The sequence below is a fragment of the Eggerthella sp. 1_3_56FAA genome (genome assembly GCF_000185625.1).
GTDB classification, from domain to species: Bacteria; Actinomycetota; Coriobacteriia; order Coriobacteriales; family Eggerthellaceae; genus Eggerthella; species Eggerthella lenta.
On record NZ_GL622580.1, the window covers coordinates 477,710 to 528,132 of the forward strand.

43 protein-coding genes and 5 tRNA genes (1 of these 48 cut by a window edge) are annotated in these 50,423 nt (G+C 61.6%); 41 read left to right on the forward strand and 7 right to left on the reverse strand.

Annotation, left to right across the window (positions count from 1 at the left end; translation table 11 throughout):
• Together HMPREF1023_RS07435 and HMPREF1023_RS07440 are read right to left on the reverse strand one after the other, a co-directional pair.
• A protein-coding gene (locus HMPREF1023_RS07435; protein ID WP_009608949.1) for a bifunctional nuclease family protein crosses the window boundary here: on the reverse strand, positions 1–205 show its start. The gene continues 305 nt to the left of window position 1, outside the view; only the first 205 of its 510 coding nucleotides appear in the window; it begins with the start codon at positions 203–205; its stop codon lies beyond the left edge, outside the window.
• 138 nt (positions 206–343) lie between these two features.
• Positions 344–1,204, reverse strand: coding sequence for a LysR family transcriptional regulator (locus HMPREF1023_RS07440; RefSeq protein WP_009608933.1), 861 nt, complete (start codon positions 1,202–1,204; stop codon positions 344–346).
• A gap of 196 nt (positions 1,205–1,400) precedes the next feature.
• Between HMPREF1023_RS07440 and HMPREF1023_RS07445 the strand changes: the two genes are divergently transcribed.
• The 17 genes from HMPREF1023_RS07445 (at position 1,401) to HMPREF1023_RS07525 (ending at position 17,396) form a co-directional block, all read left to right on the forward strand.
• Positions 1,401–1,477: transfer RNA gene (locus HMPREF1023_RS07445), tRNA-Ile, on the forward strand.
• Between the two features lie 108 nt (positions 1,478–1,585).
• Positions 1,586–1,661, forward strand: a tRNA-Ala gene (locus tag HMPREF1023_RS07450).
• Positions 1,662–2,052: 391 nt separating this feature from the next.
• A complete protein-coding gene (locus HMPREF1023_RS07455) occupies positions 2,053–2,622 on the forward strand; it encodes a J domain-containing protein (RefSeq protein ID WP_009305595.1) in 570 nt (189 codons plus the stop codon).
• A 212-nt stretch (positions 2,623–2,834) separates the two neighbouring features.
• Positions 2,835–4,646: a translational GTPase TypA gene (gene typA, locus HMPREF1023_RS07460; RefSeq protein WP_009305596.1), complete on the forward strand. Its 1,812-nt coding sequence runs from the start codon at positions 2,835–2,837 to the stop codon at positions 4,644–4,646.
• A 247-nt stretch (positions 4,647–4,893) separates the two neighbouring features.
• Complete coding sequence (locus HMPREF1023_RS07465; protein WP_009305597.1) at positions 4,894–6,150, forward strand: peptidylprolyl isomerase; 1,257 nt, start codon at positions 4,894–4,896, stop codon at positions 6,148–6,150.
• A gap of 109 nt (positions 6,151–6,259) precedes the next feature.
• Positions 6,260–7,354 carry an ABC transporter ATP-binding protein gene (locus tag HMPREF1023_RS07470; protein ID WP_227101151.1) on the forward strand — a complete coding sequence of 365 codons (1,095 nt, stop codon included), beginning with the start codon at positions 6,260–6,262 and terminating at the stop codon, positions 7,352–7,354.
• A gap of 63 nt (positions 7,355–7,417) precedes the next feature.
• A tRNA-Ser gene (locus HMPREF1023_RS07475) sits at positions 7,418–7,509 on the forward strand.
• Between the two features lie 57 nt (positions 7,510–7,566).
• Positions 7,567–7,659: transfer RNA gene (locus tag HMPREF1023_RS07480), tRNA-Ser, on the forward strand.
• Between the two features lie 211 nt (positions 7,660–7,870).
• Positions 7,871–8,341 carry a MarR family winged helix-turn-helix transcriptional regulator gene (locus tag HMPREF1023_RS07485; protein ID WP_009305599.1) on the forward strand — a complete coding sequence of 157 codons (471 nt, stop codon included), beginning with the start codon at positions 7,871–7,873 and terminating at the stop codon, positions 8,339–8,341.
• A gap of 758 nt (positions 8,342–9,099) precedes the next feature.
• The gene (locus HMPREF1023_RS07490; RefSeq protein ID WP_009305600.1) at positions 9,100–9,618 is read left to right on the forward strand and encodes a hypothetical protein; all 519 of its coding nucleotides are present in this window, start codon (positions 9,100–9,102) and stop codon (positions 9,616–9,618) included.
• Between the two features lie 790 nt (positions 9,619–10,408).
• Complete coding sequence (rpsF, locus tag HMPREF1023_RS07495; protein ID WP_009305601.1) at positions 10,409–10,702, forward strand: 30S ribosomal protein S6; 294 nt, start codon at positions 10,409–10,411, stop codon at positions 10,700–10,702.
• Between the two features lie 58 nt (positions 10,703–10,760).
• A complete protein-coding gene (locus tag HMPREF1023_RS07500; RefSeq protein WP_009305602.1) occupies positions 10,761–11,216 on the forward strand; it encodes a single-stranded DNA-binding protein in 456 nt (151 codons plus the stop codon).
• 21 nt (positions 11,217–11,237) lie between these two features.
• On the forward strand, positions 11,238–11,498 hold the full coding sequence (rpsR, locus tag HMPREF1023_RS07505; protein ID WP_009305603.1) for a 30S ribosomal protein S18: 261 nt from the start codon (positions 11,238–11,240) through the stop codon (positions 11,496–11,498).
• 15 nt (positions 11,499–11,513) lie between these two features.
• A complete protein-coding gene (gene rplI, locus HMPREF1023_RS07510) occupies positions 11,514–12,056 on the forward strand; it encodes a 50S ribosomal protein L9 (RefSeq protein ID WP_009305604.1) in 543 nt (180 codons plus the stop codon).
• A gap of 301 nt (positions 12,057–12,357) precedes the next feature.
• Positions 12,358–13,770 (forward strand): replicative DNA helicase, encoded by a 1,413-nt coding sequence (dnaB, locus tag HMPREF1023_RS07515; protein WP_009305605.1) that lies wholly within the window; start codon positions 12,358–12,360, stop codon positions 13,768–13,770.
• A gap of 36 nt (positions 13,771–13,806) precedes the next feature.
• On the forward strand, positions 13,807–15,093 hold the full coding sequence (locus HMPREF1023_RS07520; RefSeq protein ID WP_009305606.1) for a DNA repair exonuclease: 1,287 nt from the start codon (positions 13,807–13,809) through the stop codon (positions 15,091–15,093).
• The gene (locus tag HMPREF1023_RS07525) at positions 15,090–17,396 is read left to right on the forward strand and encodes an AAA family ATPase (RefSeq protein WP_009305607.1); all 2,307 of its coding nucleotides are present in this window, start codon (positions 15,090–15,092) and stop codon (positions 17,394–17,396) included. The genes HMPREF1023_RS07520 and HMPREF1023_RS07525 overlap by 4 nt, the downstream gene beginning before the upstream one ends.
• Positions 17,397–17,703: 307 nt before the next feature.
• Here HMPREF1023_RS07525 and HMPREF1023_RS07530 read toward each other — a convergent pair whose 3' ends face one another.
• Positions 17,704–17,961 carry a helix-turn-helix domain-containing protein gene (locus HMPREF1023_RS07530; protein WP_009305608.1) on the reverse strand — a complete coding sequence of 86 codons (258 nt, stop codon included), beginning with the start codon at positions 17,959–17,961 and terminating at the stop codon, positions 17,704–17,706.
• Between the two features lie 171 nt (positions 17,962–18,132).
• On the opposite strand from HMPREF1023_RS07530, the gene HMPREF1023_RS07535 reads away from it, so the two are divergent.
• The 20 genes from HMPREF1023_RS07535 to HMPREF1023_RS07630 all read left to right on the forward strand — a co-directional run bounded on the left by HMPREF1023_RS07535 (position 18,133) and on the right by HMPREF1023_RS07630 (position 41,478).
• Positions 18,133–18,924, forward strand: a complete 792-nt coding sequence (locus HMPREF1023_RS07535) for an AraC family transcriptional regulator (protein ID WP_009608913.1) — start codon at positions 18,133–18,135, stop codon at positions 18,922–18,924.
• 168 nt (positions 18,925–19,092) lie between these two features.
• Positions 19,093–20,013 (forward strand): AEC family transporter, encoded by a 921-nt coding sequence (locus HMPREF1023_RS07540; protein WP_009305610.1) that lies wholly within the window; start codon positions 19,093–19,095, stop codon positions 20,011–20,013.
• A 57-nt stretch (positions 20,014–20,070) separates the two neighbouring features.
• Entirely contained in the window at positions 20,071–21,654 is a 1,584-nt protein-coding gene (locus HMPREF1023_RS07545) for an amidohydrolase (RefSeq protein WP_009305611.1), read from the forward strand.
• 36 nt (positions 21,655–21,690) lie between these two features.
• The gene (locus HMPREF1023_RS07550; protein ID WP_009305612.1) at positions 21,691–22,200 is read left to right on the forward strand and encodes a bifunctional ornithine acetyltransferase/N-acetylglutamate synthase; all 510 of its coding nucleotides are present in this window, start codon (positions 21,691–21,693) and stop codon (positions 22,198–22,200) included.
• A 5-nt stretch (positions 22,201–22,205) separates the two neighbouring features.
• The gene (locus HMPREF1023_RS07555; RefSeq protein WP_009305613.1) at positions 22,206–23,129 is read left to right on the forward strand and encodes an AEC family transporter; all 924 of its coding nucleotides are present in this window, start codon (positions 22,206–22,208) and stop codon (positions 23,127–23,129) included.
• Positions 23,130–23,621: 492 nt separating this feature from the next.
• Positions 23,622–24,938: an adenylosuccinate synthase gene (locus tag HMPREF1023_RS07560; RefSeq protein ID WP_009305614.1), complete on the forward strand. Its 1,317-nt coding sequence runs from the start codon at positions 23,622–23,624 to the stop codon at positions 24,936–24,938.
• A gap of 342 nt (positions 24,939–25,280) precedes the next feature.
• Positions 25,281–26,573: a phosphoribosylamine--glycine ligase gene (gene purD, locus HMPREF1023_RS07565; protein WP_009305615.1), complete on the forward strand. Its 1,293-nt coding sequence runs from the start codon at positions 25,281–25,283 to the stop codon at positions 26,571–26,573.
• Positions 26,574–27,890 carry a coproporphyrinogen III oxidase family protein gene (locus HMPREF1023_RS07570; RefSeq protein ID WP_009305616.1) on the forward strand — a complete coding sequence of 439 codons (1,317 nt, stop codon included), beginning with the start codon at positions 26,574–26,576 and terminating at the stop codon, positions 27,888–27,890.
• A gap of 287 nt (positions 27,891–28,177) precedes the next feature.
• On the forward strand, positions 28,178–32,293 hold the full coding sequence (locus HMPREF1023_RS07575; RefSeq protein ID WP_009305617.1) for a Tfp pilus assembly protein FimT/FimU: 4,116 nt from the start codon (positions 28,178–28,180) through the stop codon (positions 32,291–32,293).
• The gene (locus tag HMPREF1023_RS07580; protein WP_009305618.1) at positions 32,290–32,928 is read left to right on the forward strand and encodes a hypothetical protein; all 639 of its coding nucleotides are present in this window, start codon (positions 32,290–32,292) and stop codon (positions 32,926–32,928) included. The genes HMPREF1023_RS07575 and HMPREF1023_RS07580 overlap by 4 nt, the downstream gene beginning before the upstream one ends.
• Positions 32,928–33,248, forward strand: a complete 321-nt coding sequence (locus HMPREF1023_RS07585; RefSeq protein ID WP_009305619.1) for a hypothetical protein — start codon at positions 32,928–32,930, stop codon at positions 33,246–33,248. Before HMPREF1023_RS07580 ends, HMPREF1023_RS07585 begins: the two co-directional genes overlap by 1 nt.
• Position 33,249: 1 nt before the next feature.
• Positions 33,250–33,774: a hypothetical protein gene (locus HMPREF1023_RS07590; protein ID WP_009305620.1), complete on the forward strand. Its 525-nt coding sequence runs from the start codon at positions 33,250–33,252 to the stop codon at positions 33,772–33,774.
• A complete protein-coding gene (locus HMPREF1023_RS07595; protein ID WP_009305621.1) occupies positions 33,775–35,481 on the forward strand; it encodes a GspE/PulE family protein in 1,707 nt (568 codons plus the stop codon). It abuts the gene before it with no gap.
• Between the two features lie 63 nt (positions 35,482–35,544).
• The gene (locus HMPREF1023_RS07600; RefSeq protein ID WP_009305622.1) at positions 35,545–36,600 is read left to right on the forward strand and encodes a type IV pilus twitching motility protein PilT; all 1,056 of its coding nucleotides are present in this window, start codon (positions 35,545–35,547) and stop codon (positions 36,598–36,600) included.
• Positions 36,600–37,808 (forward strand): type II secretion system F family protein, encoded by a 1,209-nt coding sequence (locus tag HMPREF1023_RS07605; protein WP_009305623.1) that lies wholly within the window; start codon positions 36,600–36,602, stop codon positions 37,806–37,808. The genes HMPREF1023_RS07600 and HMPREF1023_RS07605 overlap by 1 nt, the downstream gene beginning before the upstream one ends.
• A 103-nt stretch (positions 37,809–37,911) precedes the next feature.
• A complete protein-coding gene (locus HMPREF1023_RS07610) occupies positions 37,912–38,316 on the forward strand; it encodes a prepilin-type N-terminal cleavage/methylation domain-containing protein (RefSeq protein ID WP_009305624.1) in 405 nt (134 codons plus the stop codon).
• A gap of 3 nt (positions 38,317–38,319) precedes the next feature.
• Positions 38,320–39,213 (forward strand): A24 family peptidase, encoded by an 894-nt coding sequence (locus HMPREF1023_RS07615; RefSeq protein ID WP_009305625.1) that lies wholly within the window; start codon positions 38,320–38,322, stop codon positions 39,211–39,213.
• 36 nt (positions 39,214–39,249) lie between these two features.
• Positions 39,250–40,245 (forward strand): pilus assembly protein PilM, encoded by a 996-nt coding sequence (gene pilM, locus HMPREF1023_RS07620; protein ID WP_009305626.1) that lies wholly within the window; start codon positions 39,250–39,252, stop codon positions 40,243–40,245.
• Between the two features lie 2 nt (positions 40,246–40,247).
• Positions 40,248–40,892 carry a hypothetical protein gene (locus tag HMPREF1023_RS07625; RefSeq protein WP_009305627.1) on the forward strand — a complete coding sequence of 215 codons (645 nt, stop codon included), beginning with the start codon at positions 40,248–40,250 and terminating at the stop codon, positions 40,890–40,892.
• Positions 40,879–41,478: a hypothetical protein gene (locus tag HMPREF1023_RS07630; RefSeq protein WP_009305628.1), complete on the forward strand. Its 600-nt coding sequence runs from the start codon at positions 40,879–40,881 to the stop codon at positions 41,476–41,478. The genes HMPREF1023_RS07625 and HMPREF1023_RS07630 overlap by 14 nt, the downstream gene beginning before the upstream one ends.
• A 41-nt stretch (positions 41,479–41,519) precedes the next feature.
• On the opposite strand, the gene HMPREF1023_RS07635 is transcribed toward HMPREF1023_RS07630, so the two are convergent.
• The 4 genes from HMPREF1023_RS07635 to HMPREF1023_RS07650 form a co-directional block, all read right to left on the reverse strand.
• Positions 41,520–43,937: a GGDEF domain-containing protein gene (locus tag HMPREF1023_RS07635; RefSeq protein WP_021410924.1), complete on the reverse strand. Its 2,418-nt coding sequence runs from the start codon at positions 43,935–43,937 to the stop codon at positions 41,520–41,522.
• A 335-nt stretch (positions 43,938–44,272) separates the two neighbouring features.
• Positions 44,273–44,348 (reverse strand) — tRNA-Phe (locus HMPREF1023_RS07640).
• A 174-nt stretch (positions 44,349–44,522) separates the two neighbouring features.
• Complete coding sequence (locus HMPREF1023_RS07645; RefSeq protein WP_009305630.1) at positions 44,523–45,053, reverse strand: HdeD family acid-resistance protein; 531 nt, start codon at positions 45,051–45,053, stop codon at positions 44,523–44,525.
• Positions 45,054–45,273: 220 nt separating this feature from the next.
• Positions 45,274–45,453: a twin-arginine translocase TatA/TatE family subunit gene (locus tag HMPREF1023_RS07650; protein ID WP_009305631.1), complete on the reverse strand. Its 180-nt coding sequence runs from the start codon at positions 45,451–45,453 to the stop codon at positions 45,274–45,276.
• 163 nt (positions 45,454–45,616) lie between these two features.
• On the opposite strand from HMPREF1023_RS07650, the gene HMPREF1023_RS07655 reads away from it, so the two are divergent.
• From HMPREF1023_RS07655 to HMPREF1023_RS07670, 4 genes are all read left to right on the forward strand, one after another.
• Complete coding sequence (locus HMPREF1023_RS07655) at positions 45,617–46,255, forward strand: TetR/AcrR family transcriptional regulator (RefSeq protein WP_009305632.1); 639 nt, start codon at positions 45,617–45,619, stop codon at positions 46,253–46,255.
• A 62-nt stretch (positions 46,256–46,317) separates the two neighbouring features.
• Positions 46,318–46,788, forward strand: coding sequence for a 5-(carboxyamino)imidazole ribonucleotide mutase (gene purE, locus HMPREF1023_RS07660; protein ID WP_009305633.1), 471 nt, complete (start codon positions 46,318–46,320; stop codon positions 46,786–46,788).
• Positions 46,789–47,524: 736 nt separating this feature from the next.
• Positions 47,525–49,828 carry a thiamine pyrophosphate-dependent enzyme gene (locus HMPREF1023_RS07665; RefSeq protein ID WP_009305634.1) on the forward strand — a complete coding sequence of 768 codons (2,304 nt, stop codon included), beginning with the start codon at positions 47,525–47,527 and terminating at the stop codon, positions 49,826–49,828.
• Positions 49,821–50,417 (forward strand): indolepyruvate oxidoreductase subunit beta, encoded by a 597-nt coding sequence (locus HMPREF1023_RS07670; protein ID WP_009305635.1) that lies wholly within the window; start codon positions 49,821–49,823, stop codon positions 50,415–50,417. The genes HMPREF1023_RS07665 and HMPREF1023_RS07670 overlap by 8 nt, the downstream gene beginning before the upstream one ends.
• Positions 50,418–50,423 lie beyond the last annotated feature (6 nt).

A 50,423-nucleotide genomic window follows, 5' to 3' on the forward strand; every position in this document is an offset into this window, starting at 1 on the left:
CGAGGAACAGGTCGTGCGTCATCGGCCGCGAGAACCGCGCTTTTTCCAGCGCGATGCCCATTTGCGTCGCTTCGTTCACGCCCACCCAGATGGGGATGATGCGCGACTTTCCTTCTTGGACGATCTCCTCTACCGGTTGCAGCACGATGATGGACGGCGACGGCGCCGCCGAGACGATCAGCGTTTGAACGGTAACGGGAATCATCGGCACTCCTCCTCGGGTTTCTTGCGTCGCGTCGCGCGCGGCCGGCCTACCGATTATAGCGCTTCGGCAGGGTCGCCGGTCGCATCGCCGTGGCGTTTCGGTTTCAAGATACGGACGGTCGTGTTTTCACGCGAGCCTTCAGCAGCTGCTCCATGCTTCGGTACGCGGGCGATTTTGCTCCTTGAGCGTGATGAGGCAAAGAGGGATTGCCTTCGCATCTTCGCTTGCGAGGGGAACCATCCGGCTGCGGGGAAGCGTCTCGCCAAGCGGGGCGATGTTCACCATGAAGCACACCGCGTGCTTGACGTAGAACTGGCGCGGCGCGTCAAACGCGAGCGGTTCGACAATCGGCGATTTCAGCCCGTCTTCGCGGTACATGACCAAGATGGATTCGTTGAAATGGTCGAACGTGCGCGAAGATATCACGCGGTAGGGCTCCAGCTGTTCGAGGGATACGGCGTTTTGGCGGGCCAGAGGGTGATTCGCAGCCATGCAGATTCCTGCGGGAACTGTTCCCATGGGGAAGCAATCGAAGCCGGGGCGGTCGAGCGGCCCTATGGTGATGAGCGCATCGCATGACCCCGCGCGAAGGGCGTCAAGGCCGGCTTCTCCTGTTCCGATGGATGTTTCGGTTCGGGCGTTCAGGTGCTTGTCGAAGAACGCAGCCATATTAGCGCGGGCTTTCGCGTTGTTGCAGAACGCCGGTGCGACGAGGAACAGCCGGAGTTTGACGGGTTTTTCGTCACAGGACTCGCTTATCAGCTCCAACTCTCGAAACGACGAATCGACTTCGGCGGCCTTTTCCAGGAACGCCTCGCCGAGGGGCGTGAGTTCGATGCCTTGATGGCTGCGATCGAACAAGTTCTCTCCGAATTCGAATTCGAGGTCTGCCATCGACTTCGACACTGCCTGCACGGAAATGCCGTGCTCGCGAGCGGCCGAGGACAGGCTGCCGCGATTCGCGACGCTGACGAAGTACTTGATCTGTTTGATGTTCAATGAAGCGTTCCTCTTCCGATGCCAAGCCCGGTGCTTGGTCTTAGCGTACCATGCATCGGAATGCGCACCCGAGTGCACGGCTCTCGAGTTGGAAAAAACGCTGCCGTTACCGGATATTCAAAAACTGGTAAGAAATATTCAAAAAGTGCTTGACCGAACTTAGTGATTCGACGTATAGTGATCAGGCACTTTTTTTGGGCCCGTAGCTCAGTTGGTTAGAGCGCACGCCTGATAAGCGTGAGGTCGCTGGTTCAAATCCATTCGGGCCCACCATTTTTTGCAATAAACGCTCCACCGTGAGCCGAGTTAGCCGGTGGAGCGTTTATTAATTTCTAGACGCGGTTTTATGCAGTTCGCGACTAGCCAAAGAATGTGCAACTTGGGGCATTAGCTCAGCTGGGAGAGCGCGGGCTTTGCAAGCCTGAGGTCAGGGGTTCGATCCCCCTATGCTCCACCATACGTTATTCATCCGAACCCCCGCCGAGAGGCAGGGGTTCGTTGCTTCTGGTCATGATCGGTTGAGAGCCCTGCCGCGCGCGTTCAACTCTCAGATAACACTGTGCGTACCCGGTCGGAGAACTCCGTCGCCCGGTTCCGACTCGCGAACTTATGAGCTCGCTGTCGAAGGGACTTCTCTTTACCGAAGATGTTTCACGTGAAACATTTGTTCGTTTATCATGAGTCATTGTGACAAGTGTTTCACGTGAAACACAGCCTCCCGCGGTTTCGCGCTGCGCTCTTTTCCCACGTGCATTCTGTGAGCGCAAGCCGGAAACATCGCGATCGTGCAGGTGGCATGGTAGAATCCTGCTTCGGATACCAACCGCGAAACCGGCACATGGGGAGCTATGAATCGAACGGAAGCACTGCGCATTTTAGGACTGGACGATGATGCCACGCCCGAAGATGTGAAAACCGCCTACAAGGAAACGGTGCAGATCCTGCATCCCGACCGGTTCGCCAGCAACAAGAAGCTCCAAGATCGCGCGACTGAGCAGTTCAAGAACCTCCAAGAAGCATACGACTACCTGACCAGCGGAAAAGGCTCGCGCACCTCCGCTCGCGATCCGCGCGCCGCTGCCGAGCGCGCCCGCAGCTACACGTCGTCCAACCAGGTTGAGGCGCGCATGGCCGGCGTAGCCGCCGCACGCACGCAGCTGGTTAAGCAGCGCGATGTGGCGCTTGACGAGCGTCGTAACGGCATTGCCATGACCGCTATCGGCGGCATCGTGGCGCTGATAGCCGGCCGCCGGCCGTTCGGCCTGTTCGGTATCGTTGCCGCCATTGCAAGTGCCGCCGCTGTGTGGGGCATCGTGCAGGTCGTGTCGTCCCAGAGAACCATCGCCACGCTCAACGAACATATCGCCGAGCTCAACAAGGAAGAGCGCCGCCTCGCCGAGGAGTTGGACGACGTGTAGCCGCCGTACTTCGCCGGCGGTCGTCTCTCCTTATCGTCCCGATCGCCCGGCAGCGCCTGCCTTGTCGCCCGAAACGTGCGGAATTCAAGCGGAAAACGCACCTTTCGGGCGACAATCGTCCTCTGCGGGAGCGGTACCCGCCGCAGGCCCCATCGCAAGGATCATCGCCGCGCCGATTTAGGCATGGCTTGAATAGAAAGAAGAAGAAAGGCATGAAGCAAGAGAACATCCGCAACGTCGCCATTATCGCGCACGTTGACCACGGCAAGACCACCATCGTCGACCGCCTGCTGTACGCCAGCGGCGTGTTCCGCGAGAACCAGCAGGTTGACGAGCGCGTGCTGGACAGCAACGACCAGGAGCGCGAGCGCGGCATTACCATCCTGTCCAAGAACATCTCGGTCGTGTACAACGACGTGAAGATCAACGTCATCGACACGCCGGGCCACGCCGACTTCGGCGGCGAGGTGGAGCGCGTGCTGAACATGGCCGACGGCGCCCTGCTCATCGTGGACGCGTTCGAAGGCCCCATGCCGCAGACCCGTTTCGTGCTGCGCCACGCGCTTGAACAGGGCCTGCGCATCATCCTAGTGGTGAACAAGATCGACCGTCCGGGCGCGCGCCCCAACGAAGTGGTGGACGAGGTGTTCGACCTCATGGTGGAGCTCGAAGCATCCGACGCGCAGCTGGACTTCCCCGTCGTCTACGCCAGTGCCATGAACGGCTACGCCCGTTTCGCGCCCGACGACGACAACATGGACATGATCCCGCTGCTGGAAACCATCCTCAAGGAGATCCCGGCTCCCGACTGCGAGCCGAACGGCCCGGTGGCGCTGCAGATCTGCACCGTCGACCATTCCAGCTTCGTCGGCCGCATCGGCGTGGGGCGCCTGTTCTCCGGCACCATCCATAAAGGCGAGCCCTCGCTGGTCATCAAGAACGACGGCACGCGCTACAACACCAACATCAAGCAGGTGTTCACGTTCGAGGCGCTGGGCAAGAAGGAGCAGCAGGAGGTGCACGCCGGCGACATCGTGGCCGTGGTGGGCGTGGAAGACGCTGACATCGGCGACATGGTGACCAGTCGCGAGAACCCCGTGCGCTTCGATCCCATCCAAGTGGAAGAGCCCACGATGGCCATCGTGTTCGAGGCATCGTCCAGCCCGCTCGTCGGCCGCGAGGGCGACATCGTGGGAGCGCGCCAGCTCAAGGAGCGCCTGATGCGCGAGAAGGAGAGCAACATCTCCATGCGCATCGAGGAGCTTGAGGACAAGTCGGGCGTTGAGGTTGCCGGCCGCGGCCTGCTGCACCTGTCGGTTCTCATGGAGACGATGCGCCGCGAAGGATTCGAGTTCCAGGTAGGTCGCCCGCGCGTGCTCATCAAGAAGGACGAGTCCGGCCGCAAGCTGGAACCCATCGAGGAGGCCACGGTGGACGTGCCCAGCGAGTACGCAGGCAAGGCCATCGAGGTGTTCGGCAGCGCCGGCGGCGAGATGTCCGACATGTACCAGCGCGGCGACCAGACGCACCTCGTGTTCAAGATTCCGTCGCGCGGCACGATGGGATTGCGCACCCGTCTGCTGAACGTCACGCGTGGCGAAGCCACGATGTTCCATCATTTCTCCGAGTACGGCCCGTATCGCGGCGAGATGAACGGGCGCAAGAACGGCTCGATGATCTCCATGTCCACCGAGAAGAGCGTCGCGTACGCTCTGGATGCGCTGCAGGAGCGCGGCCGCCTGTTCGTGGGTCCCGGCCAGGAATGCTACGAAGGCATGATCGTGGGCGAGTCGTCGAAGGAAGGCGACATGGTGGTCAACATCGCCAAGTCGAAGCAGTTGGGCAACCAGCGTTCGTCGGGCGCCGACAAGGCTATCTCGCTCACGCCGCCCATCACGTTCACGCTGGAAGAGGCGTTGGAGTACATCGAGGATGACGAGCTGGTGGAAGTCACCCCGCAGAACATCCGCCTACGCAAGCGGATGCTGTCGGCCACCGATCGCAAGAAGGCTGCCAAGAAATAATCTATCACTATGTAAGAATGCGCCCTGATCAGGGCGCATTCTTACAAGAGGGAAATAAGGCTTCAGCTCGCGCGAACAGGCGGGTATATCCCTAAACCTGGCGTGGGGACTGTGAATCGATAATGGGTATATTGTGCAACGCAAGAACCCGTTTTATCGCGTGTGCGAGAATACAGCGCAGTACTTATCTCATGGGCGATCCAGTAGGCGGTGCGAGGGCGAAGCCCATGTTCGAGGGAAGGGTCATATGAAGAAAACGTACATCATGAAGACCGTGTGCGCGGTCGGTTTGACGGCGGCATGCGCATGGGGTCTGGCCGGATGCTCGAGCGATGACAACGCTTCGTCGGGCACCGGCGGTGTGGCGGGCACGGTCAACGGTGTGGAAATCGCCGAAGACACCATCACCAACTACATCCAGGGCGTGCGCGAGCAGCTGGGTGCTGACGATGAAGATTCGTGGGGCACATGGCTTTCTCAGAACGATTACACCCCTGCTTCCGTGCGTGAAGAAGTGTTCAATTCCTACGCCCAGCGTGAGTTGCTGAAGGAAGGCGTCGAGGAGAAGGGCATCACCGTCGAGAGCTCCGAGATTGACGAGCAGATCGACAAGGTGAAGGCGAACTACGACACCGACGAGAAGTGGCAGGCCGCGCTCGATCAGGCGGGAATGACCGAAGATAGCTATCGCGCTGAAATAGAGCAGAAGCTCAAGGAGAACAAGCTGTACGCATCGTTCGCCTCCGACGAAGATCCCAGCGACGCTGACATGCTGCAGTACGCCCAGATGTACGCGACCGCGTACGACGGTTCCAAGCGTTCCTCTCATATCCTGTTCAATTCCGATGATGAAGCAACTGCTCAGGAAGTGCTCGACAAGCTCAACTCCGGCGAGCTTGACTTCGTCGATGCGGTGAAGGAATACTCGCAGGATCCGGGTTCTGTCGAGCGCGATGGCGATGTGGGTTGGAACAACCCCAGCAACCTGGCGAAAGAGTACAAGGACGGCCTCGAGCCGCTTGAGAAAGGCCAGTTGAGCGGTCTCGTTACCACACAGTTCGGCATCCATATCATCAAGTGCACCGATGTGTACAAGGCTCCTGAAGAAGTGACGAGCCTCGATCAGATCCCGGAAGAGTGGATATCCGTCATCGCTTCGTCGCTGAAGTCCACGAAGCAGCAGGAAGCCTACAAGAAGTGGCTTGACGAAACCACCGAGGCTGCCGACATCAAGATCAACGACATGCCTCAGGGTCTTCCCTATGATGTCGATATGTCCAAGTATCCTGCGCCGAACGCCGATAGCGGCGCAACCGACGGAACTCAGGAAGGTTCGAAGGACGGTGCCGAAGGCGGTGAGGCTGCCGACGGTGCTTCTGCCGACGGTACCGACGCTCCCGCTTCCGAGGATCAGGCCGCGACCGATGGCGCCGATTCCTCCGAGGGCAATGCCGATGCCGCCGCGGGCGACAACGCCTCCGAGCAGCCTGCGGAAGCCGCCTAAGCTTCGGGAAGGTTGGTTCATCTGAGTTCGACACGGCGGGCGTCCTTCGGGACCCCGCCGTTTCGTTTCTGGCGTGGCTGCGAGTTTGTTTGTTTGACGGCTCACCGGGTTGCTTGCCAGCCTCGGTTGCTTGTGGATCGCCCGTCCCGACCGGATGTTTCACGTGAAACATCCGCGGCCCCTTAGGAGAACCATGGATATCCAAACGCCTCCCTTCCTCGAACTGCACAACGCGGTCGTGCAGCGTGCGGGCGCGCCTATTCTGACGGTCGACTCGTTTCGACTGGAGGAAGGCGAGCATCTTGCGTTGCTGGGTCCGAACGGGTCGGGAAAATCTACGTTTGTAAAGCTGATCACGCGCGAGATGCTTCCCTTGCACCGGGAAGTGCCGCCGGTTCGGTTTCGCGGCAGCGAGCGTGCGACCCTTGCGGACGTGAAGCGGAGCTTGGGCGTCGTCTCGTCGACGATGCAGGATCAGATTTCCGTACATCTGCCTACGGTGGACGTGGTGGCCGGAGGGTTGTACGGAATGCTGGGCGTCCCGGCGCGGGTCGACGCCCAGCACTTGCACGAAGCCCGTGAGCGAGCTCGTGAGGTTATGGAGCTGCTGGGTGTTGACGAGTTGGCGGCACGCGACATCATGACGCTGTCCACCGGCCAGGCGCGACGAGTGCTCATAGCTCGTGCGCTCGTGCACGACCCCGAAGTTCTTGTGTTCGACGAGCCGTGCACCGGACTTGATCCCGAAGGTATGTATTACGTTCGGTCGAGTATGCGCACGCTTGCGAAAGCGGGAAAGGGAATCGTGCTGGTCACGCACTATCCCGAGGATATTATCCCCGAGATCAAGCGCGTCGTGCTATTGAAAAACGGTACGGTGTTCGCCGACGGGTCGAAAGGCCGGCTCTTGACGGATGGCGTGATGAGCGAGCTGTTCGACGTTCCTTTGCACGTGCAGCGCATGATCGCCGGACGTTCCACGGAGCCGGCCACGCATACTTCTCATTCCGCCGCATCCCCCACGACGTCTCCGCGATCAGCCGTACCGCATAGCACGCTTCCGCGATCCGTTGTTGACGCTGCGTCGACATCTTCTATACCCTGCGCGTCGAGTGCGAAATCCGCCTCGCCCTGTGTGCAAGCAGACGAAAATTTCGATGATGCTCGTGAAGAGGAATATTTCTCGCTTGTGAGTGCGTATTAGCTGTTGTATACTACGTAGCTGCTGCATGACCGCGCAACGCGCGAGCATGCTCGACCAATAAGCGGAGAGATGACCGAGCTGGCCGAAGGTGCACGATTGGAAATCGTGTGTGCTCCAAAAGAGTACCTAGGGTTCGAATCCCTATCTCTCCGCCAGATTACTCCCGCGCCCCCGAGGCGCGTTTCATACGGGGTTTTGCCCCGATCATACGCGGAAGGGTGGCAGAGCGGCTGAATGCGGCGGTCTCGAAAACCGTTTCACCGGCGACCCCGGTGACCAGGGTTCAAATCCCTGCCCTTCCGCCAGTTTCATCAAACAAGCGCCTTCGGGCGCTTTTTTGTTTGATAGGGGCGCCTTGATGGTAAACCGACTGAGTATTATTCTCGAATAATGCAAATAAGGTCATTCAACTGGAAAGATAATTATTCAGTGAATATTTGTGGGTAATCGACCTCTGGCGTGCGGCGAGTTCTATAGTTGCCCGAGAGAGACAGAAATAAGAGAGAAGGACCCTCCATGAACCAGGCATCCCAGACCCTCGCGCAGCTCAAGAAGGCCAGCAAGCTCGTCCGCCTCGCCTTTCACAAGAACGGCCCGAAAAGCTACAAGCGCGGCCAGGGCGCGCTGCTGAACGCGCTCGTCGACAACGACGGCACCACTCAGCGCGAGCTGGTGAAGATTCTCGGTCTCAACCGCAGCGAGCTCAAGGATATCGTGAAGAAGGCCGAGCGCAACGGCTACGTCACCATCGAGGACGCCGAAGGCGAGCGTACCTACGCCGTGAAGCTCACCGACGAGGGTCGCGAGGTCGCTCAAAAGCGCGTCGCCGCGAACGACAAGACGGCTGACGACATCATCGGATGCCTGTCTGAGGAGGAGATCGCCCAGCTGAACGCCATCACCGAGAAGCTCATCCTCTCGATGAAGGACAAGGGCATCAATGGCAAGAAGAAGGGTCGCAAAGCCCACGAGTGCTGCTGCCGCTAAATATCGCAGACGGGTTTAATCGCCGCGCATATGCGCCATCGTCCGAGCCCCCGGCTTCTCCCGAAGCCGGGGGCTCGTCCATGCAAGCCGCCCCAGCCTGCGAAGTCCACGCCTTCCGCAGCGCCCGCGCGGTTCTGACGGTCGGTAGCCGTCGCGCCGACATCGGCGCGGCTCAGCTCAGAGCTCGGCGGGGAGCGGTCGTGTCGGTTGCGGTTCAACGGCGGATCCCATCCCCCTGCGTTCCGTTCTGTCCGATGTTTCACGTGAAACATTTGTGCTGGCGAGCCGAACGCTACGGTCGAGAAGGTTTGGCACGGGTAGCAGCAATCGAAAGTCGCGTCAGCAGCAAATAGGGCGGCCCGTGCAAGTTTTTCGACTTCGTGGCATAAGCCATCATTCACGACCAGGGGTTTTGTCCTCGACGCTTCGCAACGCCCAGTCGCTCCTTCCCGATGCCGACGCAAAACGCCTGGTGAGAAAACCGGTGCTTGCAAACGGTTTGCCACGAAGTCGAAAAACTTGCAGAACCAGCCCGAAAACCAGCGCTGGCGAAACGTTTGCAGCCGCGTGACGCTCGATCTCGGCGCCGACGAAGTTGAGCGGACGCGCCTCTTGCGTCCCGCGTGCGCATCGTGCTTGCAGGTTCGCGCGGCCAAATTCTGCAGATACGCCGAAATAGCTTGGGGCGCGAGGCGAAGCTGCGGCTGCAAGCTCTACACTGGTTGGCAACGAAGTACCTCTTTTGAAAGGACAAGGCTATGGCCGATCGCGAAGTTGAGAGCTCTGACGTGGAAGTTCCCGAGATCCCCGAGATTCTGGAGAAAGTGCTCCTGTTCTCGCTCGATGAAGCCAAGGAAAAGATGACGCAGGGTTCCGACGTTGTGCCGTTCACGGCACTGGTGGTGAAGGAGAACCTGTTCATCGAGAACCATCCTGCCGACTCGGCCGAGGAATGCTTCAACCTGGCTCGTCATACGGTGGAGCATGCTCGCGGCGCCGCGGCGTACGCGCTGTGCTACGACGGCTACATCGAAATCGACGACGGCGTGAAGGACGCGCTCATCGCCGAGGGCGGCGTACCGGGCGAAGATACCGGCTACGCGGTGAGCTACCTCTACGAAATGGACGAAGAGGGCAACGTGACGTTCGAGGAAGAGCCTGCCTATGTGGGCGAGGCGCCGAACTTCATGATCGCGCTGAACGACGCCGATTCGTACGCCGAAGAGGATATCGACGAGAAGTACCTCGAAGAGGATGCGGTGGACGACGAGGAGTAGCCTCGCCCATCCGAACGAATGTTTCACGTGAAACATTCGCACAAACGCAAGTTTCTCCGAATCGGCCGCATCCTGCAAAGGTGCGGCCGATTCGCATGTGCGGCTTCTTCGGCCGCCAGGGACGCCGCCTCAGCTTTCGGGGACGCCGCCTCAGCTTTCGGGGACGCCGCTTCAGCTGTCGGGGGCGCTACCTCACCTGGCGGGGATGCTACCTCACCTGGCGGGGGCGCTGTCTCGGGTGTCGGGAGACCGCCGGCGTTTCGCGTCCGCGAAGCGCCAAATGGTTTCCACTGCGGCGAAAGCGCCGCCCGCTGCAGCTGCGCGTGCAGCTGCAGCGGGGTTTTCCACAACCCGCGACCATCCCATCGTCGCTTGTGTCGCAAGCTCCCCACCTGCGTCGTTGGTCTTCACCGCGCTGATTCAGATCGTCGACTCTCCCGCAGCGTTGGATTCGCGCTGGAAAAGATGGCAAACGGCGGGTAATCCGCGTTGGAAAACGTGGCAAGAAACGTGGAATCCGCGTGAGATCGGTGTGAGAAACGGGCAAGGTTGAGGAGGCTGCGCGCTGGATCTGCGCCATATAAACGTGAGATGAGCTTGGTATCATGTATGCAAGATGTTCGGCACGTTGCTGGAACATGGTAAGTATGGCGAAACCATGCTGAAACGATGATCGGGAAGATTGTGTTGGTCGTTTCGGCCCCTGTTTGCTAGAATAGTCGGGCTAATCCTGCCCCGGCAATCTTGCCTTCTCAGCACCGGGGCCGTAAAGACCAAAGGAGGTGAGCTGATGAAGGCTTATGAATTGCTGTTTTTTGTCGCTCCGTCTATCGACGAGGAAACCCGCGCAGCCGTTATGAAGCGTATCGACACCACGATCGCTGAGGGCAAAGGCACGGTTGACAACGTCGACAACTGGGGCAAGCGTAAACTCGCTTACGAGATCAACGGATTGACCGATGGTGACTACACTCTCATCGATTTCCACGCCGATCCCGCTGACGTTGCCGAACTCGATCGTGTTCTGCGCATCACCGACGCTGTGGAGCGCCACATGATCGTCAAGCGCACGGACCGCGACTAGGAGACGAGCGGGGACCTGGGCACCACCCAGCGTCCGGCATGAGAAGAGGTAGACACACATGAGCATCAACCGAGTTATCATCAGCGGAAACCTTACTCGCGATCCCGAGCTTCGCTCCACCGCGAGCGGGCTTCCCGTGCTGGGCTTCGGCGTGGCGGTCAACGACCGCCGCAAGAACCAGCAGACGGGCGAGTGGGAGGATTATCCGAACTTCATCGACTGCACGATGTTCGGCGCGCGCGCCGAAAGCCTCTCGCGCTACCTCGGCAAGGGCACCAAAGTGGCCATCGAGGGCAAGCTCCGCTGGAGCCAGTGGGAGCGCGAAGGCCAGAAGCGCAGCAAGATCGAAGTGATCGTCGACGAGCTTGAATTCATGTCGAGCCGTAACAGCGATTCGTCGTCGTACGGTGGCGGTATGGGCGGCGGTTATTCCGCTCCCGCAGCAGCCCCCGTGGTTGCCGCGCCGGTGGTTGATGCCTCTTCTTCGGTTTATGACGAAGATATCCCGTTTTAAGCGAAACGAAAGAGGTTAGAAATGTCCGATTACGCGAAGCAGCCGCGTCGCAAGTTCTGCCAGTTCTGCAAAGAGGACACGCAGTACATCGACTACAAAGACACGCAAATGCTGCGCAAGTACGTTACCGATCGCGGAAAGATCAAGCCGCGCCGCGTGACGGGTGCCTGCACCCAGCATCAGCGCGACATCGCGAACGCCGTGAAGCGCGCCCGCGAGATGGCTTTGATGCCCTACGCGGTGCCCGCCATCAGCGGTCGCGGCGACCGTCGCAGCCGCTAGGCGCAAGGAGGAACCATGAAAGTCATCCTGCTCCAAGAATTGAAGGGCAAGGGCGGTGAAGGCGACGTCGTGGACGTGGCCCCCGGTTTTGCCAACAACTACCTGCTCCCGCAGAAGGTTGCCATCCTCGCTACGAAGGGCAACCTGAAGCAGCTCGAGCAGCGCAAGCACAACATCGCCAAGCGCGAAGAGAACCGCCTTGCCGACGCCGGCAAGATCAAGGAAACGCTCGACGGCGCGCTCGTCAAGGTCGAAGCCAAGGTGGGCGAAGAGGGTCAGCTGTTCGGTTCCGTTACCGCTCAGATGATCGCCGATGCCATCAAGGCCGCGACGGACGTCGACGTCGATCGTCGCCGCATCGAGCTGGGCCACGCCATCAAGACGGCCGGCCAGCACGAGGTGACCATCTCGCTGTACCGCGACATCAAGACGACGGTGAAGCTGTTCGTCGGCGGCGCGGACGACGAGGTCGCTCCTGCCGAGGCCGAGGTTGTCGAGGAGACGATCGAGGAAGTCGTCGAGGCTCCCGCCGAGGAGACCGCCGAGGCCGCTGAATAGCAGCTCGGGAGGTATCCGAAGCATTTCGCGGCAGCGGCCGAACGGTCGCAGCCGTAGCGAGACCCCCTTCGCCCTTTACGGCGCGCGAAGGGGGTCTCTTCGTTTCGCAAGGACGGCACTGTTCTTTCCGGGATGTTTCATGTGAAACATCCCTCCGTGCGGCGGCGAACCGCCGAGGCTGTTGCGCGTGGAGCGTCGGTTGCTCTTCGATACGCGGCCGAGGCTTCCGGTAACAGTGGCCGACCCCGCGCGACAAGTGTTGTATCATAGGGACTCACGCTATTCGAGAGGGAGTTCGAGCATGTCTTCACCCGCGCCGTACAGCGCCGACTTCGCACCGGAAGAAACCACCGTATCGGATCGGCGAAAGATCGATCCGCAGAACATCGAGGCGGAGAAATCCGTCCTGGCCGCCTGCATGCTCAACCAGGAAGCTATCGAGGAAGTGGCTCCGAAGCTGGTCAAGGAGAACTTCTACCGCATCGCCCACCAGCGCATCTACGAGTCCATGATGGACCTGTACGTGCGCCACATCCCCATCGACCACATCTCGCTGGCCGACAACCTGAAGGCCATGGGTCAGCTGGAGGCCGTGGGCGGCAAAGCGTACCTCATCGAGCTGGCAGACAACACGTTCGCCCTCACCAACTGGCAGAACCACCTGGAAATCGTCAAGCGCACCTCCATCCTGCGCGACCTCATCCGCGCGTCGGGCGAGATCGAGGCGCTGGCCTATGACGCCCCCGACGATTTGGGCGTGGTGGTGGAAGAGGCCGAGAAAACACTGTTCCACGTCACCGAGAAGCGCGTGTCCTCGGCGTTCAAGCGCATGGACGTGCTGCTAACCGAGGCGTTCGAGGAGCTGACGAAGCTGGCCGAGCAGAAGGACGCCATGGCCGGCATCCCCAGCGGGTTCAAGGACGTGGACGACCTGTTCCACGGCTTCCGTGGCGGCGACCTGGTGATCCTCGCGGCCCGACCCGGCGTGGGCAAGACGTCGTTCGCACTGAACCTGGCCACGAACGCGGCCAAGGCTGGGGCAACCGTCACCTTTCTCTCGTTGGAGATGAGCGCGGCGCAGCTGGTGCAGCGTATCCTGTGCGCCGAAGCCCGCGTGAACCTGTCGCGCCTGCGCGCCGGCCAGGTGCAGGAGTCGGACTGGGGCGCCATTGCCGACGCGTCTAACACGCTGAGCAAGCTGGACATGTTCATCGACGACACGCCGTCGCTGTCCATCTTGGAGCTGCGCGCCAAGGCCCGCCGCGAGCTGCGCTCCGCCGAGAAGGGCATCATCATCGTCGACTACCTGCAGCTCATGTCGCCGCCGCAGTCGCGCAAAGACGGCAACCGCGCCGTCGAGGTCGGCGAGATCTCGCGAGGCCTGAAGGTGCTGGCGAAGGAGATGGACATGCCCGTCATCGCGCTGTCGCAGCTGTCCCGTGCGGTGGAGATGCGCGGCAAGAAGCGCCCGATGCTGTCCGACCTTCGCGAATCGGGCTCCATCGAGCAGGACGCCGACATCGTCATGTTCATCGACCGAAGCATGGACGAGATCGAGGCCGAGAGCGAAGACCGCCCCGACCTGGGCTCGGCCGAGCTGATCGTCGCGAAGCACCGTAACGGCCCCACGCGCGACATCCCGCTGGCCTTCAACGCCGAGTACACCCGCTTCATGGATTTCATCGACGATTCGCGCGTGGGCGGCTATATGTAAAGCCCCTGTTGAGCCGTTTCGCGGTACACTGGGCTCATGTCGAAACGCGTCACATTCATCCATGCATCGGACCTCCATCTGGGGGCGCCGTTCCGCGGGTTGCGCGCGCTTTCGTCCAAATGGGCGAACCGCCTGCTCAGCGCCATCCCGGAATCGTACGACCGCATGGTCGACGCGGCCATTGCCCGCGACGTGGACTTCGTGGTGGTGTCGGGCGACATATTCGACTCCGCGCGCCCCTCGTACGGCGACTATCTGCACTTCTTCGAAGGGTTGGAACGCCTAGGCGAGGCGGGCATTCCGGTGTACCTGATCACGGGCAACCACGATCCGTACACCTCGTGGCAGCACGACTTCTTCTCGCTGCCGCCCAACGCCACCATGCTGCCGGGCGACCGACCCGGCTTCGCGCTGGTGGAGCGCGACGGCCAACCGCTGTGCCTGATCGGCGGCCGCGGCTACTACAACCAAACGTGGCCGATGGACGAGTGCATCGCCGAAGGCGTCACGCGCGAAGCGGCCGAGCAGGCGCTAGCCGTCCAGCATCCGCACGCTGCGGAAGCCCCGTTCGCAGTGGGCCTGCTGCACACCGGCCTCAACCTCGATCCGGTGAAAGCCCCGGTAGACCCCGCCGTCCTCATGCACGCGGGCATGGACTACTGGGCGCTTGGGCACATCCACATGAAGTACGCCTACCCCTCTTTCGACGACCCGCGCCTCGTGTTCTCCGGCTGCATCCAAGGCCGCGACATCAAGGAGACGGGCGAGCGCGGCGTGTTCTGCGTCACGCTGCGGGAAGGCGCGAAAAACGAGCTGGAGTTCATCCCCACGGCAAGCGTCGTGTGGCAGCGGATGCACGTGGACGTGTCCGATTGCGCGAACCTGCCCGACATCACCGACAAGATCATGCGCGAGCTGTTCCGCGAGAACGGCAAGGCGCATTGCGAGGAGATGGTGGTGCGCATTGCGCTGGAGGGCGCGACCCCGATGCACGCCATGCTCGACCGCGCCGATGTGATCGCCGGCCTGCGCAAACACGTGAACGATGCGTATTCGGCATTCTTCTGCGACGCGTTGACGAACCTCACGGTGCCGCCGCGCGACAAGGAGGCGCTGCGCCGCGAAGGGCTGTTCCCTGCGGTGTTCCTGCAGGTGGCGGACGCGCAGCGGCGCAATCCCGACGAGGCCATCGCGTTTTTGCAGGATGAGTTCATCAAGAAGAACATCCAGCTGCCCAGCGCCTACACGCGCAATATCGATGCATTCGCCGAGGCGGCCGAGAACCTCGTGCTCGATTTGCTGGCCCAAGGGGACGAGCAATGAAGCGGTCCTATCTCGAGCATATCAAGATCGTCAGCTTCGGCGCGTTCTCAAACAAAGCGGTGGGTCCGTTCGCCCCGCACCTCAACGTGGTGTACGGGCCGAACGAAGCCGGCAAGACCACGCTCGCGTCGTTCGTGGGCGGCGTGCTGTTCGGCTGGGAAGAAGCGCGCGGCAGCCGCAACACCTACAAGCCTGCGAATGCGGAGCGATCTGGATCGCTGTTCTTCGCCCAGCGCGACGCGTCCTCCGGCGTTTCGTCCGCGCCGTCGGATGCGCCCGCCCTCGCCGCCCCGGACGGGCGCGTCGCCGCCGTCGAAGCCGACGGTTCCCTCGCGGCGTCAGCTGCGCCGCTTCCCACGCCTGAACCCTCTCGCGCGCCCGAGCTCGAGCTCTCGCGCGTGCGCAACAGCGACGGCTTGCAAGGCGACGCATCCCTCGTGGCCGACATCGACAAAGAGACATTTCAGACGATGTTCTCCCTGACCAGCGACGAGCTGCGGACGCTGCGCAACACCACCGACGTTACGGCTAAGCTGCTCACCGCCGGTTCGGGAACGGGCGCTTCGCCCGCTCACGCGCTGGCCACCGTGCAGGAAAAGCTGGCTGAGTACACTTCGCGCGCCGCCGGCGTCGAGCACTCCATCGCCAACCTCACGACGCAGGAGAACGAGCTGCGCGCCAAGATGACGGCCGCCGCCGAGGAGGCCGAGCGCTTCAAGCGGCAGGATAAGGAGTTCCGCGAGCTGGAACCCCAGCGCAACGAGCTTCTGGCGCGCCTCGATGCTCTGAACACGTCTATCGAGACGCTGACCGTCCAACGCTCGAACATCGAGAAGCTGGATCACGAGATAGACTCGCTGACCGACCAGGTAGCGTCGCTGTGCGACGAGGAGGACGTGCTGGTCACAACCCATTGCGCCGCCGACCGCAGCGTGTCTGAGCTGGTTGAGCTGCCAGCGTCGGAAGAGCGCGCCCTGCGCGACCAGATCGACTCGCTGGCGGTCGACGAGGCGAAATGCGAGCACGCCGTCGATCTGGCGCAGGACAACTTCGCAACGTCGAAGGCCGCTTACGAGGCGCTGCTGGAAACCGACGACGAACGCGCCCAACGCGAACGCGCTCGCCGCCAGCGCAGCGTGCAGGTGGGGCTGTCCATCGCGCTGCCGCTCATGTTCGTGTGCACGGGCTTGCCCCTGTTCATTCACGGCCGCGAGATCACCAGCTTGTCGTTCACGGCGCTCGGCATCGGTCTGGTGGTGTTCGCCATCATGCTGGCGCTGGCCGCGATGGTGATGCTGTTTCGCCCCAACAAGGAAGAGGACGCGAAGGAAGCGCGCAAGCAGGACGCCCAGTGGGTGATGCTGCAAGACAAGAAGAAGCTGGAAGCGTGCCTGGAAAGCCAGGCAGCGTTCAGGAACCGCGCCCGTGCCCAGCTGGACGCCGCGGGCTTGGCCGAGGCGCAGGGATCGCTGCGCCGATCGCGTACGCTGCTGGACGAGGCGAAGGACGCGCGCGCCGAGAACAACCTGTTCCAGCAGCGGTTGCAGGCGCTCGTGTCGCGCCGCAGCGCGCTGGAGGAGAGCCTGGCCAGCGCGAAGCGCCAACGCCGCCGCCTGTACGAGCGAATCGACCTGCGCGCCGAGCGCACCCTCGACGCCGTCGACGAGGCTATCGCGCAGAAGTCGCAGCAGCGCATGGGGCTCATGGAGGCCAGCGAAGGCCTCAACCGCCGTTACGGCGAGCTCAAGCAGGAGCTTTCCCATGCCCAGCACCTGCGCGACTTCGACGAGTACAAGCTGCTGTACCAGCAGATCCGCACGCGCCAGGACGAGAGCGCGCAGGACTACGCGCGCCTGCTGCTGGCGCGCCGCATGCTGGAAAGCGCCATCGCCACTTGGGAGAGCAAGAGCCAGCCGGAGGTGTATCGTCAGGCCAGCCGCCTGTTGTCGTTGATGACGGACGGCCGCTGGACGAAGGTGAGCCTCACCGCCGAGGGCCGCTTGCAGGTGACCGACGCGGTGAAGACCACGCGCGATCCCGGCCATCTGTCGCTGGGCACGTGCCAGCAGCTGTACCTCGCGCTGCGCATCGCCCTGCTGATGACCGCCGACAACGTGGGTCGCGCCGTGCCCATCCTGGCCGACGACATCCTCGTGAACTTCGACACGTCCCGACGTGCGGGCGCCGCCCGCGCGTTGGCCGAGCTCGCCCGTATGCGCCAGGTGATCCTGTTCACCTGCCATGAGGAAGTGGTGGAGGCGTTGCGGGAGGCGGACCCGACCTTGAACGAGGTCGAACTGTAGTCTGCACGCGCCTGGATTGCGTTCTCCTTGCGCGCAACCTGTTCTCGCCTGGATTCTTCTCTCGTTGCTTCCTGTTCTCTTCCCCGTCCGACTCGAGCGCTTTTCAATTTGTCGAGAGTTCACTCCCGGCGCAGCCGCTATTGTCGCGCCCGTCGAGATGTTTCACGTGAAACATCCCGGGCGCTTTGGGATGCGGGGGGGTCGGCTTTTCCAATTTGCCGTGTTTGCAGAGCTTCGCGCAAAACGACTCGGAGTTTTCGCTGTTCTTCGAGCACCGTAGGAGGGGCGCGGAAACTCGCCGGTTGCGTTAGTCGGTTTTGCTGGAAGTCCCGTCTCTCTTCTCCGCTTCCTCAGCTTGTGCGATGAGCTCGCTCAATGGGACGCCCAGCCCTTCGGATATGCGATACATGACATCCAAGGTCGGATTTGCGTCTCCGGATTCGATCCTCCTCAGCGTGAGTCGGTTGATGCCCACCATAAGGGACAGGCGTTCTTTCGTGAGGTTGCACACCGCGCGCTGCATCCTCACCGCTTCGCCGAATCCTGATTTGTACTTCTCATTCATGAGGACAGGGTATTGCGATCTCTTTCCCAAAACGGTTACTATAGTTATCGTTTTGGATACTTTTATAACCATTTTGGTTAGAAAAGTAAGGAAACGCTGAGCGGCTGACGTTTTCGCCGTCGGCTGGCGCATGGGGGGGGGTGCCGTCTTCGTCGCCGGAAAGGGGGACGGGTGAATCTGAGATCGTTCTGCTCGCGTGCAGGTCTGGGTTATCAAGAGTTGATCGTTGACGACTCCTTGATCAACAAAGTGTACGAGATAACGTTTTCGCCAGCAGCGCGGTCCTCCACGTTGGGTATACCCGACGGCTGTGTCGACGTGCAATTCTTGGGAAGCGGTGCGCAAGAGGAGTGTTTCGTTGCAGGAAGCCTTCTCAAAGGCCATAGAAGCGATTCTTCTTGTTATGAGCGTTGTTTTGGTATTAAGTTCATGCCGGGACCCAAATGTTGTTTCTCTAAGCTCGATGCACAGGCGCTATTTAATCGAAGAATCGAAGCGTCGGCGTATGTGGATATCGATGTTCTAAGGGATATCGTTCATCTCTCGCTGCCTTTTGAGGAGCGCGCTCGGTTGGCGGCGTCTCATTTCGCCGCAAGCAGTCACTCGGAGCTTTTCTGCGAGTCGGACTCACTGGTATCTTTTATAACGAAGGTCATCTTGGACAGGGTTGGGGTGGTGCGTGTGGAAGACGTGGTCGAGCGCACGGGTTACAGTCATACCTATGTTTCCAAGAGGTTCAAAGAAGCGGTTGGCTGCACCATGAAGACGTACGCCAGCATCATTCGCACTCAGAATGCCATCAGGTTTCTCTCTGACAGTCGATATAGGGGTGTGACCGGACTCGATATCGGGACCGGTTTGGGGTATTACGATCAATCGCATTTCGATCGGGAATTTAAAAAGTACACGACGCTCGTCCCTGGCGATATTCGTGCCGGCCGCTCGACGGTTTTGTTTCATTGACCTTCGACAGCTTTTTAATGGCGAGTGTGAAAATATACAAGCTTTCGGTTGCCGATTTGTAAAGAATGAGTGCGCACGCGAACCGAATCCGCGTTTCCGATCCCGAGGGGCCCTGATCGGGGAGGCGAGGCGGTTCGTGTTCCGCATCGTCTTTATAAGGAGGTTTTCATGACACCGGAAATGTGGGGGATTGTCCTGCAGATCGTCATCCTGCTCGCGTTCGGTTACTTTTTCACGAAGAAGAAGATTCTCACGTCGGACATCAAGAACGGTCTTTCCACTCTGTTGTTGAAATTGGTTCTACCCATCAGCATCTTGGGTTCGTCACAGATCGCCTATGATGCCTCTACCCTCAGCGGTTTCGGTATCACTCTGGTCATATCGTTCGTATTCTACTTTGTGTTCCTGTTTATTTTGCGTATGGTGGCAAAGAGGCTTCCTTTGAAGGACAACGCCGACCGTGTTTTCCCGTTGCTGTGTGTGTTCGGAAACGTTGGTTTCATCGGGATTCCCTTGTCCACGCAATTCTTCGGGCCTACAGGTTTGATGTACGCCTTCTCGCTTAATGTGGCTTTTAACATCGCCCTGTTTAGCTACGGTTTGATGATCCTGTCGGGCGAGAGCAAGGTAAGCGTGAAGTCGGTCCTAACCGACCCGTGCTTGATCTGCACGGTGGTCATGCTGGCGTTGTACGTCGCTCCCTTCCGTTTTCCTTCCTTCGTCGGCACCGCTTTTACTATGACCGGCAACATGATGACTCCGCTGGCTATGCTCATTATTGGTCACGAGATCGCCAACATGAAGGTGCTTGATTTGATAAAAGACGGCTGGGCGTACGTCGTCTCCCTCCTGCGTTTGCTGGTAATTCCTACTATCGTGTGCGTTATCTTCATGTTCCTGCCTGTGGATCACGAGGTTTTGAAGGTTCTCGTTTTTCTTTTGGCTATGCCGTGCGGAACTTTGAACGTGATCCTGTCGCAGCAGTATGGAACTAACCCCCAGTTCGCTTCGCGTGCCACAACGCAGACCATGATCCTGTTCTTGATTACCGTTCCCATCATGCTCGTCATCATCAATACCTTGTTGTAAGCGTGCACCGTCCAGTTCGACAGCGCATGAAAACGAAGCTAGGATAGGAGTTGAGCTATGAAGATCGATCGCGTGTATTACAACGGCGTCATTCGAACCATGGTGTCCGAAGGTGATACAGTGGAGGCGCTGGCCGTTCATAACGGAACCATTGTGGCCGCCGGTACGAGCAAGGAGATGCGTGCAATTGACGCGTGCGAGTACGTTGACCTGCAGGGAAGAAGCGTGCTTCCCGGTTTCGCTGACACCCATATGCACCTATTCCATGATTGCATGGGCCGTATTACGCCGAACCTAAGCGGGTGCCATAGCATTCCAGAAATCTTGAGCCTTCTCGAACAGCGAAAGGAAAGCATCAAACCTGGTCAGTGGCTTACTGCCGAGAACATGCACCTCGAGTTCTTGAAAGAGGGGCGTTTTCCGAACTGTGATGAGCTCGACAGCGTTTCTTCTGAAATTCCTATTTGCATCGGCAGTTTCTGCCACCATGTTCATGTGTTGAACTCTGCGGCACTGGCGCTAGCGGGTATCGATGCGTCTTTTCAGCCGATGGTGGCTGATCATGTGGGCCGATTCGATGACGGTCGTCCGGACGGCGTCGTACGCGAAGTGGTGTATCCCGAGCATGTTGATCCTGTCATACCCCGCATGAGCTTGCAGGAATGCGTCGATGCGGTTCACGAGCATTTGCAGTATTGCTCTTCACTTGGACTTACCCAGCTCGAGGTGAATCAGGAGGACGGACCCTTCGGTGCCCGTCTTTATACCGAGATGCGTCGTCAGAAGGGGCTGCCTTGCCACCTTACGCTGAATTGGTATCCCGAGTATCCCAATGTCCGCGGTTTGGTGACGGGATTCGGAGATGATGATTTGAAACTAGGCGCCATCAAGATGCTTACCGACGGCGGCATCGGATCGGCCGGTGCGCTCATGCTCGAGGATTACGAGAATCCGGTAGGGACTCGAGGCGAGTGCAACTACACGCAGGAAGAGTTGGACGAGCTGGTGAAAACCGCCTACGACGCTGGTCATGACGTTTCGATTCATGCTATCGGCGACGCGGCGAACGATATGGTGCTCACTGCGTTCGAGCGCGCCTACGATCCTGCAGTGGGCGACGCGCGCCGCTTCTACTTCGTTCATGCCACGTTGGTGTCCAACACTTTCATCGAGCGTGCGGCCAAGATTCCCTGTGTAATAGCCATCCAGCCGGTGTGGCTTGAGAACTTCGTGAATTTCGGCGAGCTGCGCTTGGGTAAGGAACGCGCGAACCGTCTGTTCCAGATCAAGGACATGATGGATGCCGGACTCATCGTGGCTGGCGGAACCGATGCGCCGGTGTGCACAGTGAATCCCTTCTACGGCGTCGAATGTGCGGTCACCCGCCAGGCCGTCGGTCGCGACGACGTGACTCTCGGTGCTGATCAGGCGATCTCTGTGTACCAGGCGGTGGAGATGGTGACGAAGAACGCCGCCTACTGGTGCAGCGAGGAGCATCGCAAGGGCACGCTTGAGGTGGGCAAGCTGGCCGACTTTATCGTGCTCGATCGCGACATCTTCGCTATCGATCCGAAACTGATCCATGAGACGCAGGTGCAGTTGACCGTGTTGAACGGCGACGTGGTGTTCGAGCGCGCGTAGCGCAATCTATTCGAGGGTGCGGAAGGAGCGGAGAAGATGAGACGGCCGAGGGCGGTGCGGCATCATGAGATGCCGAGCCTTGCGACGATCGACGGAGGGGGCGTGACCTCCGCCCTCGGCTTCACGGCTTCGGGCGTGCGTGCGGGCTTCTACGAGGGTGACGACCGCCTCGATTGCGCGCTGGTGTCAGCTGACATACCTTGCCCCTGCGCGGCGCTGTTCACGCACAACGCGTTCAGCGCCGCGCCCGTGGACGTGTCGCGGGACCATCTTCGCCGCGTTTCGTTCGGCTTCGTGCGCGCCGTGCTGATCAATTCGGGCAACGCCAACGCGCTGACCGGCGAGAACGGCCTCGAGGTGGCGCGGCGCTCGGCAAGCCTCGCGGCGGGCGAGCTGGGCTGCCGGGAGGACGAGGTGCTGGTGGCTTCCACGGGAATCATGGGCTCGCGCCCTCCCGTCGAGCCGTTCGAGCGCGGCGTTCCGCTTGCGTGCAGGCGGGCGTCGCGCGACGGCGCACGCGCGAATCGACGGCGCGATGGAAGGTGATTTCGATGACGGTCGAAATGGTGGAGATTTTCCTTCAGATTCTGATCCTATTGGCGTTCGGCTTCTTGTTCTCCAAGCGCGACATCATCACGGACTCGATGAAGAACGGCTTGTCGACCCTGCTCTTGAAGGCCGTGTTGCCGTTGGTCATCCTGTCGTCATCCCAGGTTGCTTTCGATGGATCGGTGCTGCAGGGGTTCGTGGTCACCATGGCGGTGTCGTTGGTCTTCTACGTGGTGGTTGTCGGCGGCCTGGGGCTTGTCCGGAAGCGCATTCCCATCCCCGACGGCGGCAACCGCATCTTCGTGCTTTTGTGCGCATACGGCAACGACGGGTTCATCGGCATTCCGTTGGCCATGCAGTTTTTCGGCTCGGCCGGCATGTTGTACGCCATCGCGGCGAACATCGTGTTCAACATCACCCTTTTCAGCTTCGGCATCGCGGTTTTGCAGGACAAGGCGAAGCCCGATATCAAGGGCATTCTGCTGAACCCTTGTCTGATCTGCACCGTCGTCGCGCTCGTGCTGTACGCGCTTCCGTTCAGGTTCCCGACCCCCATCACGGACGCGTTCAATATGGCCGGTTCTATGATGACGCCGCTGGCCATGTTCATAATCGGCTACGAAATGTCGCGCATGAAGCTGTCGGATGTGGTGAGAGACAAATGGGCTTACATCGTTTCCTTTATGCGCCTCCTGGCCTTGCCCGCTCTGGCTGCGGTCGTCCTCTCGTTCGTGCCCGGGATCGACCCGCTGGTGGCTTCGGTCAGCGTCTTCCTGCTTGCTATGCCGTGCGGCACGCTCAACGTCATTCTGTCCCAGCAATACGGCGCGAACCCGAAGTTCGCCGCCCGGGCCACGACGCAAAGCATGTTCCTGTTCCTGCTCACCGTGCCGCTTATCCTGATCCTGGTGAAGGTGCTGTTCTGACTGATGGGGCGGCTCTTCCCGCGCGCCGAGCCTTCTATCGGCTCGAATTGTTTCACGTGAAACATTCGAGGCCCGACGCGGATTGTTTCCCGTGACACAATCCGGGCGCGACACGAGATGCTCTTCGTGGGACATTCGAGGTTGCGATGTGAGATGTTTCATGTGAAAAATCCCGGATGCCGCGCAGGCTCTTTCTGCGATGGGCGCAGCATGCGATGCCCTGGGCGAGCCGTGCCGATACCGGTTTTCCGACCGCTTGCGACCGCGTTGCCCGATCCCTTCCTCTGCCTGCCGCGATCGGTGGGCCCTCTGCGTGAACGCCTCACCCGTTGCCGTTGTGCGCCTTTGGCGTCGGCACCCTCCCCGCCGTTCGGCGATCGAACCCCCCGGAACTCATGTGGAGACCTCGAAAAGAACATGTGCAAACTCCATTTGCCTTCCAGATTGATATACTGTAATTCTGTGGTTCGAACACCGAAAGGAAAAACAGACATGCCGAGCACGGTTCTGATTGGCGCCCAGTGGGGCGACGAAGGCAAGGGCAAAGTCACCGACCTGATCGCGCGCGAATACGATTACGTGGTTCGCTACCAGGGCGGCAACAACGCGGGTCACACGGTCATCCACGGCGACAAGAAGCTCGCGCTGCACCTCATGCCCTCCGGCGTCATGTACGAGCATGCGGTTCCGGTCATCGGCAACGGCGTGGTCGTTGATCCCGGCGTGCTCATCAAGGAGATGGCCATGCTGGAAGCCGAAGGCATCTCCTGCAAGAACCTCAAGATCTCGTGCGACGCGCATGTGATCATGCCGTACCACAAGGATTTCGACGGCGCCGACGAGAAGCGCCTGGGCGAGAACAAGATCGGCACCACGAAGCGCGGCATCGGCCCCTGCTACCAGGACAAAGTGGCCCGAAAGGGCATTCGCATCCAGGACCTGCTGGACGAGAAGATCTTCCGTCTCAAGTTGGAAGCGGTGCTTTCGCAGAAGAACCCCATCCTCGAGAAGATCTACGGCCTGCACACCTACACGGTGGAGGAGATCTGCGAGGAGTACCTGCCCTATGCGCGCATCCTCAAGCCGTACATGGCCGAAACGGCCCAGCTGCTGAACGAGGCCGTGCGCGCCGGTAAGTCCATCCTGTTCGAGGGCGCGCAGGGCACGCTGCTCGACATCGACCACGGCACGTACCCCTACGTCACGTCCTCGTCGTGCTGCGCCGGCGGCGCCGCCACGGGCACGGGCGTGGGCCCCACGGTCATCGATCGCGTACTGGGCATCCAGAAGGCCTACGTCACGCGCGTGGGCGAAGGCCCCTTCCCCACGGAGCAGCGCTTCCCCGAGGATGGCGGCGAAGGCGAGGAGGCCGAGGTCGGAGAGCTGCTGTGCAAGGTGGGCCACGAGTTCGGCGTGACCACGGGGCGCAAGCGCCGCTGCGGCTGGTTCGACGCGGTCATCGCGCGCTACGCGGCCGAGGTCAACGGCCTCACCGACGTGGCTCTGACGAAGCTCGACGTGCTGTCGGCCTTCGACACCATCAAGGTGTGCACGGCCTACGAGTGCGAGGGCAAGGTGTACGATTACTTCCCCATGCAGCAGAGCGTGCTGTTCCACGCGAAGCCCGTGTACGAGGAGCTTCCCGGTTGGAAGGGCGTTGACATCACCGAGTGCCGCACGTTCGAGGAGCTTCCCGAGAACGCCCAGCGTTACGTGGAGTACCTGGAGAAGATCACCGGCGTGCCGGTCAGCATCATCGCTGTCGGCCCCGATCGCGACCAGACCATCATGCGAGGCTGGGATCGGTAATGTTCCGCCGTTCTGTCGAACGGCGGAACGACTCGACGCTGCGAAGCGCCGATGCCCCCGATCTCGCGGCGATGCCGACGGCTCGCGTACCGAAGTATCCCCTACGGGGACTTCCTTCGGGGCGCGCTTCGCCCTCGCCATCCCCACGATCTCGGGCACCTCGGCGCTTTTCGCTGACGTATGAGTTCGACCTATAAAGCGACGAAACGTTTCACGTGAAACACTTCGTCGCAATGACGTGCGACATGGGAACAAATGTTTCACGTGAAACAGTGGCAACACCAGCAGCACTGAAGCGCTTTTGCACGACGTAAGTAGTTTGAGGGTTTGAAAGGACCTGACATGAACATCTTGGTATTGGGTGGCGGCGGTCGCGAACATGCCATCGCGTGGGCGCTGGCGAAATCCCCGCGTACCGACAGCCTGTACGTGGCGCCGGGCAACGGCGGCACGGACGGCATCGCCCAAAACGTACCCGACCTGAACCCCGAGGACGGCCAGGCCGTGCTGGCGTTCGTTCGCGAGAACGCCATCGACTTCGTGGTCATCGGACCCGAGGCTCCGTTGGTTGCGGGTGTTGCCGACGTGCTGCGCGCCGCGGGGGTTCCCACGTTCGGACCGGACGCCCAGGGTGCCCAGCTGGAAGGCAGCAAGACGTTCAGCAAGAAATTCATGGACGCCAACGACATCCCCACCGCTCGCTACGCCAGCTTCACCGACCTCGAGCCTGCGCTTGCCTACGTGCGCGAGCTGGGCGCGCCCATCGTGGTGAAGGCCGACGGCCTGGCCGCTGGCAAGGGCGTCGTGGTAGCCGACGAACTTGAGGACGCGGAAGACGCCGTGCGCTCCTGCTTCGACGGCGCATTCGGCGACTCGGGCAAAACCGTGCTCATCGAGGAGTGCCTGACCGGCCCCGAGTGCTCAATGCTGGCGTTCGTCAGCGACGGCAAGGCGCACTGTATGGCCACCGCCCAGGACCACAAGCGCGCGTTCGACGGCGATCGCGGTCCGAACACGGGCGGCATGGGCGCGTACTCGCCGGTGCCCATCGTGACGCCGGACGAGCTGGCGGCCATGCACGACATCATGGAGCGCGCAGCGGTTGCCACCGCGCGCGAGTTCGACAACGATTACCGCGGCGTGCTGTACGGCGGCTTCATGCTGACGCCCGAAGGTCCGAAGATCATCGAGTTCAACGCTCGCTTCGGCGACCCTGAGACGCAGGTGGTACTGCCGCGTCTCGAGTCCGACCTGGCGGATATCATGCTGGCCGTGGCCGAAGGACGCCCCGACGACATCGACCTGCGCTGGTCCGAGCAGTGGGCCGTGTGCGTGGTGCTGGCCAGCGAAGGCTATCCCGGATCGTACGAGAAGGGCAAGGTCATCCTCGGAATCGACGAGGCCGAGCAGATCGAGGGCGTCACGGTGTTCCATGCCGGCACCGCCAAGAATTTCGACGACGAGCTGGTCACTGCGGGCGGCCGCGTGCTGAACGTGGTGGCGCTGGGCGACTCGTTCGACGACGCGCGCGAGAAGGCGTACGAAGCGTGCGATCTTATCAACTTCGAAGGCAAGCAGTACCGCAGCGACATCGGCAAACGCGCTGCGGCCGGTCGTGCCGCTTGGGAGAACTAAATGCTTTCAGAACGCTTGCTCACGTCCGTTGTTCGCGAATGCACGAAGAATTACCTGCGCCTCGAACCGACGCAAGAGCGACGCGTGCCCGGGCCGAAGCCCGGCCAGAAGTACATGCTGTACATGCACGTGCCGTTCTGCGAGCGGCTGTGCCCCTATTGCTCGTTCAACCGCTTCCCGTTCGCGGAGGATCGCGCGCGGCCCTACTTCGCCAACATGCGCAAGGAAATGCTCATGTTGAAGGACCTCGGCTACGACTTCGAAAGTCTGTACGTGGGCGGCGGCACGCCCACCATCATGATCGACGAGCTGTGCGACACCATCGATCTGGCGCGCGAGACGTTCAGCATCGGCGAGGTGTCCAGCGAGACGAACCCGAACCACCTGATTCCCAGCTACCTGGACAAGCTGCAGGGTCGCGTGCAGCGTTTGAGCGTTGGCGTGCAGAGCTTCGACAACGACCTGCTGAAGCAGATGGATCGCTACGACAAGTACGGCAGCGGCGAGGAGATCCTCGAGCGCATCGGCGAGGCCAGCCCCTACTTCACGTCGCTCAACGTGGACATGATCTTCAACTTCCCGGCGCAGACCGAGGACGTGCTGTTCAGCGACATCGAGCGCGTGGTGGAAAGCGGCACGAGCCAGACCACGTTCTACCCGCTGATGGCCAGCCCCAGCGTGGCGCGCTCGCTGGCGCGCACCGTGGGCAAGGTTGATTACGCGCGCGAGCAGCGCTTCTACGAGATCATCTCCGAAGTGCTGGCCGGCGGCGAGAACCCGCTGTTCGAGCACGGCAGCGCCTGGACGTTCAACAAGCGCGGCACGGGCGCGGCGGGCGAGGACGCGATGATCGACGAGTACGTGGTGGATTACGAGGAATACCCCGCCATCGGCAGCGGCGGCATCACGTATTTGGGCAACAACCTGTACGTGAACACGTTCTCGGTGAACGACTACAACGACGCCATCGAGCACGACCGCATGTCGTTGATGGGCAAGGCCACGTTCAGCAAGCACGACCAGATGCGCTACCGCTTCATGATGCAGCTGTTCGGATTGCGCCTGGACAAGCGCCAGTTCAAGAAGGACTTCGGCGTGTCTGTGGAGCGCGGTCTGCCGGTGGAGATGGCGTTCATGAAGGCCTCGGGCGCGTTCGACCGCGACAACGCCGACGAGCTGACGCTTACGCCGAAGGGCCGCTACCTCATGGTGGTGATGATGCGCCAGTTCTTCATCGGCGTGAACAACCTGCGCGATCAGGCGCGCGCCGCCCTGGTGGGTGAGGAACGCGAGCTTATCTTCGGCGACGGCAAATAACCGTCTGTCCGCATCCGCTCGAACACCGAAACGCCCGCGCATCTGCCGCGGGCGTTTTTCGTGTGTGCCGAGCCGCGTCCGGCAACGTGTTCCGGCTCGACTGCAGGTTCGGGTGTCCGACTGTTTCACGTGGAACGCGCTTGTTTCCGTGTTCTGCGGAGTATCCAACGTAGACGTTTTCATTGGCGGGCGCGCGTTTCGGCATTCCTCGGCAATGTACGTGCTATGATACAAAACCACAACGAGGGACGTTCTATTGCCTGATAGGAGGAGGAAACGGCATAGACATGGCCAAGAGGGGACGGCATACGGAGGGCTTTACGCTCGCCGAACTTCTGATGAGCGTTGCCATCGTACTCATTCTTGCTGCTATCGCCTTTCCTTCCATCGTGTCGGCGCAGAACAACATGCGCATGTTGGAGCTGAACAACGCCGCCCAATCCATCGCGAACGCCGCCCAAGCCCAGATGACGGCCAAGAAAGTATCGGGCACGTGGGTGGATGCCGTGAAGGACGGCGATTCGTATCGCGCCTGCTTCCCCGCCGCGCGCTCGGCGGATGTTTCACGTGAAACATTCGAGGGCTCGTCCCGCTCACAGGGCGAAACGGAACATGTTTCACGTGAAACACTCGGGTCCGACGAGGTTGCTCCTCCCTCCGCTTCTGCTGCGGAGTCTTCCAAACGTTACATGACGGCGGACACCGCCCGCGAGCAGGGTATCGTCCCGGCGCTCGCCGTGGAGGAGGCTGTGCGCGACGCCGACTATATCATCGAGTTCGATGCCGACACGGCGCAGGTGACCGGCGTGTTCTACGCCGACGGAAGGTCCGGCTTCTTCGGATCGACCCCTGCCTCCACGAACGCCGCGAAGACGTATTACGAAACCGAGGACGCCTCCACCGATCAGGCGGCGCGCATGGGCCACGACCCCATGATCGGCTACTATGGCGGCACCCCTGCCGGCGCCACGCCCGAGAAAGCGCTCGCGAATCCGGTGATCTGGGTGGACGAAGCAACGGGCTGTCTGATGGTGCAGGACCCCAACATTGCCGCGGACGGAAGCGCGGGCTCCACCACCTCCACGGTGGCTATCGAGAACACCGGCAAGAACGTGGCGTTCTCGATCTCCGGCTTGAGCAACGGAACGACCATGGTGTCGTTGTCCACGGCCGATGACGGTTCGGAGTCGGTTGGCTTCACCAACTTCGCCGCAGCCATCAAGCAGCAGACGCGCGACAACGCGAACGTGAAGGGCAATGTGTGGGCCATCGACCTCAACGCACTTTCGCAGCTGGTGGCGAAGGGGAATGACGGCAAGCCGACGGCGGATGACTCGCAGAAAGCGAAGCTCAAGCAGGTGTTCGACGCGTGTGTGGCGGGCGACGCCCTGACCGTGTCGGTGGAGACGAAGGACGCCTCGCGCAGCTGCGTGCCGGGCACGGCTGCCGCCCATGTGGAGTGGCCGAGCCCTGCGGGCAAGCTGACGATGCTGATAACCAACCCGTACTCCGCCGTCGTGGCCGGCGAGAAGAACGAAGCTTACATCGAGCCGCAGGTGCGGTCGGCGGTCGCGGACAGCGCGCATCCTTCCATTGGGGCGGGCTCCGGCAACGGCGACGGCGTGGTGAAGGACGGGCTGACGGTCACTCCCTTCTTCGAGGACAAGGAGAACCACTTCCGTACTTCCCCCGTGAACGCGCAGCTGAAGGGCGAGAACGAGCAGGCCGGCTATCAGTCGTACGCGGGCGGTTGGGTGGCGTCGTCGTCCGTGCGCGACGACGCCACGTACCGGCTCGAGGGAACTGTGGGCGCGTACAACAATCATGCGTACCAGATTTGGGAGCTGTGGATCAAGCGAGCCGACACCGGTGAATGCATGCGCGTGGGCTACTTGAACGATGGCAAGTGGGAATGGGGCGTGTTCAACCAGAAGGGGGTCAACTACGACTACCGTTTTCTGAACGACTGCTTCACCTGGTACGGAACGAATGAAACGGGCGATGCTTCGGGTACCCTTGCCGGAACCGATACCGATGCGAACAACGTCATATCCCTGCGCCTCGATGTGCGGAAGTTCTACGCCGAGGCCGAGAACCATAAGAACCACGGCTTGGCCGACGAGGACGGCAATGCAACGGTGTACGTGCGCACGGCTCCGAAGGCATCCGAAGTCCAGGCGTACTTCAACAAGCTGGCGGTTCCTGAACCGGCTTCGGTTGAGAATCCGTTGAAGGCTGCCTATCTGAGCGGCAGCGCCCGGGAGACCGGCTCGCGCACCGCGGATACCCCGTCGGTCACGGCACGCACCGCGTTCGAAAGCGAGTTCGGCGCCTCGTCGTCCGACGTGTCGTGGGCGGTGTCCAAAACCACGGTCGCCGGGTTTTCCCAAGGTAACGAATACCTGAGCACCGCCGGCACCGTGCCGGTGCGGGTGTACTACTCCATCGCCCCCGGGGTTGGTTTCGCGAACATCAGATCTTACGATAACGGCAACGGCAGCGGGTACCTAAGCGGCGTGCTCAGCACGCGCTTGACCAACGTCTCGCTTTGGCTGTACCGCGGTCCCTCTATCAACGATCTTGCCGTTATGCCGCCCGCCCTTCTGAAGAACTACAACGGGTTGGAGTTCTCGTGCCGTCGAGGAGATGCGTACGACTTCAAGATAACCACCCAAGAAGACTACCGCTTCTACCGGGCACTGCTCTACTACACCGAGCAAGGTGTTGGAAAACCCGATTATGCGGTTCAGCATGTTCCGTATTCGTCGATCGAGTCGGAAGTTGTTCTGGGTGAGGTCGACCCTCCTGCGAAACCCGAGACAGACGAGTTCACCTATCGTTTCGTGGGTTGGGAAACGGTTGATGTTCGCGATGCCGGATCGGGGTCGATCGTCTGCGTGCCGGGCGATACGGTCGGAAAGTACGACGGCCAGCTGGCATTCAAGGGAACGACGTTCGTGGCCAAGTTCGATGAGATACGCAAACCGAAGGTGAGCCTCGGTTTGGCGTATATCGAGCTTGATGCCAACGGTGCTGCGACCAGCTGGTACGGTTATTACGGAACCGACGAAGGCTCGTTCGTTAATGAGCTTCGCACAGACAACGCCATCGACGACTGGGGGTACTTCATCCTCGTTGGGGAGGGCACTGAGAAGTCAGCCATCACACAAGGCAAAGGTAGCCAGTACAAAATCAAGGATGAAGAAGCTATAACGGTTTCTTTGTCTGGGACGACGTATTCTGCATATCGCATCGTTGCGTCGGGAGATGTTGCGCTGAAGAATCAATCTACACCGGTGGAAGTGTTCGTGAACAAGTCCCAGCCGAACGAGTTGACCGCAACCTACCAGGTCAACTTCAATTTCGCCCGCGCCGTGACGCTTGATGGCGATGTTGCGAAAACCTGGGGAGAAGATGCTTCGCCCTGGAGCGTGCGCCATGCTATGCAGTTTCCTGGTTCATTGAAATGGTTTAACAATGTCAACGGCGTACAGTATGCGTACATGGGAGATGCCTTTATTCAAGAACATGATCTCGATATGAAGAACATCGTTGACGGGTACAAGTTCAACAACATATTCACAGGGGCTTACGATGGCGGAAGCTACCGTATCTTCAATTTCGGACGAGCGACGTATGCCAGCCTTGGCGATACTAGCGGCTTTTCCGTGCTGAACTCAGCGAAAGAGTACGAGGGTGTTGGGCAGGGGCAGGGTCTCTTCCCTTGGGTTCTCAGTGATGGAACTTCGTCTGCGGTTATAAAGAACGTGAGGCTTGTCGTTGACGGCAATTCGTATGCTGCCGTCGGTACGAACTCGAACTCGAACTTCGGTTTTCTGGTGGGCAATGCTGCGAAGTCCAAGATTGTGAACTGTACGCTTGAGGGTGCTAGCGAGAACGCGACTGCTGTCGTGGACAGGCTTTCCTACGGAACCCATGCGGTGTCACCGCTCATAGGGTATGCGGAAGAGTGCGACATCGAAAAGTGCAAGGTTTTCGATGTCGATGTCCGAGTCTCTTGGAGGGATACCGGGACGGTCGATGGATTGTCGGCGGGTTTGATCGTTGCTCGAACAAGCCAGGTGAACCTATCATCATGTTCGGTGACCGACGTCGTCTTCAACATTGAAAACAAAGTGAAGCCCTCCTCGGTCGTTTGCTTGGGCGGCGTTGTCGGTAGTGCCGGGTGGTCTCTCGACGAGAGTTACTGCACGGTGAAAACGGTGTCGTTCTCGTTTCCGGAGAACCAGCAGGTGCTTACCCGGCTTTCCGCCGGTTCGGTGATCGGCGGTCAAAGCGGTGCGTGTTCGGCGCACTACAACACGGTCACGCAGCCTGTTCAGTACTCTTTGGGTGGCAGCGCATGGGTTCCCATCGAGGCGGAAGTTGGTGGTTCCCTATGAAGCGCGTGAGGATCCTTCGTGACACTTCCGGGGCTTCTATTGTCATTGCGCTGGTGTTCTTCCTTATTTGCGGCATCGTCGGGTCGGTGGTGATGACGGCTGCCTCGGTGCAGGCCAAGGCAGCGCAGACGCATGTGGACTTGCAGCAGAAAGAGTACGCGATGCAGTCGGCGGCGAAGCTGATGGCCCAGCAGCTGGGCGGCGAGGATGCTGTCTGGGAGGAGAAATCGGTAGTCGTTAAAATCGCCTACGATACCGCAGGTGAGGCGAGTGTCGATACGAATAGCTTGCGTTCGATGATCGGCCAGAATTTCTGGACCGAACAGCGCACGAAGGACATCCTCGCCGCCCGCGCGGAGGGGAAGGATTACGTGCTGGGCGGCTCCGCATCCAATCGGTTGCTCATCGACCCTCCAAGCGAAGCGGGGGGTCTCGCCCCGGTGTACGGCTGTATCACGGTGGATCCCGACCTCAACATCACCGTGGAGTTGTCGCTCGATTCCGCTTTCGCGGCGGATTCCCCCTACAACACCACCATCTCCGTCCAATGCACGCCCACGTTCGATAACCAAGGCCGCGTGACGGTGATCGAGTACGGCGACAACACCGTCGTGAAGAAGACGGAGGCGGCGTGATGATCGGCAAAACGACGCGCGTGCTGCGTGAGAAACTGCAAGATTGCCACGGCGACACGATGGTGGAGGTGCTGGCGGCAGTGTTCATTGCGGCGTTGGGCGCCACAATGCTCGCCACGATGGTGACGGTGTCGGCATCTGCCTCGGCCCGAAGCCAGCAGGTGCTGAACGCCTCGTATGCCTCGGAGAATTCTTTATACGATTCGTCTTCCTACGGGCCTGTCGTGTCTGTAACGCTCCCGGACTCTTCGACCGCAGTTCCCATCAAAGTGAGCGTATACCAGTCGGGCGGCTATGCATACTACGAGGAGGGTTGGTAGCATGACACCCCTTCTCGACAAAGCGTCGCTTCGATCCCGCCTGCGCGACACGCGGGGGTTCATGATCGCGGAGCAGCTGACCAGCATAGTGTTCATCGGGCTTCTTTGCGTTGCGGTGGGCGTCGGGCTGCAGGTGGCCATGAACTCGTACGCCTCCATCACCCGGCAGGCGCAGGCCGACGCGCTGCTGCAACAGGCGGTGGAGGTAGTGAGCGACGAGCTGACGTACGCGCGCGACGTGGAGGGCGAGGGAACGCAGGCGCCCGATAACCCGCTGTACTTCACCAGCCCCACGCGTCACGAGACGTCGGTGCTGCAATCGAGCGAGACTGGCGAAGACGGCATCTGGCTAAACGCGGCTGGAGAGCAGTCGCAAATCGTGCCGGCACGCGACGGCCTCGCGCCCAAGCTGGCAGAGCTTTCATACAACGCGGACAACGAGACCTGGAGTTTCCGCATCACCATCGCATCAGGTGAGGACGTGGCGGCCGAAGCCGCCATGACCGTGAAGAGGATAGGATCGTAAATGGCGTACAAACGGTTGGGAGACGTGCTGATAGACGCGGGCCTCATCACCGAGGACCAGCTGGGACACGCGCTCAAACAGCAGAAAGAGACGAAACGCCGCCTGGGCGACGAGCTTATCGCCGAAGGCGTCATCACGGAGGCGGGCCTCATCGAGGCGCTGCAGATGCAGCTGGGCGTGGAGTTCGTCGACCTTTCGGCGATCGACCTCGACCCCGAGCTAAGCCGCGTGATCAGCAAGAACGTCGCACGCCAGTACAACGTGGTGCCCGTGCGCACTTCGCCCGACGAGGTGTGCCTGGCCATGAGCGATCCACTGAACTTCATGGCCATCGAAGCGGTGAAGAACGCCACTCGGAAGCGCGTCATCCCTATGGTGACCACGCATGATTCGCTGATGCGCGCCATCATGACGCTGTACGGCAACGAGGGTGCCGCCCGCGCCATCGAGGAGATGAAGCGCGACGCCCGCACGACAGGCGCTGACGACGCCTCGACCGGATCGTTCCAAACCTCCACGCTGGGCGACGACGCCGACGCGCAATCGGCTCCCACGGTGCGTCTTGTGAACAGCATCATCGAGCGAGCCGCCACCGAGCGCGCCAGCGATATCCACCTGGAGCCGCGCGAGATCGACCTGCATGTGCGCATGCGCATCGACGGCGTGCTGCGCACGATACTCACGGTGCCGAAGGAGCTGCAGGCTTCGGTCATCTCGCGTTTGAAGATCATGGGCGGTATGAACACCTCGGAGCGCCGCGTGCCTCAGGACGGCCGCGCAAACATCCGCTTGAAGAAGCAGGACATCGACCTGCGCATCAACACGCTGCCCACCATCCACGGCGAGACGGTGGTCATCCGCCTGCTGGACAAGAGCGAGGCGCTGTTCGACCCTGCGGGCATCGGCCTGGAGGGCGACAACCTGGAGAAGTACCAGCGGCTCATCGGCTCGAACAACGGCATGGTGCTGATCGTGGGCCCCACCGGCTCGGGCAAAAGCTCCACCATGTACACGATGATCCGCCAGCTGAACACCGATTCGGTGAACCTCGTCACGCTGGAAGACCCCGTGGAGTACAACATCGACGGCGTGAACCAGGTGCAGATCAACGAGAAGACGGGCATGACCTTCGCCAGCGGCCTGCGCGCCATCCTGCGCCAGGACCCCGACATCGTGGCGGTGGGCGAGATTCGCGACGGCGAGACGGCCGAGATCGCCATGCGCGCCGCCATCACCGGCCACCTGGTGCTGTCCACCGTGCACACCTACGACGCGGCGTCCACCATCGACCGTCTCATCGACATCGGCGTGGAGCCGTACCTCATCGCCAGCGGCGTGCGCGGCGTCATCTCGCAGCGCCTCGTGCGCAAGGTGTGCCCCCATTGCCGCGAGGAGTACCGTCCCGACCCCGAGGAATTCGAGGCCGTCGGCCTGCCCTACGACCCCGGCGTGAGGTTCTACCGCGGATCGGGCTGTCCCATGTGCTTCGGCACGGGGTATCGCGGGCGCACGGGCGTGTTCGAAATCCTGGTGATCGACCGCGCGCTGCGCAGCCGCATCACGGGCGGCGCCACGCGCGAGGAGCTGAAGGACGCCATCGAGCGCACGGGCTCGTTCAAGACGATGGAGGACAGCTGCCGCGAGCTGGTGCTGACTGGCGCGACCACCGTCGAGGAAGCCCGCAAAACCATCACCGCGCTGGAGTAAGGAAGAGGAAGGCGGATGCCAAAAGTGCGGCGATAGCAGCAAACTGAAAGAGAAGGACCACGCATGAACGTTGAGCACATCATAGACATGGCGCGCCAGGCAGGCGCTTCCGACGTGCACCTGGTGTGCGGTCTGCCCGTGAAGTTCCGCCTGGCCGGGCGCCTTGAGAACGCGGGCGTGGACGGCGACGCACCGTTGTCGCACGACGATTGCGAGCAGCTGGCCCGCCGTTTGGCCGGAGACGATTTCGACCGCATCCAGCGCATCGGCGAGCTGGATCGCGCCGAGACCATCGGGGGCGTGCGCGTGCGCATCAACCTGTTCCGCCAGCAGGGCCACGCGAGCGCGGCTTTGCGCCTGCTGTCCGACCGCATCCCCGCGTTGGAGACGTTGGGTTTGCCGCCTGCGGTCATGGACTTCCCGCGCATCCAGCGCGGCATCGTGGTGGTGACGGGCGAAACCGGCAGCGGCAAGTCAACCACGCTGGCGGCGCTCATCGACAGCATCAACCACACGCGCGCCGAGAACATCATCACCATGGAAGACCCCATCGAGTACGTGTACACGCCCGACCAGTCCGTCATCTCGCAGCGCGAGATCGGCCAAGACACCGAAAGCTACAGCAACGCCTTGCGCGCCGTGCTGCGCGAAGACCCCGACGTCGTCCTTATCGGCGAGATGCGCGACCTCGACACCATCCAAACGGCGCTGACCGCCGCCGAGACGGGCCACTTCGTGCTGGCCACGCTGCACACGAAGAGCGCCGCCGACTCCATCGACCGCATGGTGGACGTGTTCCCCGAGGGCTTGCAGCGCCAGGTGCGCATGCAGCTGTCAACCACGCTGGTGGCCGTGCTGTCGCAGCAGCTGCTGCCGCGCCGCGACGGCACGGGACGTGCGCTGGCGTGCGAGCTGATGATGGTGACGCCCGCCATCCGCAACCTCATCCGCGAGGGCAAGACGCCGCAGATAGCCGGCTCGCTGGCCACGTCGGCCTCGGCGGGCAGCGTGACCATGGACAACGCGCTGATCGCCCTGGCCCGCAACCGCGACATCACGTCCCAAACCGCTATCGACGCCGCGCACGACGTCGACTACGTGAGAAAGAGCGTTCGCTGATGCCAACCTTCACTTACACCGGGATAACGGCCGCCGGCCAGCAGATCGACGGCGTGGTCGAGGCGTTCGACGAGATCGAGGCCATGGAACGCGCGCGCGAGCAGTGCCGCGTCGTCCAAAGCGTGGTCCCCGTGCGCGAGGGCAAAAACCTACTGTCCATGGACATCACGAAGCCGAAGGCCAAGCAGAAGAACCTTGCCGTCATGTGCGCCCAGTTCGCCACCATCCTGAACGCGGGCGTGCCCGCCGCGCGCGCCACGTCGCTGGTGGCCGACCAGGTGACCGACAAGTATCTGAAACGCGTGCTGGCCGACGTGGCCGCCGACGTGGCGTCGGGCCACAGCCTGGCCGAGAGTTTCCAAAGCAAGGGCGAGAACCTGCCGCGCGTGTTCATCGAGACGGTGCGCGCCGGCGAGGAGAGCGGGCATCTGCCCGAGAGCTTCCAACGCCTGCACGGGTACTTCGACAAGCGCGCGAAGGTGTCGGCCAAGGTGCAAAGCGCCATGACCTACCCCATCTTCGTGGCGGTGATCGCCGTGGTGGTGCTGGCCATCATGATGGTGATGGTGATCCCCTCGATGACGGGCATGATCGCATCGCTGGGGGCGGATACGCCGGCCATGACCCAGTTTTTGATCGACGCTTCGAACTTCGTCACCGACAACTTCCTGCTGATCGCGGTGGTGCTGGCGCTGATCGTCGTGGGCGTGAAGCTGTTCGGCACCACGGAGCGCGGCAAGACGACGTTCGCCGTCTTGAAGCTGAGGCTGCCGGTGCTGGGCGCGGTGGGCGTGTGCTCGGGCGCGGCTCAGTTCGCGAACACGATGGCCATGCTGGTGACGGCCGGCCTTCCTGCCACGCGGGCGGTGGCCATCACGTCGCGCGTGATGAGCAACTATGTGTTGTCGCGCGAGGTGGGGCGCTTGGAGGCTGGTTTGGAGGAAGGGCGCACGCTGGGCGAGGGCCTGGAGGCCAGCACGTACCTGCCGCGCACGCTGGTCGAGATGGTCGCCGTGGGCGAGCACACCGGCGAGCTGGAGGAGACGCTGGAAACCATGGGCGCGTTCTACGACGACGAGACGCAGCGCGTGACCAACAAGGCGATTTCCATCATGGAGCCCGCCCTGCTTGTTTTGATGGCGTTGTTCGCGGGTTTCATCGTCATCGCGTTGTATTTGCCGATGTTTTCATTGTATGCTGCAATGTAACCGTTCTGACACCGTTTCGTGTCACAGCCGTTACTTTATGCAGAAAAATGTATGGGGATATTTCCGGTGCCCGAATGGCTCGGATAAGGAGAAAGGAACCGATATGAAAGAGATGATCAAGAAGATGCGCGAAGAGCGCGGCGGCTTCACGCTGGCCGAGCTGCTGGTCGTCGTGGCCATCGTGGCCGTGCTGGTGGCCATCGCCGTGCCGCTGTTCTCCAGCTCGCTCACCAGCGCCGAGGACGCGGTGAAGAAGGCGAACGAGCGCTCGGTGAAAGCTGAAGTGACGACGGGTTACCTCGCCGACGGCTTAGATAAGACCAAGTACGATCAGAAGTTTTATAGCGCTAACGACAAGGGCGACCTGACCGGTCCGTTGGCATCGGCTCCTACCGATGCCAAGTATGTGTACAAGGTGGCGATCGACGATGCCACCGATAAGACCAAGCCGACGATTACGATTACGGATGAGACCGGTAAAGGAAACGAAGAGAATCCCGCTAGCTAACGCATGACCATTCCCCTTGGCATCTTCAATCCGGCGCAGGCGGCGTTTCTTTTGGGGATCGCCGCCGTGCTGGGTGCTTGCCTGGGGAGTTTCGTGAACTGCCTGGCATGGCGGCTGGCCAACGGCGAGAGCGTGTTGGCCGGCCGCAGCCATTGCACGTCGTGCGGCCACGTGCTGGGAGCATTGGACCTCGTTCCCGTGGCATCGTGGCTCGCGCTTCGCGGCCGCTGCCGCCACTGCGGGCAGCGGGTGAGCCCGCGCTACGTCATCGTGGAAGCGCTCGTGGCCGCGTTGTTCGCTGCCGTCGTCGCGCGCTACGGATTGTCGGTGCAAACGGCCGCCTACCTGGTGCTCGTGTGCATCCTCATGGCTGTGGCGTTGGTGGACCTGGACACGTTCATCATTCCGAACGGGTTTGTGGTGGCGGGCTGCGTGCTGTGGCTGGTGTCTATCTGGTTCATGCCCGCGCCGCGCGTGGACGCGTTCTCGGTGGGCAGCCTGTTCTCGGGTTGGGTGCATCCGGGCGGCGCGGTGGCGCTGGACGGCATCGTAGGCGCGGCGGTCGTCGCGGGCGGCGTGCTGGTATTGTCCGTGGCGTTCGACAAGGTGACGAAACGCCGGTCGCTCGGCGGCGGCGACGTCAAACTGCTGTTCATGGTGGGGTTGTTCCTCGGGTTGGCGGGTTCTATGCTGAATCTGCTGATGGCGTGCCTTATGGGGTTGGCGTTCGCGTTTGCTCAGGGGCTTTCCGTTCCTTCTTCGCCGGGCGAGGGCGAAGGCGAGGGGGAAAGCGTCCGAACAAGGGCGATTCCGTTCGGGCCGGCCATTGCCGCGGCCACGGCGTTCACGCTGTTGGCGGGGCCGACCATCCTCACGTGGTACGCGGGGTTGTTCTGACAGGATATGCAGCGGGCTGAAAGGAAAACGCGCCGCATGGGCAAAACGTACACGGGTGTCGATATCGGGGACAGCAGCATCAAGCTGGCGGTTTCCGACGGCCAGTCGGTGAGCAAGGTTGCCATCGAGATGCTGCCCGAGGGCCTGGTGGCCGACGGACGCATCGTCAGCCACGACGCGATGGCCGACTTCATCAAAAGCGTGGTAAGAAGCATCGGCGGTGTTTCGAAGGACGTAGCGTTCGTGGTTCCGGGCTCCGACAGCCTGTTCCGGCGTCTGTCGCTTCCCGCCATGACCGAGAAAGAGCTGCGGCTGAACCTGCCGTACGAGTTCCGCGATTACATATCGCAAGGCAAAGACCGCTACGTGTACGATTATGCGATGTTGGGCATGCGCAACGACGCCGACGGCCAGCCCGAAGGCATGGATCTGCTGGCGGTTGCGGCGCCTAAGCAGGCCATCGCCGACTATACCGAGATGTTCCGTCGCGCAGGCTTGAAGCTGAAGGTGGCGCTGCCCGAACAGGCGGCGTACCAGAACCTCGTGGGAGGCAATCCTCGCGCGCTGGCTAACTGCTGCGTGATAGACTTCTCCCATCATATGACCAAGCTGCATTTCTTCCTCGACGGCGCCTACGACGTGGCCCGCGTCATAGAGATCGGCGGCATCGACATCGATCGTGCCATCGCGAACGAATACGGCGTCGACGAGCACGTTGCCGACCAGTACAAGCGCACCGACTACCAGGGCGCGCAGCGCTCCGAGGCCGCCCGCGCGGTGTACCAGTCCATCGCGGTTGAAATCGGGCGCGCGCTGAACTTCTACGGCTTCAACAACCCCGACGCTGTCATCGAGGTGGCGTACTGCTGCGGTGGCGGGCTGCTTCTGGATCCGCTGGTAGAGGCGGTGGCTGCCCATGCCGACTTGCGCGTGTCGTCCATCGTCGACGTGCTGCCGCCGATGAGCGCGCCGTTGGGCGAGGCCCTTCGCTGTCCGGTTGCCATCGGCGCCACCATGAAGGCGGGGCGGTAGCCATGGATTTGAAGCAGGAGGTGTCGCTGAGCGCGCTGAAGCGCGGCAAGGCGCCGGCGTACCCCGTCAAGACGTCCATCAACTTGGTAGACACCCAGCAGCAACGTGGCAACCTGCTGGCGCAGCTGGGTCTGTTCACCATCGCCCTGGTGCTGATCGGCGTATTCGCGAAGTTCGCCGTGGTGGATCCCTTGGCGGCGAGCGCGGCAAGCAGCAACGAGGTTTCCGCAGCGCAGGCGCGCCTGGATGTGCTGGCGGCCGAGAACGCCGACTACGCAGAGCTGAACGCGCAATACGATCGTTATGTGGTGCCGGGGTTGTCCGAAGAAGAGCAAAACCTGGTCGATCGCGATGTGGTTCTGAACTTGCTGCAGCAGAAGGTGATGGGCGTGGGTCACCTGTCGTCGCTGCGCATGGAGAAGAACACGGCCACGGTTACCTGTTTGGGAGCCGATTTGAACGAGGTGTCCGCCCTGGTGGAAAGTTTGGAAAGCGATCAGCGCGTAGCGCATGTGACGGTATCCACGGCTCAGGGCGAGAACGATAGCTCCACGTCGGCTACGATCCAGATCGTGTTCGCGGGGCCGCTGGACGTCGAAGGCGACGGCGGCTCGAAGGAGAAGGGAGCCGGCGATGGCGCGGCGTAGCGTGTTGAACCGCTCGTTCTCCACCAGCGAGAAGGTGCTCATGCTGGTGCTGGCGGTGCTGCTGGTGGTGGCGTGCTACTACTTCCTGGTGGTGAAGAACGTGGCCGACACGATAGCTGCCAATGAAGACCGGCTGGCGGACATCGAGATCAGCATCAACGCGCAGGAGATGCTGGCGGCCGATCGCGCGCGCATGAAGGCCGAGCTGGAGGCGTTGGGCGAAGACGGCACGCTGCCCGTGGTGGCCGTGTACGACAACATCCGCAACGAGTTGAACGAACTGAACGCGCTGATGGGAGGCGCGACCACGTACAACCTCTCGTTCGCGCAGCCCACCGTGGAGGACAAGCTGGTGCGCCGCGAGGTGACCGTGTCGTTCACGGTGCCCGATTACGCGGCTGCGCTGGACGTGGTGCGCAAGCTGGAGAACGGTACGTACCGTTGCGAGATCACCGACTTCTCCGTGATCGGCGACATGTTGGCCGACGGTACCGTGGACAGCGTCGATGCTGTGCTGACTGTCACCTACTTGGAAACCACGAACGGCGCCGCAACCACCGCCGGCCTCGTTGAAAAAGCCAAGTAGAAAAAGCTTAGAGTCGCAGGATCTTCTGTCATCCTGGCGATCTATTCCGCTTGGTAGCTGCCGATGACGAAGCGGTTCTTGCCGCCGGCTTTCGCACGGTAGAGAGCTTTGTCGGCTTGGCGATAGGCGCTCTGGTACGAGGCGATTTTACCGTGCAGTTCTACGCCGCCGATGCTGAGCGTCACTTCGTGTTCGGTGCCGTACTGGTCGGTGAACGTCACGCCGCGTTTTACGATGCCGGCGCAAGCGCTGGCCAAACGCTCATCGTCGATGCGTCCGTTCACGCAGATGGCGAACTCGTCGCCGCCCAGGCGTCCGATCAGGTCTTGCGGCCTGAACGCGGCCGTCAGCGCCGCGGCCGTCTGTTGCAGCGCTCGATCGCCGGCAAGGTGGCCGTACGTATCGTTCACGCCCTTGAAGTCGTCGGTGTCCACCACCAGCACGGCTCCGGCGGTGCCGTTTGACAGCAGCTCCCCCGCCGTTTCTTGGAACGTTTGCCAGTTCAACAATCCGGTGAGGCCGTCGTGGTGGGCGCGTTCGGACAAGTCCATCTTCTCGCGCATTTCATCGTCGATGTTGGCGATTTTCCCGATTACCGAGATGGGTTTGCCCGCATCGTCCTCCACGAAATGGGAAGTGATGCGTATCCACTTCCTATCCTTGTCGGGATTCGCTTCCTCGTGGCACAGCACCTCGGTCACGGCGTTCGACGGCGAGGTGAACGCATCCAGCAGCTCGGGGTTCGCACTGTGCTTGATGAGTTGGCGTGCGTTCTCGTACGAGACGTAGGAGGATCCGTCGTCCATGCTCGTGGCATCGTCAACGTAGGAGCTGGAAAGAAGCGATTTCGACTTCGAAATGCGCAGGGTGTCCGATTTTATGGAATACTCGAAGAACTGCTCGTTTGCCAGGCGGTACAGCTCTTGAAAGCGCAAATTCTCTTCGCGTACGGCGCGCGCCGCATGCATGCGGGAGCGCAGGTACAGCGCAAGCAGAACGATGATGAGCACCAGCAGCGATATGCACGCCAGCGCGAATTCTCCCAGGTGATCCTTGATGAACAGGTTGATCTGCTCGTCCTGGTCGATCAGCGAGTTGTCATAGATGATGGAGTCCAGCTGGGCACTGTTGAGGCTGCGCAGCGCTTTGTTTAAGATGACCAGCAAATCGGGGTCAACCGGCTGCGCGAGGCCGAAGCAGATGTCGATGGATTGCGTCGAGGTGGGCAAATAGAGGATGTTGCTCAGTTCGTCGATGTTGAGGTAGTACGGCGTGGTGTACGACGTGCCGTAGGTGTAGTCGACTTCGCCGGAGTTCACCGCTTCGAGGCATTCTTCGATAGTGTCGTACAGCTGCACCGGCGCGCCTTCAGGGGCGGTTTCAGCCTGGTCCCATAAAAGTGCGATGCTTTTGCCGTCCAGGCGATCGGGGTCTACGAACTTGTTGTATACCAGCAGTATGGAGGTGGTCATGTACGGAGCCGTCATGGCTACGATCTTGTCGATTTCCGTGTTGTCGTCGTCGTTCACGCCGGCAACGATGTCGATGTTCTCCTCGCGCAGCGCAGTGGCCAAATCGTCATAGCGCGGTATGCTCACCATTTCGAACGATAGCCCCGTGTGCTTCGAGAGATATTCCAGAATACCCTTCGTAACCCCTTTAAACTCGCCGGTTTCCGGGTCGAACGACTGCAGCGGCGGCCTGTCGGTGAGGACGCCTACGCGCAGCGTTTTGTAGTTGCGCGCGTAACGGAGTTCGGCGCTGGTCAGATCGTAGTTGTCCTCCGAGGGGAGGAAGTGCTTCTTGTACAGGGTTTCCTGGAGCTGGGGGTTGCTTTGGTTGATGCGGTCGATGGTGGCATCAAGCTCGTCGATGATCGAGCGCTCGCCCTTAGGCGCGGCGAAGAAGAAGGGCCGTCCAGCGAACGACGACACGATATGGAACCCGTCGAAGATGTTGACGTCGATCTCGAGGAACACGTCGGCTTCGCCGGTCAAGGTTTTGTCGAGCAGCTCTTGCGTGGTGGAGCATTCGACGGTGACCAGGTTGATGCCGTTCTGATCGCAGTAGTACTCGAGCTCCGCGCGGCGCTTCTTCGCGGTGGCGAGGATGGCCACGCGCAGCTCGCTTCGGGTGAACAGATTGGTTTTCGAGACGGTGGCATGTATGTTCGGAGCGAACAGGGCGGTGTGGGCCGAGCCGTAGCTGTTTTCGGGGTATTCGTACATCTCGGCAAGGGCGGCGCTGTACGACATGCTTCCTTCGATGTCCACCTCGCCGTTGTCCAGCATCTCTAAAAGCCGCAAAGCGCGTTCGTTTGCATTGTCGCCCTCGGCTTCCACGAACTCGAACGACCAGCCGGTGAACTGGGCGACGCGCATGAGGTAGTCGTAGGTGTAGCCTTCATAGGTGCCGTCATCGTTTTTTGCGAGCAGGCCTTCGCTGTCGGTGTAACCCACCTTGACGATGCGTGGCTGGTCGGAGGCATGAGCTTCTTCAGCGGTGACCGGTATAAGAAGCGCGCAGGCTAAAACCGCCGAGAGCAGCACTCTCGTGCATAAGCGCAAGGCAGTCGTATGTGATCTCTTCTTCGTCGTGCTTCCTTGTTCCGGGTGGAATATCGGGGTTACAGTATAGCCTCTTTTTTCAAATAATTCGCACGGGGGTGCTGTCTGTGCGCGATCATTTGCGTGTTCCGCACGGATGTTTTACGTGAAGCATCTGTGCATGGCCGCTCGACAGCAGCCGGGCGCGCAAAAAAGCGCCCCCGAAAGGGAGCGCTTCTGCATTCGAGTGGTGGTCGGAGGGGGACTTGAACCCTCGACACGCGGATTTTCAGTCCGCTGCTCTACCAACTGAGCTACCCGACCACGATCAACCGTCCATGGGGACGTGGGACGATATTCTACCATATCCCATAGCCTCAGCAAGAGGAAATTCCCAAAAATCCCCCTCTGCTTACCGGGCCGCCTGCTTGGAAGCCCGGCGCGCATCCATCGGCCGCCTGTCCGCACACCTGTCGGCGTACCTGCCGCGCCGTTCTTCTAGCGATAAACGATCTTGCCAACCGTCACGCCCTCGGCGATCATTGCGACGCCGCGCCACAGCACGAACACGGCTACGAGCAGAGAGAATAAGATCGGCGAGACGAACAGCATAATGGCGCACACGATGTTGACGATGCCCGAGAACAGGCCGATCCCCCATGCTGAGAAGCCGATGCTTTTCGATTTCATCGCTGCGAATATCTCGAACAGGCCGAACACGAGGAAGCACAGGGCCACCAGCCACGAGATGGCCGCGCCGCCCACCAGCGGATGCAGCACGAACATCAGGCCGATCAGCACGTCGAGGATCGCGTAGGCCAATGACCATCCCGACACGCTCATCATAGACCTGAAACGCACGTAGAACACGATGCCCAGCACGCCTGAGAGCAGGAAGCCCACGCCCGCGATCATGGCGATGGTGGCCAGCGTCAAGTTCGGCGCGAAGCAGCAGAGCAGGCCGCATGCGAGTAGCAGGATTCCCGCCAGTATCAGGCTCCAGTCCCATTTCTTCTTCAATGTCGCCATGAGCGCTCCTCCTCGTCTTGCCTTTCGGCATGCGTTTCTCTGACGCATTGTATCACCGGCTTGCGAGCGTCCGAGCGTTTGTGCGCGAAGGGCGGTTTGACGGCGCGAATCGCCGATTCGCCATACAAGAGCCTTCGCCATACGAAAAAGCCCCGGTCTCCTCAAGCGGTTTGCGATGAACTGCGTGAGGAGACCGGGGCGAGGCGTGGGCCGAGGGTCGTTATGCGGTTTGTTTTCCCGGAGCAGCGTCGACGTCGTCGTCTTCCACGCGTCCGCGGATCTTCTTGACGCTGCGGCCAAGCATGCCGCCGAGCTTCGGAAGGTTCTTCGGTCCGAAGATGATAAGCACCACCACCAGGATAAGTATGAGCTCAGGCATGCCCATTCCGAATATCTTCATCGTGCGCTCCTTCCGGGCTTCCTCGCGTTCAGTGCCGAGCATTATAGCAACTTTAAATTTGTAGTTACTATAATTTTGTAGTAAAACCGACAATTTCGACGAAAAGCGCGGACGGCTCTTATAATGCAGAGCAAACGGCACGGCGAATAGCGGAGGGCGGACGATGGAACAGCGGCAGGCGGACGGCGGGCAGTCGATGGGATTGCGCGAGCGCAAGCGCCGCGCCACGCGGGACGCCATCGAGCGGGCGGCCATCGCCTTGGTGAGCGAGCGCGGCTACGACAACGTCACCGTGGCTCAAATATGCGAGCTTTCTTCCGTATCGCAAGGCACGTTCTTCAACTACTTCCGCACGAAAGACGCGGCTATCGTGGGCATCGGCGAGTACGACCTCGATGCCGACTCTGTGCGCACCGCATTCGATCGCCTCATGCCCTGCTCGATGCTGCACGCCACGCTCACCTTGTTCCTCGAGGTGGCGGGATCGTTCGATTGGGAAAGCGACATCGCGGCGCAGCGGATCGCGCTCGTCAGCGAAACGCCCTCGCTCATGCAGCTGTTCTTGGACAACGCGTTCGGCTTCGTCAGCGATTTTCGCAATATCGTGGAGGCGTATTTTGAAACGAATCCTTCGCTGCGCACATGCTCCGATGTTCTGAGCTCGGCGGAAGAGTCGTACATCGTCGTGTCCGAGGCGCTTGAAGCCGCGAAGTTCGCGCTGTACCGCGTCGCCGACGATCCGGCGTCCGGCCTGCCCAGTGCAGACGAAGTAGAAGCGGTGATCAGGCGCATCGTGGGATAGCGCCCACGGCGGCGGTTCGCTACACTGAATGCGAACCAGTTACGGCGACAGAAGGAGTGCGAATGTCCTGCGAACAGAACAGCCCGGTAGTCGGCATCATCATGGGATCCGAAAGCGACATGCCCGCAATGGAGCCGTGCATGAAGCAGCTCGACGAGTTCGGCGTGCCCTACGAGGTGAAGGTGGCTAGTGCGCACCGCAAGCCGGCCGAGGTGCACGAGTGGGCAAGTTCGGCGCACGAGCGAGGCATCCGCGTGATCGTGGCGGCGGCGGGCAAGGCGGCCCACCTGGGCGGCGTCGTGGCGGCGTACACGCCGAACCCCGTGATCACGGTGCCCATGAAGACCAGCGACCTGGGCGGGTTGGACTCGCTGCTGTCCATGGTGCAGATGCCCTCCGGCGTGCCCGTGGCCTGCGTCGCCATCAACGGCGCGAAGAACGCGGCCATCCTGGCCGTGCAAATCCTCGGCACCGGCTGCGACGCCGACCGTCAGAAGATCATCGACTTCAAGCGAGGCATGGCCGACGCGTAGGCGGCGTCCTGCTCGAGCGGTTGCAGCGTGCGGCCGGATGCGACCTGCATCCGGCCGCGCTGTTTCGTTAGAACGCTTGCGTTGCCACGTGTCGGTGACGCTTGATTCTCGATAGCGCTTTCTTGGCAACGAGCGTTGCGCCCTTCATGCAAGCCGATAGGGGTAGTCCGCTGTTAAACCAGGATTGGCATAGCCCGGGTAGGCCCGTCCCGCGAAAGCTCGCCGGCGGCTCGGAAGCCCTCCTCGGCCATCGGACAGGCGCTCGTCCCGCCTGATCGCCAGCCGCCCGACAGGGGAAGCTGCGCGCGGCAGTGCATGTCGATCCTGGTTTAGCAGCCGATAGGGCAGCGAATGGCAAAAAGGCATCGAATTCGGAATCGCCCGCGCGGATCGCAAGGGCAAAAGAAAGCCCCCCCTGTGCATAACGCCTGTTCGTGAGCGTGCTCTTCCGAGCGGCTTTGCGTCGGACACGGTCAAGGCGCGAGATTTCTTCCGAATTCGATGCCTTCTTGCCATTTAGAGATGCTGCGAGTTGCGCGGAAGCGCCACGATGTTTCACGTGAAACATTTGTACGTCTTCGCGCGGATGCAGAGGAAGGGCGCCAGCTGCATCCCGCACCGAATGCGCCCAATTTGCCGGGCGGTTTGGCGGTGCGTCCTTCGCGCCCCTCGCGGATGCGACCGCGCGAGGGGCGCGCTTGTGCGCTATCATGGATGCTCGAACGAAAGAACCCGAATGTTTCACGTGAAACATCTGTACGCGATGGGGCGGGCGAGGACCATGACGAAGAAACTGCTGATGGGGAACGAGGCGTTCGCGCATGCGGCGTTGGAGGCCGGGGTGCGCGTGGTGGCGGGCTACCCGGGCACGCCGTCGTCCGAGCTGATTGAGACGGTGGCGAAGCTGCATGACGACGGCGCCGCGCGCGGCATCCACGTGGAGTGGTCGACGAACGAGAAGTCGGCCTTGGAGCTGCTAGCGGGTGCGTCGTACACGGGCGCGCGCTGCCTGTTCACCTGCAAGCAGGTGGGCCTCAACGTCGCCAGCGACGCGCTGATGAGCTTGAACTATGTGGGCGTGAAGGGCGGCATGGTGCTGTTCGTGGCCGACGATCCCGGTCCCATCTCGTCGCAGACCGAGCAGGACACGCGCCGCTTTGCCAGCTTCGCGAAGCTGCCCGTGCTCGATCCCGCCACTCCCGACCAGGGCTTCGCCATGATGCAGGCCGCATTCGACCTGTCCGAGCGCTATCATACGCCCGTTATCGTGCGTCCCACCACGCGCATCAACCACGCCTCGACGTTCTTCGACGTCGCGGACGCCACCGACGCGCGTCCGGTGCCCGACGAGGGCTTCGAGCGCGACCCGAAGTGGGTCATCTTCCCGCGCCGCGCCTACCAGGCGCACGGCGAGATCAACGAGCGTTTGGCGGCCATCGCGCACGATTTCGCGGTCGAGCCCGCGCTGGCGGCGTTCAACCCGATGGTCGAGGGCGGCGCGCAGTCGACCGAGGATGCACGAACGAATGTTTCACGTGAAACATTCGACGACGGGAGCATGCCGAAGACGGCGACGAGTGCGGGCGCCAAGGCGGTGGGGATCGGCGCGGGCGCGTCGGAGTCTGCAGCTGCCGCAGTCGCGCCGCGCCTCGGCATCGTGGCGGGCGGCGTGTCGGCCGCCTATGCGCGCGAGGCGCTGCGCATGGTGGAAGCGCGCGCGGCGGCAGCGGGCGTGGAAATGCCCGCGTACCGGTTCTGGCAGGTGGGAACGCCCTACCCGTTCCCGGAGGAGCTGGCCGCGACGTTCGCGGAAGGCCTCGACGAAGTGCTCGTTCTGGAAGAGCTGGACCACGTGCTGGAGGATGCGCTGCTCGTGCATGCTGGTCGCACGCATGCGACCTACGAAGTGCGCGGCCGTCTGACCGGCGACGCGCGCGACCGTGGCGAGAACGACGTGGACGATTGCGCCGCCCGCATCGCGCGTTTCCTCGGCATCCCGCAGGTGATCGCCCCTGCAGCGGGCGCCCCTTCGGAATCCTATTCGGCATCGCCCGTCCCTGCGCAACAACCCGTTTCTGCGACGGCTGCATCGGCTTCTTCGCCTTCTGAGGTGTCGTCGTCCTCGTCCGCGGCGACTTCCGCTTCTGCCGACAAGTCTGGAACGAACGTTTCACGTGAAACGTTCGCCTACGACGCGCCTGCCGATGCGCCGCTGCCCGTGCGCCCGCCCGTGCTGTGCGCGGGCTGCCCCCATCGCGGCAGCTTCTACGCGGTGAAGCGCGCGCTGGGGAAGACGCCCGCCGTGCTGTGCGGCGACATCGGCTGCTACACGCTGGGCAACGCGATGCCGCTGGACGCCGTGGACACCTGCCTGTGCATGGGCGCGGGCATCACGATGGCGCAGGGCTTCGCCGTGGCCGAGCCGCACAAGAAGACGCTGGCGTTCGTGGGCGACTCCACGTTCTTCGCCAGCGGGCTGCCTGGCCTGGTGAACGCCGTGTACAACGGCCATGACATCACCGTGTGCGTGCTGGACAACGCCACCACGGCCATGACCGGCTCGCAGCCGCATCCCGGCACCGGCGTCACGCTCATGGGGCCGAAGCGCCAGCCCGTCTCCATCCCGCGCGTGTTGGAGGCCGTCGGCTTCGATTGCATCGTGCATGCGAACCCGCTCGACCTCGATGCGTCGGTGGCGGCCGTGAGCGAGGCGCTCGACCACGAAGGCCCCAGCGCCGTCCTGTTCGAGTCGCCGTGCATCCAGCTGGTGAAGCCGGACGCGCCCGCCGTCGTGGATGCCGAAACGTGCACGGGCTGCAAGAAGTGCATCACCGAGATCGGCTGTCCCGGCATCGGCTTCGACGCCGACGCGCGCGGCCCGCGCAGCAAGCAGCGTGGCCAGGCGTTCGTCGATCCCAGCCTCTGCAACGGCTGCGGCCTGTGCGTTCAAGTGTGCCCCTTCGACGCGCTGTCGATGACGGAACCCCAAACAGATGTTTCACGTGAAACATCGGCGTCGGAAGGAGGCTGCCATGCGTAACGTGTTGCTTTCGGGCGTAGGCGGACAGGGCACCGTGCTGGCGGCGAAGGTGCTGGCCCAGGCCGCGCAGGACAAGGGTTGGCAAGTGCGCACGGCCGAGACTATCGGCATGGCGCAGCGCGGCGGCAACGTGGTGTCGCACGTGCGCATGGGCGACGCGGGCGAGGAGGTGTTCGCGCCGCTGCTGGCCGAGGGCACGGCCGACCTCGTCATCGCGTTCGAGCCGGCCGAGGCCGCCCGCGTGCTGCCGTTCCTCGCGCCCGACGGGCTGCTGGTCACGGCCACTACAGCCATCCAGCCGGTCACGGCGGCGCTGTCCGACAAGCCCTATCGCGCCGACAACGTGCTGGCGAGCATCGAGCGATCGCTGGCGGGCACCGGCGCGCGCTTCGTCGCGGTGGACGATGTCGCGCTTACCGACGCGGTGGGCAGCCGCAAGGTGTTGAACTCGGTGCTGCTGGCCAGCGCTCTCAAGGAGGGCCGCATCGCGCTCGACCTCGACGACCTGCGACGCGCCCTCGAGGAGTGCGTGAAGCCGCGCTTCGTCGCCCTCAACCTGGCCGCCGTCGACGCGGTGGCTGCGCGATAATCTTCG

Excerpts from the sequence above, each read along its gene's own strand:
- HMPREF1023_RS07545 (WP_009305611.1), top strand. The coding sequence starts at position 20,071 with ATGAAGATCGATCGCGTGTATTACAACGGCGTCATTCGAACCATGGTG.
- HMPREF1023_RS07570 (WP_009305616.1), top strand. The coding sequence starts at position 26,574 with ATGCTTTCAGAACGCTTGCTCACGTCCGTTGTTCGCGAATGCACGAAG.
- HMPREF1023_RS07655 (WP_009305632.1), top strand. The coding sequence starts at position 45,617 with ATGGAACAGCGGCAGGCGGACGGCGGGCAGTCGATGGGATTGCGCGAG.
- pilM (WP_009305626.1), top strand. The coding sequence starts at position 39,250 with ATGGGCAAAACGTACACGGGTGTCGATATCGGGGACAGCAGCATCAAG.
- purD (WP_009305615.1), top strand. The coding sequence starts at position 25,281 with ATGAACATCTTGGTATTGGGTGGCGGCGGTCGCGAACATGCCATCGCG.
- HMPREF1023_RS07455 (WP_009305595.1), top strand. The coding sequence starts at position 2,053 with ATGAATCGAACGGAAGCACTGCGCATTTTAGGACTGGACGATGATGCC.
- HMPREF1023_RS07560 (WP_009305614.1), top strand. The coding sequence starts at position 23,622 with ATGCCGAGCACGGTTCTGATTGGCGCCCAGTGGGGCGACGAAGGCAAG.
- HMPREF1023_RS07645 (WP_009305630.1), bottom strand. The coding sequence starts at position 45,053 with ATGGCGACATTGAAGAAGAAATGGGACTGGAGCCTGATACTGGCGGGA.
- HMPREF1023_RS07615 (WP_009305625.1), top strand. The coding sequence starts at position 38,320 with ATGACCATTCCCCTTGGCATCTTCAATCCGGCGCAGGCGGCGTTTCTT.
- HMPREF1023_RS07600 (WP_009305622.1), top strand. The coding sequence starts at position 35,545 with ATGAACGTTGAGCACATCATAGACATGGCGCGCCAGGCAGGCGCTTCC.
- HMPREF1023_RS07575 (WP_009305617.1), top strand. The coding sequence starts at position 28,178 with ATGGCCAAGAGGGGACGGCATACGGAGGGCTTTACGCTCGCCGAACTT.
- HMPREF1023_RS07595 (WP_009305621.1), top strand. The coding sequence starts at position 33,775 with ATGGCGTACAAACGGTTGGGAGACGTGCTGATAGACGCGGGCCTCATC.
- HMPREF1023_RS07610 (WP_009305624.1), top strand. The coding sequence starts at position 37,912 with ATGAAAGAGATGATCAAGAAGATGCGCGAAGAGCGCGGCGGCTTCACG.
- HMPREF1023_RS07530 (WP_009305608.1), bottom strand. The coding sequence starts at position 17,961 with ATGAATGAGAAGTACAAATCAGGATTCGGCGAAGCGGTGAGGATGCAG.
- HMPREF1023_RS07465 (WP_009305597.1), top strand. The coding sequence starts at position 4,894 with ATGAAGAAAACGTACATCATGAAGACCGTGTGCGCGGTCGGTTTGACG.
- HMPREF1023_RS07665 (WP_009305634.1), top strand. The coding sequence starts at position 47,525 with ATGTTTCACGTGAAACATCTGTACGCGATGGGGCGGGCGAGGACCATG.
- HMPREF1023_RS07585 (WP_009305619.1), top strand. The coding sequence starts at position 32,928 with ATGATCGGCAAAACGACGCGCGTGCTGCGTGAGAAACTGCAAGATTGC.
- HMPREF1023_RS07500 (WP_009305602.1), top strand. The coding sequence starts at position 10,761 with ATGAGCATCAACCGAGTTATCATCAGCGGAAACCTTACTCGCGATCCC.
- HMPREF1023_RS07490 (WP_009305600.1), top strand. The coding sequence starts at position 9,100 with ATGGCCGATCGCGAAGTTGAGAGCTCTGACGTGGAAGTTCCCGAGATC.
- purE (WP_009305633.1), top strand. The coding sequence starts at position 46,318 with ATGTCCTGCGAACAGAACAGCCCGGTAGTCGGCATCATCATGGGATCC.
- HMPREF1023_RS07555 (WP_009305613.1), top strand. The coding sequence starts at position 22,206 with ATGACGGTCGAAATGGTGGAGATTTTCCTTCAGATTCTGATCCTATTG.
- rplI (WP_009305604.1), top strand. The coding sequence starts at position 11,514 with ATGAAAGTCATCCTGCTCCAAGAATTGAAGGGCAAGGGCGGTGAAGGC.
- typA (WP_009305596.1), top strand. The coding sequence starts at position 2,835 with ATGAAGCAAGAGAACATCCGCAACGTCGCCATTATCGCGCACGTTGAC.
- rpsF (WP_009305601.1), top strand. The coding sequence starts at position 10,409 with ATGAAGGCTTATGAATTGCTGTTTTTTGTCGCTCCGTCTATCGACGAG.
- HMPREF1023_RS07525 (WP_009305607.1), top strand. The coding sequence starts at position 15,090 with ATGAAGCGGTCCTATCTCGAGCATATCAAGATCGTCAGCTTCGGCGCG.
- HMPREF1023_RS07670 (WP_009305635.1), top strand. The coding sequence starts at position 49,821 with ATGCGTAACGTGTTGCTTTCGGGCGTAGGCGGACAGGGCACCGTGCTG.
- HMPREF1023_RS07630 (WP_009305628.1), top strand. The coding sequence starts at position 40,879 with ATGGCGCGGCGTAGCGTGTTGAACCGCTCGTTCTCCACCAGCGAGAAG.
- HMPREF1023_RS07625 (WP_009305627.1), top strand. The coding sequence starts at position 40,248 with ATGGATTTGAAGCAGGAGGTGTCGCTGAGCGCGCTGAAGCGCGGCAAG.
- HMPREF1023_RS07540 (WP_009305610.1), top strand. The coding sequence starts at position 19,093 with ATGACACCGGAAATGTGGGGGATTGTCCTGCAGATCGTCATCCTGCTC.
- dnaB (WP_009305605.1), top strand. The coding sequence starts at position 12,358 with ATGTCTTCACCCGCGCCGTACAGCGCCGACTTCGCACCGGAAGAAACC.
- rpsR (WP_009305603.1), top strand. The coding sequence starts at position 11,238 with ATGTCCGATTACGCGAAGCAGCCGCGTCGCAAGTTCTGCCAGTTCTGC.
- HMPREF1023_RS07650 (WP_009305631.1), bottom strand. The coding sequence starts at position 45,453 with ATGAAGATATTCGGAATGGGCATGCCTGAGCTCATACTTATCCTGGTG.
- HMPREF1023_RS07590 (WP_009305620.1), top strand. The coding sequence starts at position 33,250 with ATGACACCCCTTCTCGACAAAGCGTCGCTTCGATCCCGCCTGCGCGAC.
- HMPREF1023_RS07485 (WP_009305599.1), top strand. The coding sequence starts at position 7,871 with ATGAACCAGGCATCCCAGACCCTCGCGCAGCTCAAGAAGGCCAGCAAG.
- HMPREF1023_RS07605 (WP_009305623.1), top strand. The coding sequence starts at position 36,600 with ATGCCAACCTTCACTTACACCGGGATAACGGCCGCCGGCCAGCAGATC.
- HMPREF1023_RS07520 (WP_009305606.1), top strand. The coding sequence starts at position 13,807 with ATGTCGAAACGCGTCACATTCATCCATGCATCGGACCTCCATCTGGGG.
- HMPREF1023_RS07580 (WP_009305618.1), top strand. The coding sequence starts at position 32,290 with ATGAAGCGCGTGAGGATCCTTCGTGACACTTCCGGGGCTTCTATTGTC.
- HMPREF1023_RS07550 (WP_009305612.1), top strand. The coding sequence starts at position 21,691 with ATGAGACGGCCGAGGGCGGTGCGGCATCATGAGATGCCGAGCCTTGCG.